Source organism: Actinomadura roseirufa (genome assembly GCF_900659635.1).
GTDB classification, from domain to species: Bacteria; Actinomycetota; Actinomycetes; order Streptosporangiales; family Streptosporangiaceae; genus Spirillospora; species Spirillospora roseirufa.
This window is the reverse complement of sequence record NZ_CAACVB010000001.1, coordinates 57,672-114,509: the sequence shown is the minus strand read 5'-3', so window position 1 is coordinate 114,509 and position 56,838 is coordinate 57,672. Positions and strand designations below refer to the sequence as shown.

Annotated in this window: 51 protein-coding genes (1 of these 51 cut by a window edge); 24 read left to right on the top strand and 27 right to left on the bottom strand. The window is 71.9% G+C overall.

The window, feature by feature from the left end; all coding sequences use genetic code 11:
- Positions 1-18 precede the first annotated feature (18 nt).
- The 4 genes from E1291_RS00415 to hutI all read right to left on the bottom strand — a co-directional run bounded on the left by E1291_RS00415 (position 19) and on the right by hutI (position 5,467).
- Positions 19-1,182 carry an acyl-CoA dehydrogenase family protein gene (locus E1291_RS00415; RefSeq protein ID WP_131735482.1) on the bottom strand — a complete coding sequence of 388 codons (1,164 nt, stop codon included), beginning with the start codon at positions 1,180-1,182 and terminating at the stop codon, positions 19-21.
- Positions 1,175-2,347, bottom strand: a complete 1,173-nt coding sequence (locus E1291_RS00410; protein ID WP_165494885.1) for a CaiB/BaiF CoA transferase family protein — start codon at positions 2,345-2,347, stop codon at positions 1,175-1,177. The genes E1291_RS00415 and E1291_RS00410 overlap by 8 nt, the downstream gene beginning before the upstream one ends.
- Before the next feature lie 79 nt (positions 2,348-2,426).
- Positions 2,427-4,106 carry a urocanate hydratase gene (gene hutU / locus E1291_RS00405; RefSeq protein WP_131735480.1) on the bottom strand — a complete coding sequence of 560 codons (1,680 nt, stop codon included), beginning with the start codon at positions 4,104-4,106 and terminating at the stop codon, positions 2,427-2,429.
- A 2-nt stretch (positions 4,107-4,108) separates the two neighbouring features.
- A complete protein-coding gene (gene hutI, locus E1291_RS00400) occupies positions 4,109-5,467 on the bottom strand; it encodes an imidazolonepropionase (RefSeq protein ID WP_165494884.1) in 1,359 nt (452 codons plus the stop codon).
- Positions 5,468-5,573: 106 nt separating this feature from the next.
- On the opposite strand from hutI, the gene E1291_RS00395 reads away from it, so the two are divergent.
- From E1291_RS00395 to E1291_RS00365, 7 genes are read left to right on the top strand one after another with little or no spacing between them, the layout of a single operon-like run.
- The gene (locus E1291_RS00395) at positions 5,574-6,254 is read left to right on the top strand and encodes an IclR family transcriptional regulator (RefSeq protein ID WP_165494883.1); all 681 of its coding nucleotides are present in this window, start codon (positions 5,574-5,576) and stop codon (positions 6,252-6,254) included.
- Between the two features lie 20 nt (positions 6,255-6,274).
- Positions 6,275-7,495 carry a M20 family metallopeptidase gene (locus E1291_RS00390; RefSeq protein ID WP_131735477.1) on the top strand — a complete coding sequence of 407 codons (1,221 nt, stop codon included), beginning with the start codon at positions 6,275-6,277 and terminating at the stop codon, positions 7,493-7,495.
- Positions 7,492-8,820: a M20/M25/M40 family metallo-hydrolase gene (locus E1291_RS00385; RefSeq protein ID WP_131735476.1), complete on the top strand. Its 1,329-nt coding sequence runs from the start codon at positions 7,492-7,494 to the stop codon at positions 8,818-8,820. Before E1291_RS00390 ends, E1291_RS00385 begins: the two co-directional genes overlap by 4 nt.
- Positions 8,817-9,683 (top strand): hypothetical protein, encoded by an 867-nt coding sequence (locus E1291_RS00380; RefSeq protein WP_131735475.1) that lies wholly within the window; start codon positions 8,817-8,819, stop codon positions 9,681-9,683. The genes E1291_RS00385 and E1291_RS00380 overlap by 4 nt, the downstream gene beginning before the upstream one ends.
- Complete coding sequence (locus E1291_RS00375) at positions 9,676-10,494, top strand: alpha/beta fold hydrolase (protein ID WP_207400477.1); 819 nt, start codon at positions 9,676-9,678, stop codon at positions 10,492-10,494. Before E1291_RS00380 ends, E1291_RS00375 begins: the two co-directional genes overlap by 8 nt.
- Entirely contained in the window at positions 10,491-11,657 is a 1,167-nt protein-coding gene (locus E1291_RS00370) for a thiolase domain-containing protein (RefSeq protein WP_131735473.1), read from the top strand. The genes E1291_RS00375 and E1291_RS00370 overlap by 4 nt, the downstream gene beginning before the upstream one ends.
- On the top strand, positions 11,654-12,073 hold the full coding sequence (locus E1291_RS00365; protein ID WP_131735472.1) for a Zn-ribbon domain-containing OB-fold protein: 420 nt from the start codon (positions 11,654-11,656) through the stop codon (positions 12,071-12,073). The genes E1291_RS00370 and E1291_RS00365 overlap by 4 nt, the downstream gene beginning before the upstream one ends.
- Before the next feature lie 28 nt (positions 12,074-12,101).
- Here E1291_RS00365 and E1291_RS00360 read toward each other — a convergent pair whose 3' ends face one another.
- Both E1291_RS00360 and E1291_RS00355 read right to left on the bottom strand, forming a co-directional pair.
- Entirely contained in the window at positions 12,102-13,061 is a 960-nt protein-coding gene (locus E1291_RS00360) for a hypothetical protein (protein ID WP_207400476.1), read from the bottom strand.
- 501 nt (positions 13,062-13,562) lie between these two features.
- Entirely contained in the window at positions 13,563-14,768 is a 1,206-nt protein-coding gene (locus E1291_RS00355; protein WP_131735471.1) for an ROK family protein, read from the bottom strand.
- 117 nt (positions 14,769-14,885) lie between these two features.
- On the opposite strand from E1291_RS00355, the gene E1291_RS00350 reads away from it, so the two are divergent.
- The 6 genes from E1291_RS00350 to E1291_RS00325 all read left to right on the top strand — a co-directional run bounded on the left by E1291_RS00350 (position 14,886) and on the right by E1291_RS00325 (position 21,217).
- Positions 14,886-16,031 carry a Gfo/Idh/MocA family protein gene (locus tag E1291_RS00350; protein ID WP_131735470.1) on the top strand — a complete coding sequence of 382 codons (1,146 nt, stop codon included), beginning with the start codon at positions 14,886-14,888 and terminating at the stop codon, positions 16,029-16,031.
- Complete coding sequence (locus E1291_RS00345; protein ID WP_131735469.1) at positions 16,028-16,951, top strand: sugar phosphate isomerase/epimerase family protein; 924 nt, start codon at positions 16,028-16,030, stop codon at positions 16,949-16,951. Before E1291_RS00350 ends, E1291_RS00345 begins: the two co-directional genes overlap by 4 nt.
- Before the next feature lie 78 nt (positions 16,952-17,029).
- Positions 17,030-18,376: an ABC transporter substrate-binding protein gene (locus E1291_RS00340; protein ID WP_131735468.1), complete on the top strand. Its 1,347-nt coding sequence runs from the start codon at positions 17,030-17,032 to the stop codon at positions 18,374-18,376.
- An 11-nt stretch (positions 18,377-18,387) separates the two neighbouring features.
- The gene (locus E1291_RS00335; RefSeq protein WP_131735467.1) at positions 18,388-19,350 is read left to right on the top strand and encodes a carbohydrate ABC transporter permease; all 963 of its coding nucleotides are present in this window, start codon (positions 18,388-18,390) and stop codon (positions 19,348-19,350) included.
- A complete protein-coding gene (locus tag E1291_RS00330; protein WP_131735466.1) occupies positions 19,347-20,180 on the top strand; it encodes a carbohydrate ABC transporter permease in 834 nt (277 codons plus the stop codon). The genes E1291_RS00335 and E1291_RS00330 overlap by 4 nt, the downstream gene beginning before the upstream one ends.
- Positions 20,177-21,217 (top strand): zinc-binding dehydrogenase, encoded by a 1,041-nt coding sequence (locus E1291_RS00325; RefSeq protein ID WP_131735465.1) that lies wholly within the window; start codon positions 20,177-20,179, stop codon positions 21,215-21,217. Before E1291_RS00330 ends, E1291_RS00325 begins: the two co-directional genes overlap by 4 nt.
- Before the next feature lie 102 nt (positions 21,218-21,319).
- Here E1291_RS00325 and E1291_RS00320 read toward each other — a convergent pair whose 3' ends face one another.
- The 12 genes from E1291_RS00320 to E1291_RS00270 all read right to left on the bottom strand — a co-directional run bounded on the left by E1291_RS00320 (position 21,320) and on the right by E1291_RS00270 (position 31,844).
- The gene (locus tag E1291_RS00320; RefSeq protein ID WP_131735464.1) at positions 21,320-22,237 is read right to left on the bottom strand and encodes a zinc-binding dehydrogenase; all 918 of its coding nucleotides are present in this window, start codon (positions 22,235-22,237) and stop codon (positions 21,320-21,322) included.
- Positions 22,234-22,959 (bottom strand): alpha/beta fold hydrolase, encoded by a 726-nt coding sequence (locus E1291_RS00315; RefSeq protein WP_165494882.1) that lies wholly within the window; start codon positions 22,957-22,959, stop codon positions 22,234-22,236. The genes E1291_RS00320 and E1291_RS00315 overlap by 4 nt, the downstream gene beginning before the upstream one ends.
- A 2-nt stretch (positions 22,960-22,961) precedes the next feature.
- A complete protein-coding gene (locus E1291_RS00310) occupies positions 22,962-24,086 on the bottom strand; it encodes a sugar ABC transporter substrate-binding protein (RefSeq protein WP_165494881.1) in 1,125 nt (374 codons plus the stop codon).
- A 2-nt stretch (positions 24,087-24,088) separates the two neighbouring features.
- The gene (locus tag E1291_RS00305) at positions 24,089-25,165 is read right to left on the bottom strand and encodes an ABC transporter permease (RefSeq protein WP_131735461.1); all 1,077 of its coding nucleotides are present in this window, start codon (positions 25,163-25,165) and stop codon (positions 24,089-24,091) included.
- Positions 25,162-26,682: a sugar ABC transporter ATP-binding protein gene (locus E1291_RS00300; RefSeq protein WP_165494880.1), complete on the bottom strand. Its 1,521-nt coding sequence runs from the start codon at positions 26,680-26,682 to the stop codon at positions 25,162-25,164. Before E1291_RS00300 ends, E1291_RS00305 begins: the two co-directional genes overlap by 4 nt.
- 31 nt (positions 26,683-26,713) lie before the next feature.
- Entirely contained in the window at positions 26,714-26,875 is a 162-nt protein-coding gene (locus E1291_RS41670; RefSeq protein WP_165494879.1) for a hypothetical protein, read from the bottom strand.
- A gap of 68 nt (positions 26,876-26,943) precedes the next feature.
- On the bottom strand, positions 26,944-27,756 hold the full coding sequence (locus E1291_RS00295) for an IclR family transcriptional regulator (RefSeq protein ID WP_131735459.1): 813 nt from the start codon (positions 27,754-27,756) through the stop codon (positions 26,944-26,946).
- Positions 27,749-28,021 carry a hypothetical protein gene (locus tag E1291_RS00290; protein WP_131735458.1) on the bottom strand — a complete coding sequence of 91 codons (273 nt, stop codon included), beginning with the start codon at positions 28,019-28,021 and terminating at the stop codon, positions 27,749-27,751. The genes E1291_RS00295 and E1291_RS00290 overlap by 8 nt, the downstream gene beginning before the upstream one ends.
- Positions 28,022-28,628: 607 nt before the next feature.
- The gene (locus tag E1291_RS00285) at positions 28,629-29,072 is read right to left on the bottom strand and encodes a VOC family protein (protein ID WP_131735457.1); all 444 of its coding nucleotides are present in this window, start codon (positions 29,070-29,072) and stop codon (positions 28,629-28,631) included.
- An 11-nt stretch (positions 29,073-29,083) separates the two neighbouring features.
- Positions 29,084-30,172, bottom strand: a complete 1,089-nt coding sequence (locus E1291_RS00280) for a Gfo/Idh/MocA family protein (RefSeq protein ID WP_131735456.1) — start codon at positions 30,170-30,172, stop codon at positions 29,084-29,086.
- Positions 30,169-31,053, bottom strand: a complete 885-nt coding sequence (locus E1291_RS00275) for an amidohydrolase family protein (RefSeq protein ID WP_131735455.1) — start codon at positions 31,051-31,053, stop codon at positions 30,169-30,171. The genes E1291_RS00280 and E1291_RS00275 overlap by 4 nt, the downstream gene beginning before the upstream one ends.
- Entirely contained in the window at positions 31,053-31,844 is a 792-nt protein-coding gene (locus E1291_RS00270) for an SDR family NAD(P)-dependent oxidoreductase (RefSeq protein WP_131735454.1), read from the bottom strand. Before E1291_RS00270 ends, E1291_RS00275 begins: the two co-directional genes overlap by 1 nt.
- An 83-nt stretch (positions 31,845-31,927) precedes the next feature.
- Here E1291_RS00270 and E1291_RS00265 point away from each other — a divergent pair, with 83 nt between their 5' ends.
- From E1291_RS00265 to E1291_RS00240, 7 genes are read left to right on the top strand one after another with little or no spacing between them, the layout of a single operon-like run.
- Positions 31,928-32,602, top strand: coding sequence for a GntR family transcriptional regulator (locus E1291_RS00265; RefSeq protein WP_131735453.1), 675 nt, complete (start codon positions 31,928-31,930; stop codon positions 32,600-32,602).
- Positions 32,595-33,569, top strand: coding sequence for a C-terminal binding protein (locus E1291_RS00260; RefSeq protein WP_131735452.1), 975 nt, complete (start codon positions 32,595-32,597; stop codon positions 33,567-33,569). The genes E1291_RS00265 and E1291_RS00260 overlap by 8 nt, the downstream gene beginning before the upstream one ends.
- Entirely contained in the window at positions 33,566-33,697 is a 132-nt protein-coding gene (locus E1291_RS44460; protein ID WP_278045216.1) for a hypothetical protein, read from the top strand. The genes E1291_RS00260 and E1291_RS44460 overlap by 4 nt, the downstream gene beginning before the upstream one ends.
- 40 nt (positions 33,698-33,737) lie before the next feature.
- A complete protein-coding gene (locus tag E1291_RS00255; protein ID WP_131735451.1) occupies positions 33,738-36,626 on the top strand; it encodes an alpha-L-rhamnosidase in 2,889 nt (962 codons plus the stop codon).
- A 33-nt stretch (positions 36,627-36,659) separates the two neighbouring features.
- Positions 36,660-37,910 (top strand): ABC transporter substrate-binding protein, encoded by a 1,251-nt coding sequence (locus E1291_RS00250; RefSeq protein ID WP_131735450.1) that lies wholly within the window; start codon positions 36,660-36,662, stop codon positions 37,908-37,910.
- An 8-nt stretch (positions 37,911-37,918) separates the two neighbouring features.
- Positions 37,919-38,779: a carbohydrate ABC transporter permease gene (locus tag E1291_RS00245; RefSeq protein WP_131735449.1), complete on the top strand. Its 861-nt coding sequence runs from the start codon at positions 37,919-37,921 to the stop codon at positions 38,777-38,779.
- Positions 38,776-39,615 carry a carbohydrate ABC transporter permease gene (locus E1291_RS00240; protein ID WP_131735448.1) on the top strand — a complete coding sequence of 280 codons (840 nt, stop codon included), beginning with the start codon at positions 38,776-38,778 and terminating at the stop codon, positions 39,613-39,615. The genes E1291_RS00245 and E1291_RS00240 overlap by 4 nt, the downstream gene beginning before the upstream one ends.
- Before the next feature lie 168 nt (positions 39,616-39,783).
- On the opposite strand, the gene E1291_RS00235 is transcribed toward E1291_RS00240, so the two are convergent.
- The 7 genes from E1291_RS00235 to E1291_RS00205 form a co-directional block, all read right to left on the bottom strand.
- On the bottom strand, positions 39,784-41,049 hold the full coding sequence (locus E1291_RS00235; RefSeq protein WP_131735447.1) for an MFS transporter: 1,266 nt from the start codon (positions 41,047-41,049) through the stop codon (positions 39,784-39,786).
- Positions 41,046-45,650: a non-ribosomal peptide synthetase gene (locus tag E1291_RS00230; RefSeq protein WP_131735446.1), complete on the bottom strand. Its 4,605-nt coding sequence runs from the start codon at positions 45,648-45,650 to the stop codon at positions 41,046-41,048. The genes E1291_RS00235 and E1291_RS00230 overlap by 4 nt, the downstream gene beginning before the upstream one ends.
- Positions 45,651-45,664: 14 nt before the next feature.
- Positions 45,665-47,227, bottom strand: a complete 1,563-nt coding sequence (locus E1291_RS00225) for a long-chain-fatty-acid--CoA ligase (protein WP_131735445.1) — start codon at positions 47,225-47,227, stop codon at positions 45,665-45,667.
- Positions 47,228-47,293: 66 nt separating this feature from the next.
- A complete protein-coding gene (locus tag E1291_RS00220) occupies positions 47,294-47,836 on the bottom strand; it encodes an FcoT family thioesterase (protein WP_131735444.1) in 543 nt (180 codons plus the stop codon).
- A 9-nt stretch (positions 47,837-47,845) separates the two neighbouring features.
- Complete coding sequence (gene scoE, locus E1291_RS00215) at positions 47,846-48,733, bottom strand: (3R)-3-[(carboxymethyl)amino]fatty acid oxygenase/decarboxylase (protein ID WP_207400475.1); 888 nt, start codon at positions 48,731-48,733, stop codon at positions 47,846-47,848.
- Entirely contained in the window at positions 48,730-48,990 is a 261-nt protein-coding gene (locus E1291_RS00210) for an acyl carrier protein (protein ID WP_165494878.1), read from the bottom strand. The genes scoE and E1291_RS00210 overlap by 4 nt, the downstream gene beginning before the upstream one ends.
- A 35-nt stretch (positions 48,991-49,025) precedes the next feature.
- Complete coding sequence (locus E1291_RS00205) at positions 49,026-50,117, bottom strand: beta-ketoacyl-ACP synthase III (protein ID WP_131735443.1); 1,092 nt, start codon at positions 50,115-50,117, stop codon at positions 49,026-49,028.
- 1,087 nt (positions 50,118-51,204) lie between these two features.
- Here E1291_RS00205 and E1291_RS00200 point away from each other — a divergent pair.
- The 3 genes from E1291_RS00200 to E1291_RS00190 are packed head-to-tail and all read left to right on the top strand — an operon-like array spanning position 51,205 to position 53,258.
- A complete protein-coding gene (locus E1291_RS00200; RefSeq protein ID WP_131735442.1) occupies positions 51,205-51,774 on the top strand; it encodes a carboxymuconolactone decarboxylase family protein in 570 nt (189 codons plus the stop codon).
- 4 nt (positions 51,775-51,778) lie between these two features.
- Positions 51,779-52,708 (top strand): RNA polymerase sigma factor SigJ, encoded by a 930-nt coding sequence (gene sigJ / locus E1291_RS00195; protein ID WP_131735441.1) that lies wholly within the window; start codon positions 51,779-51,781, stop codon positions 52,706-52,708.
- A gap of 25 nt (positions 52,709-52,733) precedes the next feature.
- The gene (locus tag E1291_RS00190; protein ID WP_131735440.1) at positions 52,734-53,258 is read left to right on the top strand and encodes a YceI family protein; all 525 of its coding nucleotides are present in this window, start codon (positions 52,734-52,736) and stop codon (positions 53,256-53,258) included.
- 34 nt (positions 53,259-53,292) lie between these two features.
- On the opposite strand, the gene E1291_RS00185 is transcribed toward E1291_RS00190, so the two are convergent.
- Positions 53,293-53,805, bottom strand: a complete 513-nt coding sequence (locus E1291_RS00185) for an ester cyclase (RefSeq protein ID WP_131735439.1) — start codon at positions 53,803-53,805, stop codon at positions 53,293-53,295.
- A 236-nt stretch (positions 53,806-54,041) separates the two neighbouring features.
- Here E1291_RS00185 and sigJ (E1291_RS00180) point away from each other — a divergent pair, with 236 nt between their 5' ends.
- A complete protein-coding gene (sigJ, locus tag E1291_RS00180) occupies positions 54,042-54,974 on the top strand; it encodes an RNA polymerase sigma factor SigJ (RefSeq protein WP_131735438.1) in 933 nt (310 codons plus the stop codon).
- 1,456 nt (positions 54,975-56,430) lie between these two features.
- Here sigJ (E1291_RS00180) and E1291_RS00175 read toward each other — a convergent pair.
- Positions 56,431-56,838, bottom strand: the 3' portion of a protein-coding gene (locus tag E1291_RS00175; protein ID WP_131735437.1) for a PqqD family protein. It continues 819 nt past the right edge of the window; 408 of the gene's 1,227 nt are visible here — the last part of the coding sequence; its start codon lies off the right edge, out of view — the gene reads right to left on this strand; the stop codon is at positions 56,431-56,433.

Genomic DNA, 56,838 nt, shown 5'->3' with positions numbered 1-56,838 from the left:
CCGGGGGGCGGCTCGTGGCTACACCACGGTTCCGTGCCTGTCGTGGAGCCGGGCCAGCAGTTTCGCGACGGTGAGGAGCTGGATCTGGGAGGTGCCCTCGTAGATCCGGAAGATCCGGCAGTCCCGGTAGAGACGCTCGATCTCGCTTTCCTTCACGTAGCCGTAGCCGCCGTGGATCTGCAGTGCCCTGTCGACGGCCTGGAAGCAGTTCTCGCTCGCCACGTACTTGGCGAGCGATCCGGCCCGCCGTACGTCCTCGTCCCGGTCGCGCAGCGCCGCCGCGTGGTAGGCGTGCAGGCGTCCCGACTGGACCAGCGCGTCGATCTCGGCGAGCAGCACCTGGATCGCCTGGAGGTCGCGGAGCGGCCCGCCGAACTGGACCCGCGTCGACGCGTACGCGGTGGCGAGGTCCAGCGCGCGCATGGCGACCCCGTTGGCCAGCGCCGCCACGTCGATGCGGGCGCTGTTGAGGACCTCCAGCGCGATGCGCCCGCCCCCGCCGGGCTCGCCGAGCGTCGCGCCGTGCCCGACCCGGACGCCGTCGAGGGACACCTCGTAGGCGTGCTCGCCGCGGATGCCCAGCTTCTCGATGGGTGAGGAGAAGCCGAGGCCCTCCGCGTCCGTGGGGACGAGGAACGCGGTGATGCCGCGGATTCCCGCGCCGGGGTCGGTCATCGCGAACACGACCATCCCGTCGGACTCGCGGGCGTTGCTGATGAAGGTCTTGCGCCCCGACAGCGTCCAGCCGTCCGGCCCGGCGGCGGCGCGGGTCCGGATGCGGCCGATGTCCGAGCCGGCGTCGGGTTCGGTCAGGGCGAAGGAGACCCGGAAGGCGCCGGTGGCCAGGCCGGGCAGGTACCGTTCGCGCTGCCCGGACGAGCCGAACTGGCGCAGCGTCTCCATGCCGAGGTAGTGGCCGGCGAACACCGACCCCAGGGACGCGTCGGCGTAGGCGATCTCCTCCATCGCGAGCACCTGGGTCGTCATGTCCAGGCCCAGGCCGCCGTACTCCTCGGGGATCGTGATGCCCATGAGCCCCATGTCGGCCAGCCGGGAGATCAGCCCGGCCGGGTACTCGGCCCCGGCGTCGCGCGCCGCCGCGCCGGGCATGACCTCCTTGCCGCAGAACTCCCGCAGGGTGTCGCGGAACTCCCGCCTCTGGTCGTCGAGCAGGTCAAACATCGTCGTTCTCCCCTCGGCCCCCGGTACGGACCGGCTCGCCCACCCAGCCCGCGACCAGGTCGTTGTGCTGTCCCAGGGCGGGCGCGATCATGGTGTCCTCGCGTGAGCCGGCCATCCGGAAGCCGTTGCCCAGCGTCGGGAAGCCGTCGGCCTCGGTGCGCACCATGCCGCGCGCGGCGGCCTGCGCGTGGCCCAGGGACTCGCGGACGCCGAGCACGGGCCCGCACGGCACACCGGCCGCCGACAGCACCTCGATCGCTTCGTCACGGGTCCACCCGGCCAGCGCCGCCTCCAGCTCCGTCCGCAGCTCGTGGCGGTGCCGCCCGCGTTCGGCGTCGGTGCGGAACCGCGCGTCGCCGGTCCACCCGGGACGCCCGAGCGCCGAGGCGAGGGCGGCGAACAGCGGGTCGTTCGCGACCGCGATGGCGATCGGCTCGTCGCGCGTGGCGAAGGTGCCGAACGGCGCGCTGATCGCGTGGTGGCTCCCGGTCGGCGCGATCGGCTCGTCGGTGAGCAGCGCGCGCATCGCGACCGACTCCAGGACCGACAGCAGCCCGTCGAACATCGCCACGTCGACGTGCTGGCCCCGCCCGCTCCTCTCCCGCTGGTGCAGCGCCGCCAGCACGGCGGTCGCGGCGTACATGCCGGGCACGATGTCGCCGATGCTGACGCCGATCCGCGTCCCCGGACCGCCGTCCGGGCCGGTCGCCGACATCAGCCCCGACATCGCCTGGACGATCAAGTCGTAGGCGGGCAGATCGGACAGCGGCCCGGTGCGGCCGAAGCCGCTGATGCTGACCGCCACCAGCCGGGGGTTGATCTCCAGCAGCCGGTCGGGGGAGAAGCCGAGCCGGTCGATGACCCCCGGCCGGAAGTTCTCGACGAGCACGTCGGAGCGCCGGACGAGCGCGGTCAGCGTCCGGCGGCCCTCGTCCGACTTCAGGTCCAGCGTGATGCCGAACTTGTTCCGGTTGAGGAGCCGGTGGTAGCTGCTGGTGCCCTCGTGGAAGGGCCCGAAGTGCCGGCCGTCGTCGCCGGCCGCGGACTCGATCTTGATGACCTCGGCGCCGAGGTCGGCCAGGATCCGGCCGCAGAAGGGGCCCGACAGCACCCGCCCGAGGTCGAGGACCCTGATGCCGCCGAGCGCGGCTACCTGCTCGTCCACCCTGTCCTCGCCTCCCTGGAACCGCCGGATCCCGATCTCGTCGCGGGACGGACCGCCCGGCCCGCCGTGCGCACCGCCCTCACCGCCGCGGGGGCCCGGTGGCCCCGCCGCCGACCCGCGGCACGACGAGGTCGCTGTCCTCGGCCACCGCGATCGCCTCGGGGTATCCGGCGTCGGCATGGCGGATCACGCCGATGCCCGGGTCGGTGCGCAGCACCCGCTCCAGCTTCGCCCGGCACTCCGCGGTGCCGTCGATGACCAGCGTCACGCCGGCGGAGATGGATCCGCCCATGCCGCTGCCCGCGCCCTGGTGCACCGCCACCAGGTCCGCGCCGCCCGAGGCGTTGAGCAGGGCGTTGAGGATCGGCCAGTCCGCCACGGCGTCGCTGCCGTCGAGCATCCCCTCGGTCTCGCGGGTGGGCTGGGCCACCGCCCCGCTGTCGAGGTGGTCGCGCGACATCGCGACCGGTCCGGCCAGGACGCCGTCGCGGACCATGTCGTTGACCATCAGCCCGAACTCCAGGCGCTGGCCGTAGCCGAACCACGAGCTGCGCGCCGGGAGGCCCTGGTGCGGGATGGAGCTCATGGCGACCGCGATCCAGCCGGTGATCGACGGGTCGCCGGCGAACCGCTCCAGGATCGCCTCGTCGATGAGCCGGATGTCGTTCTCGTCGCCGGACAGCGCTACCCAGCGGCACGGTCCCTTGCCTACGCAGAAGTTCGGGCGAATGTACTTCTTGACGAAACCGTCGAAGTCGTTGGCTCGCCGGTAGCCCGCGCGGGCCGCCTGGTAGCGGATCGCGTTGCCGTACTCGAACACCACGGCCCCGGCGTCCTGCGCGGCGACCATGGCCTCGACGTGGCGGCGCACCGTGTCCAGCGCGCGGAGCTCGTACCCGTTGGGGTCGTCGCGGCGCATCCGGCGCGCCTCCTCCGGCGACATGCCCGCGGCGACGTAGCCGTCGCGCATGTCGTGCGCGGAGGTCTGGTCGGTCACCAGGTCCGGGCACCGGGCGGCGACGATCTCGGGGAGCGCGTCGGCGGCGTTGGCGATGAGCCCGACCGACAGCGCCGAGCGATCGGCCAGGGCCCGTTCCGCCGCCGCCATCGCCTCGGCGACCGAGTGCGCCTTCACGTCCAGGTAGCCGGACGCGAGACGGCGGTCGGCCTTGGCCTCGTCCACCTCGACGATGACCGCGACCGCGCCGTGCAGCTTCATCGCCAGCGGCTGGGCGCCGCCCATCCCGCCCAGGCCCGCCGACACGACGAACCTCCCGCGCAGGGAGCCGTCGAAGTGCGTCCGGGCCGCGGCGGCGAACGTCTCGTAGGTGGTCTGCACGACGCCCTGCTGCCCGATGTACTGCCAGGCGCCGGCGGTGTACTGGCCGTAGGAGATCAGGCCGCGCTTCTGCAAGTCGTAGAAGGTGTCCCAGGTGGCGTACTGGCCGACCAGGTTGGTGTTCGCGACCACCACGCGCGGGGCGGCCGCGGAGGTGGCGAAGCGGGCCACCGGCTTGCCGGACTGCACGACGAGCGTCTCGTCGTCGCGCAGGTCGGTCAGCGCCTCGACGATCGCCGCGTAGCTGTCCCAGTCGCGGGCGGCCTTGCCGGTGGCCGCGTAAATGATCAGGTCCTCGGGCCGTTCGCCGTTCTCCAGGGTGTTCTCGAGCATTCGCAGCAGGCCCTCCTGCCGCCAGCCGCGGCAGCGCAACCGCCGTCCGCGTGCGGCCTCGACCGGAGGCCGCTTCCCCGCACTCATCCTCAGGACTCCACTTCCGTGTTGCTCGTGACGCGCACCGGTCCGGCCGGACGCGGCGCGGTGTCGTGCACGACGGCGCCGTCCTTGATCACCGATGCCACGAGGTTGACTCCGAACCGGTTGATGACCATCTCGTGAGACGGAACGTTCCAGATCACGACGTCGGCCCGCTTGCCCGCTTCGAGACTGCCGATGGAGGCGTCCCGGCCCAGGGCGACCGCCGCGTTGATCGTGCTCATGTGCCATGCCTCGCCGTAGGAGAGGCGGTAGAGGCGGGCCGCCAGCTGCATGACGGCCTGCATCGACGGGGTGGGGCTGGTGCCGGGGTTGAAGTCGGTGGCGAGGACGACCAGCGCGCCGGAGTCGATCAGCCGCCGGTAGCGGCTGCCCAGCCGGGGGCGCCGGGGCTCCGTCCAGGCCCCCTCGCCGGGGCCGGGCACCATGTCCATGAGGTGGTAGCTGACCCCGGGCAGCAGCGTCGCGGCCGTGGCCGAGTCGGCGAACATGCCGATCGCCCTGTCGGAGACGTGCTCGAGGTGGTCGGCGGACGCCGCGCCCGCCTCGATCGCCATCTCGGCGCCCCCGCCGTAGCCGGTCTGGTCGGCGTGGACGCGCACCCCGTACCCGCGCTCGCGGGCGGCGCGGGCGATCCTCGCGCAGTCGGCGGGGGTGAAGCCCACCGGGTCGCAGCACACGTCGCAGTACTCGGCCAGGTCGCGCACCTCGCGGAGTTGGGCGATGACGTCGTCGACGAAACCGCCGCCCGGTACCCCGCCCGGCGGGACGTGGGCGCCCAGGAACGTGCCGACCACCTCGACCGGATGGTCGAGGGACGCGACGACCTCAAGGAGCCGGCGCTCGGACGCCGGGGTCAGCCCGTAGCCGGACTTGGCCTCCACGGTGGTCGTGCCGTGCGCCAGCATCGTGTCCAGCCGCTCCAGCGCGCCCTCGCGCAGCCGCCGGAATCCGGCGGCCCCGGTCACGCGGGCGGTGTGCTCGATGCCCGCGCCCAGCGGGCCGCCTGTGACGCCGAGCACCTTGCGGCCCCACTCCCCATGCCGGGAGCCCTCGTGCACCAGGTGCGTGTGCGTGTCCACGAACCCGGGCGTGACCAGCTTGCCGGTGGCGTCGAGCACCGTACGCCCGGCGTAGCGGGCGAGCACCTCGGCGGAGGACCCGGCGGCCACGACGCGGCCGTCGTCGATCGCCAGCGCGCCGTCCTCGATGCGCTCGGGACGGCCGAGTTCGGCACCGCGGACGCCCCGTCCCGACGCGGGCCGGCACGTGAGCACCTCGGCCGCGTGGGCGACCACGAGGTCGACCCGCACCGGGGCCTCGCCGCTGGACAGTTCGCCGCTCATCTGCCACCCTGTCATCTAGTAAAAATCGAAGGTCACTAGATGAAAGCACAGGCTCTGAGGGCAAGGCAAGCACTCAGTGCGAAGACGACGACGGAGGACGAAGAGGGTGTCGACAGACAACGGTCCGGTGCCGACGCGCACCGTGGAGCGGGCTCTCACCCTGCTGGTGGAGGTCGCCACCAACGACGGACTCGGCCTTGTGGACCTCGCGCGGCGGGTCAACCTGTCGCCCGCGACGGCGTCGCGGCTGCTGCGCACGCTGGAGGCGACCGAGTTCGTCCGGCGCGACGACGACGGCGCCTACCACGGCGCGAGCCGCCTGATCCAGGTGGCCGTGACGTCCATGAGCAGCGTCCCGCTGTACCGGCTCGCCGAACCGCACCTCGCCGCGCTGCGCGACGAGCTGGGGGAGAGCGCCTACCTGGGCGTCGCCGGCCCGCAGGAGACGGTGCTGTACGCGCGCCTCGCCGAGAGCGACAAGTCGATCCGGCACAGCGGCTGGCTCGGCAAGACGGTGCCGCTGCGGGGCACCGCCATCGGCACCGCGCTGAGCGACCGCTGCGGGGACCAGGGCTACGTCGTCGCGAGCCACACCCTGGAGGACGGCGTGACCGCCATCGCGGCGACCGTGCGCTGGCCCGACGGCAGCGTCGCGGCCGCGGTCAGCGTCGTCGGCCCGACCTTCCGGATCTCCGACGCGCAGGTGCACACGATCGGGAAGCTCGTCGCCTCGCGCGCCCACGCCCTGTCCCTGGAACTCGGGATGCCGGACCCGGCCGGCCACTAGCGAAGGAGTAGCTGACGCACATGGAATTCCCCCCAGCCACCGGCGAGGACGTCGAGCGCGTCCTGAAGCTCGTCGACGACAACGCCGACCGCCTCGTCGGCTTCCTCCAGGACTTCATCCGCATCCCCAGCGTCTGGGGCGACGGGGCCGCGCTGACCGAGGCGGCCGAGTTCCTCGCCCGGCCGCTGCGCGCGGCGTCCGTACCGGTCGACCTGCCCGGATCGGGCACCGACGGCATGCCGAACGTCCTGGCCAGATGGGGGTCGGGCCGTGACGACGGGCTCATCTTCAACGGCCACATGGAGGTCTACCCGCCCTCGCGGTCGTGGCGCCGGGATCCCTTCGGCGGCGACGTGGCCGATGGGCGCGTCCATGGCGTCGGCGTCGCGGACATGAAGGCGGGCACCGCCGCGATGACCATGGCGGTGACGATGCTGGCCGAGGCCGGCCTGCGGCCCGGCCGCGACATCACGGTGCTCGCCGTGCCGAACCACTTCGAGGGCGGCGAGGGGACCCGCCAGGCCCTGCGCGACGGCCTGCGCGCCCGGTACGCGATCAACTGCGAGCCCAGCGACATGCGCGTGCTGCTCGGGCAGCGCGGGATCGCCTACGTGAACGTGTCGGTGCGCGGCCGGGCCGCCCACACCACGGCGCTCGACATCGGGGTGAACGCCGTCGACCGGGCGGCCCGGGTGGTGCGCGAGGTCCTCGACATGCCCATCACCGGCCCCGACGGGCGGGTGCTGCCCGACCTGAAGATCTGCAACGTCGCCCAGATCTCCGGCGGCGTGGCGCACAACCTGGTGCCCGAGAGCTGCGCGATCACCTTCGACTTCCGCTTCCCCGCCGACCAGACGCAGGAGTGCGTGCTGCGCGACGTCCGCGCGGCCGTGACCCGCGCGCTCGACGACCTCGACGCGTTCCCGGCCGAGGTGACGCTGGAGGCGACCTGCGAGAAGAACCCGCGCAGCTCGCTGCGGATCGGCGACGACGAGACGATCGTCCGCGAGCTCGGCGCGGCGCACCGGCGTGTCGCCGGAGGCGATCCGGGCCTGGACAGCCACCGCGCGTGGCCGGATACCCCGATCTTCTGGGAGGCCGGGATCGAGGCCGCCACCTACGGGCCGGGCTCGATGGACTGCTACTGGGACGACGAGTTCGTGCCCGTCGCCGACTACCTGACGGCCATCAAGACCTACGCCGTCGCGGCCCTGCGCCTCACGCGCGGGGAGCGGGGATGAGCGCGGACGGCGCCCCGGCCGGCACCACGGCGGCCGCGCGGCCGGGCGGCGTGCTCCCGCCGGTCGAGCGGATCTGCAGCGACCTGATCAGGTTCGATACCGGCAACCCCGGCGGGAACGAGCGCGAGGCCGCCGAGTACGTGGCCGAGTGCCTGGCGCGGACGGGTGTCGAGCCGGTCGTGCTGGAGGCCGCCCAGGGGCGCGGCAACGTGGTGGCGCGGGTGCCCGGTGACGACCCGTCGGCGCCCGCACTGCTGATTCAAGGGCACCTCGACACCGTCCCCGCCGAGCCGGAGCTGTGGTCGAAGCACCCTCACAGCGGCGACATCAGCGACGGCTGCGTCTGGGGCCGGGGCGCGGTCGACATGAAGAACGCCGTCGCCATGACGCTCGCGGCGCTGGATCGGCTGCTGGCCTCCGGGCGGCGGCCGCGGCGCGACCTCGTCCTCGCCTTCGTCGCCGACGAGGAGACGGGCGGGCGCGAGGGCGCGGCGTTCCTGGTGCACGAGCATCGCGACCTGTTCGAGGGCTGCGCGGTGGCCCTCGGCGAGGTCGGCGGCTTCAACGTCCCCTCGGCCGACGGCACGCCCACGTTCGCGATCTCGGTGGCCGACAAGGGACTGCGCTGGTACGAGATACGCCGGACCGGCGTCGCCGGTCACGGGAGCATGGTGGCGCGGGACAACCCGATCGCCGGGCTGGCCGAGATCGTGCGCGGCCTGCTGTCGGCGCCGCCCGTCCCGGCCGTGCTCGACCCGATGCGGACCCTCGCCGAGAGCGTGTCCGGCCGGACCCTGACCGGACCGGACGAGGTGTACGAGGTGCTCGCGACGTCCACGGGCCCGTTCGCCCCGATGCTGGCGGCGGGCGCGCGGAACACGGTCAACGTCACGCGCGTCGGCGGGGGATACAAGGAGAACGTCATCCCCTCGGAGGCGTGGGCCCGCGTGGACTGCCGCTACGTTCCCGGTCACGAGGACGCCCTGCACGAGATGATCGAGCGGTCTCTGTCCGGGCGGGCCGCCGCCGAGCTGCTGCGACGCAGCCCGGCGGTGGTGTCCGACCACGCCGGAACGTGGTTCGACCACCTCGCCGGGTCGCTGACCGCGGTCGCCCCCGGCTGCCGGGTGGCGCCGTTCGTGTTCAGCGGCGGCACGGACAACAAGTGGTTCGCCGAGCTCGGCGTCCCCACCTACGGCTTCACGCCGATGCTGCTGCCGGACGGATTCGACTTCCCCGCCATGTTCCACGGCGTCGACGAGCGGTTCCCGGTCGAGAGCCTGCACTTCGGCGTCGACGTGCTCGAACACCTCTTCGCCCGATGAACGGGCGCACGTCCGCCGAGGACGGCCTGACGGCCCGCCCCGGCGCCGTCCCGAACCCGACCCCGACCATGGAAGGGGACCCGATGTCCGAGGAGGTCGCGCCGGTCGTGGGCACGCGCTCGCGCAGTGCGCCTCATGTCGCGGAGACCCGCGACGCCATGCCGTTCTCCGGTGAGCTGCCGGTCCTTCTGGAGCTGCTGGAACAGGTGCGCCCCGCCCCGGGCGCGGAGCTGGTGTCGTTGCGCTGGGACCGGCAGGCTCCGCCGCCGGGCGGCGACGGCCCCGGCGCGACGGCGGTGCGGCTGGAGGCCACCGTCACCAGGCGGGTGCCGGGCGCGGGCCCGGGACGCGCGACGATCCACCAGTCGGTGCGCGTGGTGGACGACCGCGACCACGTGCGGGCCCGGTCGTCGGTCGCGTGGAACGCTCCCGTCACGCTGAGCCCGGACGCGGCCGCGGAATGGGAGGCCGCCGACTTCGCGTCGGTGCGCTGGGGCGGGAGGCTGCGCGAGCGGCTGGACGGCGACGCCCGCTTCGCCCGCGCCACCCGCGGCTTCGACGGCGCGATCGCCTTCGCCGCCGAGGACCGGCAGGCGCACTTCCGGATCTACCGCGGCGCGGTGATCGACGTGGCGCGCAAGTCCCTCGACGGCGCGCTGTTCACGATCGAGGGCACCGACCTCGCGTGGGTCGAGCTGCTCGCCGCCGGCTCCAACGACTTCATCCGCCGCACCAGCGAGGGCCGGTTCCGCGCCCGCGGCAGCGGCTACCAGTATCTGCGCATGATCAAGGCGGTCATGATCATGATCGACCATGCCCGCGCGCTGGCGCACGGGGCGACCCTGGAGGCGACCGGTGCATAACGCCCACTACCTGGAACTCGACGGCGGGCTCGCGTTCGTCGAGACCTGGCCGGGCGGTCGTCCGCCCGTCCTGTGCGTGCACACCGCCGGGCAGAGCGGCGTGCAGTACCGGGACGTCGCGCCCGGGCTGGCCGCCCTGGGCTTCGAGGTGATCGTGGCCGACCTCCCCGGGCACGGCCGCTCCGAACCCGCGCCCGGCGGGCCGGTCGGCGACCTGTCCTGGTACGCCGACTGGTGCATGCGCCTGATCGCCGCTCTGCGAGTGGAACGCCCCTATCTGCTGGGCTGCTCGATCGGCGGCAGCATCGCGCTGGACGTCGCCACGAAGATGCCCGGCGACCTGTCCGGCGTCATCGCACTCGACCCGTCCGGGGTGCTCGGCGGCGACGGCGGGCCGCCGCCGCCCCCGCTCCTGGAGGACTCCGGATCGCCGAGCATGCGCGACCGCACCTACTTCGGCACGATCGAGGCGTGCGGCCGGTCGGTCCCGGCCGAGCGGGCCGAGATGATCGCGCAGATGCACTGCCGCGAGGACTGGCACATCACCGTCAGCGACATCCACGGCGCGCTCACCCACGACATCCGCGGCTCCCTCGCCGCCATCACCTGCCCGGTGCGGATCCTCACCGGCGAGGAGGACTTCTTCGTCCCCCCGAGCCGGGTCCGCCGCATCGCCGATCTCATCCCGCACGCCGTCTTCGAGCTGATGCCCGACGTCGGGCACTACCCGATAGAGGAGATCCCCGACTTCGCCCCGCGGTTCGAGCGCTGGGTGAAGGACTTCGGCGAGCTCGACGGGATCGCGTCATGACCGTCCGCGGCGCGGCGTTCGTCGTCGGCGCCTGGGAGCACCCCCGCCGCGACATCCCCGACCTGTCGGTGGCGGAGATCCACGCCGAGGCGGCCTTCGGGGCGCTGGCCGACGCGGGCCTGTCACCGGCGGACGTCGACGCGTACTTCTGCGACTCCGACGCCCCGGGGGTCGGACCGCTGTCGATGGCGGAGTACCTGGGACTGAGCTGCCGGTACCTCGACACGACCGAGACCGGCGGCGCGTCGTACCCGTCGCACGTCGGGCACGCCGTCGCCGCGATCGCGACGGGCAAGTGCCGGGTCGCGCTGTGCGTCATGGGCGGGCGCCCGCGCAGCCTGCGGCGCGCCTCGGGACCGGACCTGTCGGGGGCGCCGGAGACCCCGTACGAGACGCGGTGGGGGATCACCGACACCGTCCACAACTACGCGCTCGCCGCCATGCGGCACATGCACGAGTTCGGGACCACCGGGCGGCAGCTCGCCGAGATCAAGGTGGCCGCGTCGCTGCACGCCCAGCACAACCCGAACGCGTTCCTGCGCACGCCCGTCACCGTCGAGGACGTGGTCTCCTCACCGATGATCAGCGACCCGCTGCACCGGCTGGACTGCTGCGTCATGACCGACGGCGGCGGCGCCGTGGTGGTGGCCGCCGCGGAGGTGGCCCGGCGGCTCCCGCGCCGCTCCGTCGCGATCCTCGGTCACGGCGAGGCGGCCAAGGGCACCGCCAACGGCCGTCCCGACCTGATCCATACCGCGGCGGTCCAGTCCGGCCCGGCGGCCTTCGCCGAGGCGGGCGTGACCCCCGCCGACATCGACTACGCGTCCATCTACGACTCCTTCACCATCACCGCCCTGATGGCCTTGGAGGATCTCGGCTTCTGTGAGAAGGGCGAAGGCGGCCGGTTCGTCCAGGACGGCGCGCTGGTCGCCCCGCACGGCCGGCTGCCCATGAACACCGACGGCGGCGGGCTGTGCAACAACCAGCCCGACAACCGGGGAGGGATGGTCCGGATGATCGAGGCGGTCCGCCAGCTGCGCGGCGAGGCCGCGCCGGAGGTTCAGGTTCCCGACTGCCGCCTGGCGGTGGTGCACGGCTCGGGCGGCCGGCTGGCCACCCGCGGCTCCGCGGCCACCCTGATCCTTGGACGGGAGGACGCATGAGCGGACCGCGGCCGCCCGGCGCGGACGAGATCTTCTGGGCCGCCGCCGCCGAGGGACGGCTTCTGCTCTCCCGCTGCACGCCCTGCGCGACCGTGATCTGGTACCCCCGGCCGTTCTGCCCGGACTGCGGGGGCCGCGACATCACGCGGTTCACGGCGTCGGGTGAGGCCACCGTCTACTCCTACACGGTGGTGCGCAAGGCCAGAGGCGAGTACCGCGACCTGACTCCGTACGTCGTGGCCTATGTCGAGCTGGCCGAAGGCCCCAGGATCCTGACCAACATCATCGAGTGCGACCCTGCCGACGTCCACATCGGCCAGCCCGTGACCCTGCTCTTCGACCCTCCGGAGGACACCGCCCCCGAGGCGGACGACAACGTCCGCGCACGCCTCTACCGCTTCCGTCCCCGCCTATAGAGACGGCGACGCCGCCGCATCGTCCATGTCAGGTGGTGCAGTGCTTGTCGGCGTCGCGGCGAACGGTGGCGCCGGTGAACTCCTCGACGATGGCGATGTTCGCCGCGGAGTAGTTCGCCGCGGTGATCCGGTCGGCGTCGGGGCCGCCGAGCTTGCCGGTGTAGGGCGCGGACTTGTCCAGCCAGTAAGCGGTGCGGAGAAACTGGATGAGGACGAGCTCGCGCAGTTTCGGCTCGTTCTTGATCTGGGCCCAGTAGTCGGGGTGCTTGTCCTTGGCCACGCGCAAGTAGAGCAGCAGATAGCGGAGATTGGTGGCCGCGATGTCCCGGGCATTGCTGGCGCCGACCCCCTTGATGTACTCCTGTACCGCCAGGGCCGCGGGCAGCCCCATCAGACCCGCGTTCAGCTCCGCCAGCACGCCCTGCAATCGGTAGGCGCCCTGCTGGGAGTCCCGCAGATAGATGCCGTCCATGCTGTCGCTCAGCTTGTCGTTGATCAGCGGAAGGATCTCCCGGCGGGCGAAACCGCCGCGCAGCGGCACCTTGGCCGCCTGCTGTGAAGCGTTGATCCAGGATGCGATGTGCACGTCCCACTGAGTCCGGGACGGATCCAGGTCCCACATGTGGGTCTCTTCGTGGATCGCCACCATCATCGACTCGGCGAAAGCCTCGAAGCTCCGCGTGTTCACGAACTGGGTCCAGTATTTGTCGCTCGCCTGTGCGGCGGCCAGCTTTTCCCCGCTGGGCCAGCGCCGCCGGTACATCTCCTGAAGGATCGGCATCCAGTTCGACGCCCCGAAGCGCGCTTTGAGATCGCCGATGTCGGCCCCCGGGGTCGACGGTTCTCCGTAGCAGAAGGGCGCGTTCGCCGCCTTCGCGGCCTCGGCGGCCGGGCCGCTCGGCCCGGGGGAGGCCGCGGCCAAGGGGCCGGGTACCAGCGACAGGACGACGGTGGCGGTCAGCAGGGTCAGGCGGCCGGTGCGTTTCACGGGAGCCTCGCTTCGGTAGTGCCGAGCCGGCCGCGACCTGATCGGACATGGCGCGACCCGTGTCTGATCGGGAACGGTATCTCGCTTCGCGCCGCCGGGGCAGGGGTTCGAATGAAACGCGATTCACACTGAAAAATCACTTCAGTTCGATTAATTGTCGGCCGCGGGCAGGTGGTCCACTATTTCGAATCATTGGGGCATCCCCCCATTTCTCCTCACCACCCCAGGAGAGCCCGAATGGCACGCGAACACCTCGTGCCGGGCAACGTGGCCGTGGCCGGCCTCGTCGTGGCGCCGGTGACCCCGGCCCAGGCGGGGTCGCACGGATCGGCCGACGCGGCCGCCGACAGCGGTTCCCGCGACGACCCCTTCGGGTCCGGCCGGCCTGAGGGCCGCCCCGGCCGCCCCTCCCCCCTCGGACGGCCGGGGTCTCGGCCTCGCCGGGCGGGGCGGCGTTGAAACGATCATGAACGAACGGCGCGCCCGGAGGACCGGGGCGGTTCAGCCGGTGGACACCAACCTGTCGATGGCCGCCGGGGCCAGCACCCTGTCCAGGACGATGGCGGCCGCTCCGACGATTCCGGTGCTGCCGGGCGTCGAGCTGACCACGATGCGCAGGTCGCGGGTCGCCAGCGGCAGCGACCGGCTGTAGATCATTTCGCGGATCCCGGTGAGCAGCTGCTCCTGGGCCTGGGCGAGATCACCGGTGATGATGATCAAACTCGGGTTCAGCACGTTGACCACGGTGGCCAGGACCTCGCCGATCAGGCGGCCCGCCTGGCGGAGCAGGTCGGCGACCTCGGTGTTCCCCTGTTTGGCCAGGCCGATGATGTGGCGGGCGTCGGGAACGGGCAGGCCGCGTTCGGTCAGCCGCCGGGCCAGGGCCGCGCCGCCGGCCACGGCCTCGAGGCAGCCGTGGTTCCCGCAGGCGCACAGGTAATCCTGCTTGTCGGCGAGGTGCACGTGACCGAGGTCGCCGGCCGCTCCCTGAGCGCCGCGGGCCAGGCGGCCATCGGTGATGATGCCCATGCCGATGCCGGTGGCGACCTTGACGCACAGCAGGTGCTCGCTGTCGGGCCAGTGCATGCGCTGTTCGCCCAGGGCCAGCAGGTTGACGTCGTTGTCGACGAGCACGGGGACCCGATAGTGGTCGGCCAGGTGCTGGGCGACGGGGAACCCGTCCCAACCCGGCATTATCGGCGGCCGGACCGGTGTGCCGGTGGAGGCCTCGACCGGGCCGGGCAGGCCGACGCCCACGCCGAAGACCCGCGAAGGGTCCATGCCGATCCGGTCCAGCAGTTCGGTGAACCGCTGGACGAGCCAGTCCAGGACGTGCCGAGGACCGGCGGCGATCTCCAGGTCGTGGGACGTGTCGGCCAGAACGGTGCCGGCCAGGTCGGTGACGGCCACGCCGGCGTGGGTGACGCCCAGATCCGCGGCGAGCACGACGCCGCGGGCGTGGTTGAAGCGGAACAGGGTCGTCGGACGGCCCCTGGTTCCGCCGCCGCCCTGCTCGGCGACGATCAGATCGCGCTGGAGCAGGAGGTCCAGCCGCTGGGCGACGGTGGAGCGCGCCACGCCGAGGAGATCGACCAGGGCCGCACGAGAACAGGGTCCCTGGGTCCTGATGATGCCGAGTACCTCGCCGGCGCCGTTGGCCGGCGGTGACGGCCTCACCAACGTCCCGGGCAGCCCCTGCGCGCTCACTTATGCCCCTCTCTCGCCGACTACAGCGATCCTACGCGAGCAGGGCACCCACCTTTATGGCGATACAGACCATCTTTTTGCTTGACGATCGACATAAAAGCTGCCAGTGTTCCCGCTATGACCTCCATCACAGACTCCCCGGCGGCCCCGGCGGCCGCTCGCACGGCGGCCGACCTGCGCGTCGGCATACTCGGTGCCGGCTTCATGGCCCGGGTGCACGCCGCGGCGGTGCGCCGGGCCGGAGCGAAACTGGTCACGGTGACGGCCTCCTCGCCCGAGCGGTCACGCGCGGCGGCGCTGGAACTGGGCGCCGAGCACGCGAGCACGGACGCCGAGGCCGTGATCGGGAGCGAGGACGTCGACGTGGTGCACGTCTGCGTCCCCAACCATCTTCACGAGCCGCTGGTGACGGCCGCGTTGGCGGCCGGCAAGCACGTGGTCTGCGAGAAGCCCCTCGCGACCGGCGCCGACGCGGCGCGCCGGATGCGCGATCTCGCCGCGGCGCGCGGACTGGTGGGCACGGTGGCGTTCGTCTATCGCTACAACCCGGCGGTCTTCGAGGCCCGGGCCCGGATCGCCGCCGGCTCGCTGGGAAGGGTCAACCTGATCCACGGCGGTTACCTTCAGGACTGGCTCGCCGAGCCGGACGACACCGACTGGCGCCTGAACCCCGCCCTCGGCGGCTCCGCCCGGGTGTTCGGGGACATCGGCACCCACTGGTGCGATCTGGCCGAGTTCGTCACCGGGGAAAGGATCACCCGGGTCCTGGCCCGCGGCGACGTCACGGTGGAGCGCGCGGCGGACGACCATGACGCCACCCACGACCAGCTGGCCGTGATCTTCCAGACCCGCGGCGGGGCGACCGGGGTCGCGGCGCTGAGCCAGGCCGCGCCCGGCCACAAGAACGATCTGCGTCTGGAGGTGTCGGGCTCGCGCGCGACGACGCGCTTCGAACTCGATATGCCGGGCTCGCTGTGGTGGGCCACCCGCGGGGCCGATCGCCGGTTGTGGCCCCGGGCGGACCGCGACGCCCGCGGCCCGGGCCGGATCGTGACCGTGCCGGCCGGTCATCCGCAGGGCTTCCAAGATGCCCTGGACCTGCTGGTCGCCGACACCTACGCCCAGATCACCGCGCTCGAGTCGGCCGGTGGCGCTCCGCCCGACGGGCTGCCTACCTTTGAGGACGGAGCTCGCGCGGTGATGGTGATGGACGCCGTCACGGCTTCGGCGGCCTCCGGTACGTGGGTGGAGGTGGAGGCGTGAAACTCGGGGTCTTCACCGCGTGCATGCCGGACCGGTCGCTGGAGTTCATCGCCCAGCGGGCGGAGCAGGGCGGGTTCGCCTCCCTGGAGATCGCCTGCTGGCCCGGCCACGACTCCCGCCCGTTCACCGCCGCGCATCTGGACGCCGCCCGGTTCGGCCAGAGCGAGGCCGAACACGTCCTGGACCTGCTGAAACGGCACCGGCTGACGGTGTCGTCGCTGGGCTACTATGACAACCCGCTCCATCCCGACCCGGTCGTGCGGACCGCCGTCCTCGCGCATCTGCACCGGGTCATCGACGCCGCCGCCGCGGTCGGTGCCCCCACCGTCGGCACCTTCATCGGCCGTGACCCCGGCCACAGTGTGCAGTGGAACCTGCGGGAGGCCGAACAGGTCTTTCCCGAACTCGTCGACCACGCCGAACGCGCGGGCGTCGGCATCGTGATCGAGAACTGCGTGATGGAGGGCTGGCATCCCGACGGCTACCCCGGCAACCTGGCCTACAGCCCCGAGCTGTGGGAGTGGATGTTCACCCTCGGGCTGTACCTCAACTACGACCCCTCCCATCTCGTGTGGCTGGGCATCGACCCGGCCGCCGCCATCTCCCCCTACGCGCGATGGATCAAGCACGTCCAGGCCAAGGACGTCCAGATCCTGCCCCACCAGAGGCAGCGTTACGGATGGCCGGGGAAGGCCGTCAACCGGGCGGCAAACCCCTGGGACACCGGCTGGTGGCGTTACCGCGTGCCCGGCCGCGGCGAGGTCGACTGGCGCGCGGTCATCGACGCCCTCGCCGAGGGCGGCTACGACGGGACGATCTCCATCGAACACGAGGACCCGGTCTGGTCCGGGTCCACCGACCGGGTGCTGGCCGGTCTGGAGATCGCGCGAAGGACCCTGCAACCGCTTCTCATCCCCTGACGACGGGCATCCCGGCGGCCCACTCGGCCGCCATCCCCCGGGACCCACCCACCCCCTTCAAGGACAAAGGTAGTTGTCATGGTCATCACGTTCCGCTCACACATCCTCGCCGCGATGTGCGGCGCGGCGCTCACTCTGGCGGCATGCAGCCCCGGTTCCACGTCCGGCGGCAAGGCCGTGACCCCCTCCGGCTCCACGCTGACCTCCGACCAGGTCGCCAAGGCCGGCCGGGTCACCTTGACCATGACCGACTTCGAGACCGCGGGCGGGCTGGAGACCGCGCTCGACCAACTGATCAAGAACTTCGAGGCGCGCTACCCCAACATCACCATCAAGCGGTCCTCCAAGGACTTCGACGGCTACGGCAAGACCATCAACCTGGCCATGTCCGCCGACAGCCCGCCCGACCTGGCCGAGGCCAACGTGCCCATGGCCGGCAAGCTCATCCCCTCCGGGCTGACCGCGTCACTCGACCGCTACTACGCCGGCTACGGCTGGGAGCGGCGCTACCCCAGCAGCGTGCTGCAACTGCTGCGCAGCGACAACGGCAAGACCTTCGGTACCGGTCATTTCTGGGGCCAGGCCATCGGCGGGAACATGGTCGGCGTCTACTACAACAAGCGCGCCCTGTCCGAGCTCGGCCTGAAGGTCCCCAGCACGTTCGACGAGTTCCAGGACGCACTGGACGTCATCCGGCGGAAGGGAAAACTGCCCATCCAGATGGGCAACCTGGAGCAGTACCCCGCCAATCACGTGCTCTCGACGGTCCTGCCGGAGTTCTCGGACCCGCGGCCCGTCCGCTCCTGGATCAACGGTACCGCCGGGACGACCTTCGACACCGACGGCAACAAGGCGGCGCTGCAGACCCTGGCCGACTGGGGCAAGAAGGGATACCTGCCCGCGCAGGCCAACGGCACCAGGGACGACGACGCCGCGGCCGCGTTCGGCAGGGGCGAAGGCGTGTTCGACATCACCGGCTCGTGGCGGTCGGTGCTGTTCGCCAAGTCCCTGGGGGACAACGCCGGGTTCTTCACCCTGCCGCCCCGCGCCTCCGGTGCCGTCGGACACCCCACCGGCTGGCTGGCCAACCCGTTCGTGATCTCCAGTAAGTCGAAGCACGCCGACATCGCCGCGTTCTTCCTGGACTACCTGTCCAGCCCCGCCAACAGCACGATCACCACCGCCGCCGGATACCTGCCCTTCGACCAGAACGCGCCCGCCCCGGCCGGCGCCGTCAACGGCGAAGTCGTGGCGGCCTGGAAGAACGCCGTCAGAAACGACTCGCTCGTCCCCTACCTGGACTTCGCCGCACCCGCCATGGGCAACGCGATGTTCCCGGCATTGCAGTCGCTGATCGCCGGGAAGCTGCAACCGGGCCAAGTCGCCAAGACCGTCCAGTCCACCTGGGCCGACTACCACTCCTGACCGAGAGCGCCATGACCAAGATCATTCATGGTGGCGGGCGGGCGACCGTCCCGCCCGCCACCCCCCGCCTCCCGCGCATCCGCCCGAAGCGCCCCCGCGGCCCGGCTCGACGGCCCGTCGCCAGGACCGGCACTCCTCTGCTCTTCCTGGCGCCGGGGCTCGCCCTGGTGGTCGCGTTCGTGGTGCTGCCCGTCCTGCACACCCTCTACCTGTCCTTCTTCCACTGGGACGGGGTGACGCCCGGGTCCTGGGCCGGGCTCGCCAACTACCGCGCCATCCTGGACGACCCGGAACTGCGGGCGCTGTTCACCCATTCGCTGGTGCTCATCGTCTTCTACGCCGCGATCCCCATCGCCGCCGGACTGCTGCTGACCAGCCTGCTGGGCCGTACCCGCGTGCGCGGCATGACCGCCTACCGGGTGGTGCTGTTCCTGCCGCAGGCGGTGTCACTGGTCGTCGTCGCCGTGGCCTGGCAGTGGATGTACGCGCAGGACGGCGTCGTCAACCAGTTGCTGAGCCTGGCGGGCGCGCACTCGCGTACCGCCTGGCTGGGCAGCTTCACCTGGGCGTTGCCGGCCATCGGGCTGATCGGCTCATGGCTCCTCAGCGGGCTGTGCATGGTGCTGTTCCTGGCCGGCGTGCAAAGGATCGACCCCGCGCTGTACGACGCCGCGAGGGTCGACGGCGCCGGCGCCTGGCAGGAGTTCCGCCACGTGACCCTCCCCGGCCTGCGGCCCGAACTCGCGGTCGCGCTCACCCTCACCGTGGTGGCCGCACTGCGCAGCTTCGACGTCGTGTACGTGCTGACCAAGGGCGGTCCGGGGACGGCCACCTCGGTTCCCGGTCTGGCGATCTTCCAACGCGCCTTCACCAACGGCCAGGTCGGCTCCGCGGCCGCCCTGGCCGTCGTGCTGACCGTCCTGATCTTCATGGTCACCGCCTTGATCACTCGCATCAGCGGGGAGGGCCGATGAACGCCGTCGTGACCCGCACGAAGGCCCGCGCGGGCACCCATGCCGTCCTGCTGCTGTTCAGCGCGGTCGCGCTGCTGCCGTTCGTCAGCATCCTGCTGATCTCGCTGTACCCGCACGACCAGGCCATCAGCGGACTGGCCCTGCCGCACTCGCTGGACTTCGGCAACTACGCCGACGCGTGGACCACCGGCAATTTCGCCGCCCTGTCGAAATCCAGCGGGATCGTCACCGCGTGCGTCGTCCCCCTGACCAGCCTGGTGAGCGTCCTCAACGGCTACGTCTTCGGCACCATGAACTTCCGCTTCAAGACGCCCTTGTTCTACCTGTTCCTGATCGGCCTGGTCATGCCCTTCGAGGCCACCATCATCCCGCTCTACTACGACCTGCGTGAGTTCGGCCTCGCCAACACCTACCCCGGTCTGATCCTTCCCGAGACCGCGCTCTACCTCAGTTTCGGCACCCTGTGGATGCGGGCGCACTTCCTGACCGCACAGCGGCCGGTCATCGAGGCGGCGCAGATGGAAGGGGCCGGACCCTGGACCATCCTGTGGCGGATCCTGTTGCCCGGAGCCCGTCCGGCCATCACCACCATGATGGCGCTGTTCACCGTCTGGAGCTGGAACGAGTTCCTGCTCGCGCTCGTGCTGGCCCAGGCACCCGACGTGCAGACCGCGCCCGCCGGCCTCGCCTCGTTCGTCGGTGAGCACACCACCGACACCTCAGGGCTCGCCGCCGCCGCGGTCATCGTCACCATCCCCGTGCTCGTCGTGTACGTGCTGCTTCAACGCAGCTTCATCCAGGGCATCGCCTCCGGCGGCGTCAAGGGGTGATCGGAGAGCACCGTGAACGCGTCGGCGTCATCGACTTCCACCTGGACGACAAGGACCCGAACATGACCAGCACCACCGGCGGCCGAGACGGCGGCCTTCCCAGCACCTTCCGCACCAGTGTCCTCACCGGCCCCCGGACGTCCGCCCTGAGCCTCACGAGCGTGCCCGATTGCGGCCCCGGCGAGGTCCTGATCCGAGTCATGCACAACGGCATCTGCGCCAGTGAGCTGCACGCCTGGCAGGAGGGCCCGGGTTCGCAGGTCCACGTTCTGGGCCACGAGGCCGTGGGCGAGATCAAAGCCGTCGGCCCAGGGGTCACCGCCCACCAGGTCGGTGACATCGTCACCGGCCGCATCCTGCGTTCCTTCGCCGAATACGCGCTGGCCGACCAGCGTGACCTGGTGCGAGTGCCGTCCGGGCTGTCCCCGGACACGGTGCTCGGCGAGCCGGTCGGCTGCGTCGTGGAGTGCCTGCGCCGCACCCCGATCGACGTGGCCGACGAGGTCGCGGTGATCGGCGCCGGCTTCATGGGCCTGTGCCTGCTCCAGCTGCTGAGCCACAGCCGCACCGCCCGGGTGACGGCCATCGACCCGCGCCCGGAGGCCCGCGAGCACGCGGCGAAGCATGGCGCCGACGTCGTCCGATCACCTGCCGCCGGCACCGAGCCCGTGACCGGCGAAGCCTTCCACGTGGTCTTCGAGACCTCCGGCAGCCAGGCCGGTCTCGATCTCGCCACCCGGCTGGTCCGGCAACACGGAACGGTGTCGATCCTGGGCTACCACCAAGGGTCGCGCAGCGTGGACATGGAGGCATGGAACTTCAAGGCCATCGACGTCATCAACGCCCACGTCCGGGATCCCGACCGGCTGCGCACCAGCACCGAACGCGGCCTGGCGCTGGCCGCGGCGGGTCGCCTCGACCTCGACTCGCTGATCACCCACCGGTACTCGCTGGCGCAGGTGGACCGGGCCTTCGCCGCCCTCGACGACAAACCCGCCGGATTCATCAAAGCCGTCCTCGACATCGGCCCGCCGTGATCCGCCGTCGGTGGTCTGCCGCCAGGGCCATGGCGGTGCGCGGTGGTCCGTGCGGCCTGACGGTTGCGCCCCATTGCGCAACCCCAGGACGTCACATGGCGGTCAGCTCGCCGAGGAGACCTCGAGTACCGCCTTCCCTTGGACCTTGCGGGAGATGAGGGCCTCCGCGGCTTCGGCGGCGCGGTCCCAGGAGCCGCGCCAGCCGATCTGCGGATCGAGTTCGCCCGCGGCGAGCAGACCGACCAGATGGGCGAGGTCGGGGCCGAAGGGCGCGGCGACGGCGAAGCTCTCCAGCCGCCAGGACCGGTGACCGGAGCGCTGCGCGGCGTCGAGCGTGGTGGGCAGGCCGGACGCCTGCCCGATCCACTGGACCACGCCGCCGTCCTCCACCAGGGTGAGGATGTCGGCGAGCTGGGGCCCGCCGACATTGTCGATCACCCCGTGCACCGGGGCGGGCCGGTCGTCCAGGCCCATGATCACCTCGGCCGCGCCCAGGTCGGCCAGGCCGGCGCCGCGCCCGGGACCGCCGACGACCGCGATGACGTGCGCCCCGGCACGGGCGGCGAGCTGCACCGCGAAACGGCCGACGCCCCCGGAGGCACCGGTGACCAGGACGCGGCGCCCGCCGATCGGTCCGAGAGCCCGCACCGCCTGAAGGGCGCTGACGCCCGCGACCGGCAGGGCGCTCGCCGCACCGAGATCGAGGGAGGCGGGCACCGCCGCCAGCTCCGCGGTGTCGACGGCGCGGAGCTCCGCCCAGGCACCGGTCCAGCCGAAGGTCGCGACCCGGGTCCCCGCCGGGGGCCCGGATCCGTCGGCGGCGGCCCGCACCACGGTGCCCGCCGCGTCCCAGCCGGAGACATGGCCCGCCGGGACCTGGGCGAGGTCGTTCACCTCGCCCCGGTTCAGCGAGATGGCCGCCACCTCGACCAGCGCCTGCCCGTCGGCGGGCACGGGGTCGGGCGCCTCGCCCAGGCGGAGTCCGTGGACGGCGCCGGGGTCATGTACCAGGGCCTTCATCGTCCCGTGACCTCCTGTCTCGATCGGGTCCTGTGGACGATCCGCTCGGCGAGGAGCCGGGGCCGGCTCCAGAAGGGCGAATGCGATGTCGGCAGGACCATCGGGGTGACGCCCAGCCGCGCCGCGTAGGCCTCCTGCACGGCGGGCGGGATCGCGCGGTCGAGCGCGCAGACGACATAGGTCGCGGGCAGCTTCTCCCAGGCCGCGACGTCGGGCCCGCCCTCGGCGCACCGGGTCGACACCGGCCGGAGCCGCCGTACCGCGGCGGCCGAGTCCTCGGGCGGGCAGTCGTTGTAGAAGAGGTCGTGCGCGCGTCCGGGGTCGACGGTCGTCGCGTCCGCCTCCGGGAGGATGGCGTCGATCAGCTCCGGGGTCAGCACCGAGGCGTGGCCCGGCGGCAGGTCGGACGCCTCCAGGTCCTGCGGCCCGCCGGCCGGCGCGACCTTGCCGGCGACGAACATCAGCTCGCGCACGTTGGGCCGGTCGCCGGCCGCGCTGATCACCGAGCCGCCGTAGCTGTGTCCGACCAGCAGCACGGGCCCCGGCACGGACTCGATGACGGACCGGGCGGCCGCGACATCGTCGGTGTAGCTCGTGAAGGGCAGCTCGACCGCCGCGCACGGGACGCCCGCGTCCCGCAGCAGCGGGGTGAGGCGTTCGAACGACCATGCGCCGTGCCAGGCCCCGTGCACGAGCACGACGGTCACAGGGGTCTCGGACACGGTCACGCGCCCTCGACGTTGCCGAAACGCTGAAGCACTCCGGTCTCCAGCAGGTAGCGCGACCCCTCCGGGAGGGGCGGCATGCGCTTGACGTTCGTCATGCCGGGCGCGTACACCTTGTCCAGGTTATCCGGGGTGACCGCCACCATGGGCGGCGCCGTCAGGTCCGGCACCTTCTTCCCCTGGAGGATGGCGGTGCCCATCGCGAGGATGAACTCGCCCCAGTCCTCCCAGAAGCCCTTCGCGCTGGACACCCAGGGGCCGCGCGTCCGCATCGCGTCGATGGCGGGCTGGGTCGCGCCGTAGCCCGCGATCATGGCCTTGCCCTCCCGCCGGGCGGCCTTGACGGCCCGCAGCGCGCCGATCGCGGTGTCGTCGTTGACGGTGTACACGACCACGTTGCGGTCGGCGGGGATCGTCTGGAGCGCCTGCGCCGTGGCGGTGAACCCGCGGTCGATGTCGACGCCGCCGTCGGCCTGGAGTCCCTCCCGTCCCGCGATCGTCGTGGTGGACGGGGTGATCTCCTCGGACCGCACCTTCGTGAAGCCGGGGACCTTCGCCACGAGCTGCTGGTAGAACCACGTGACCGCGATGTTGACGGACGGGCCGAGCTTGGAGGCCTGTTCGAGGAGGATGGTCGTGTTGCCTCCGTTCCATCCCTTGGCCGTCATCTTCTGCGCGATGACCTGGGCCTGCGCCTCGGCGAGGTATTTCTGGTCGAAGTTGAAGAAGCCACAGCCGTCGATGCGGACGTTGACCGCCACACAGGGGATGCCGCTGCGCTTGAAGATGGCCGAGATCCGCGAGGTCGCGTCCGCGATCGGCGCGAACTCGACGAGCAGGTCGGGCTTGCGGGAGACCATCAGGTTGGCGTTCGTGATGGCCGTCGCGGCGTCACCGGAGTTGTCGTAGACCTGCACGTCCACGCCGATCTGCTTGCCCGCCTTGGCGAAGTTCCGCGCCTGGCCGGCGAAGATCTGCGTCGTCATGTTGGGCGCCGCGAAGGTCACCCGCTTCAGCTCGCGGCTGGCCGGAGCCTTCGCGCCGGCGCCGCTTCCGCACGCCGCGACCGCCGGTGCCAGCAGCACGGTGGCCAGGGCCGCGGTCGTCCATGTACGAGTTCTCATCATCATTCTGCCTCTCTCGGCGTTTCCCGTTGTGTGACCGACCGGATGCGTCGGGTCGGTGAGAGGTCCCCCAGCCGGCCGGCCCCGACGGCCAGCAGGAGGACGCTCCCGACGACGATTTGCTGGTAGAAGCTCGGCACCCGCTGCAGGTTCAGCGCGTTGTCGAGCACGCCGAGCAGCGCGACGCCCGTCACCGCGCCGAACACCCCGCCGCGCCCGCCGGTGAGCGCCGCGCCGCCGAGGACGACCGCGGTCAGGCTGGTGAGCGTGGTGTCCGCGCCGATTCCGCCGGTGGCGGCCAGGAGCTGGCTGGCGGCCATCACCCCGGCCAGCGCGGCGAGCACGCCGGAGACTCCGTAGACGGCGACCGTCACCAGTCCCACCCGGACACCGGCCAGCAGGGCGGCCTGCCCGTTGCCGCCGATCATGTAGATGCGGCGGCCGAAGATCGTGTACCGCAGCACCAGGTGGGCGAGCACGATGAGGACCAGGCCGAGCCAGACGAAGGCCGGCAGGTCCAGCCAGAGCGGATCGCCGAGCCGGCCCGCCTCGGCCGCCACCTGCACGGTCAGCCCGTGCGAGACCGCGTAGGCCATGCCCCCGGTGATGGACAGGGAGGCCAGCGTCGCGATCAGGGCGTTGATCCTGAACACGCCGATCACGACGCCGTTGACCACCCCGGTCGCCAGCCCGACCAGCATCGCCAGCAGGACGGCGGGTACGAAGCCCGTCCCGTCGTGGGTCAGCACCGCGAAGGTGACCGCCGCGAGCGGCAGCACGCCGCCGATGGACAGGTCGAACCCGCCCGAGATCACGGCGAGCAGCTGGCCCAGCGAGGCGACCATGATGACCATGGAGCTCGAGGCGATGACGGTGACGTTGCTGTAGGTGGCGAAGCCGTCCACGGACACGGTGAAGGCCGCCACCACGAGGACGAAGAACACCACGACCGCCGAGCCGCCCGGGATCGCCCGGGGCCGGAACCGGGCCTCGCCGGCGCGCCCGCCGTCGTCCTTGCCGGGCCCGCCGGCCGCCGTGGCGGTGCCCGCCGGCCGGAACGTTCTGACCTTCTCGATCACTGGGTGCCTCCCGTGGCCGCGGTGATGACCGCGTTCTCGTTCTTGTCGGCGCCGCCGAGGTCCCGGCGGACGCGGCCGTCCCGGATGACGACCACCCGGTCGCCCACCGCCACCGCCTCGGTGGCGTCGCAGGTGACGACCACGACGGCGGCTCCGGCACGGGCCGCCGCGACGATCAGGCGGTGGATCTGGGCGCGGGCGGCGATGTCCACTCCGCGTGTGGGTTCGTGCAGGACGAGGACGGCGGGGGCCGCGGCGATCCGGCTGGCCAGCAGGACCTTCTGCTGGTTCCCGCCGCTGAGCTCGCCGATCCGCTGGCGCGGGGAGGTGCAGCGGACCCCGTACTCCTTCGCCAGGCCGGCCGCGATCTCCTCCTCTTTGCGCCGGGTGGTGAACCCCAGCCGTGACACGCGGCCGGAGGTCATGAGGGTGAGGTGCTCGGCGATGGAGCGGACGGTGGCGATCCCGTCGGTCTTGCGTTCGGCGGGCACGTACCCGATACCGAGCCGGCGGGCCGCGGCCGGGCTCCGGGGGGCGCTGCGCAGCACCCGCCCGCACACCTCGGTGCGGCCGGCCGTGCCCGCCTGATGCCCGCCGAGCGACCGGGCCAGCGTCTCCGCGCCCGAGCCGAGGATCCCGAAGACCGAGACGACCTCGCCGGCGCGGACGCTGAGGTCGACTCCGTCCAGCGCGGGCACCCGTCCCGACCGCCAGCCGGTCAGGCGCAGCGCGGGTCCGTCCGCCTCCTCCGCCGCCGGCGGGCGGGCCTGGGCCGGGACGGGGGCGGCGGAGTGGTCCGGGCCGAGCAGGTGGCCGACGATCTCCTCCGGTGTCGCCGAGGCGGCCGGCAGGTCGGCGGCGACCCGGCCGTGGCGCAGCACCGTGATCTGGTCGGCGATCTCGGTGCACTCCTCCAGGTGGTGGCTGATGTAGACCAGGGCCACGCCCCTGGCCTTGCAGTCGGCGAGCAGCGTCAGCAGCCTGCGGGCCTCGGGGCGGTGCAGCGAGGCGGTCGGCTCGTCCAGGATGATGAGCCGCGCGTCCCGCAGGAGCGCCTTGGCGATCTCGACGAGCTGCCGCTCGGCCAGGCCGAGCGCGTCCATCGGGGAGTGCAGGTCCAGGTCGAGGCCGAGCTCGGCGAACCGCTCGCCGATCCACGCCCGGTAGCGGCGGCGGGAGGCGATCAGGTGGCGCTTCGGCCAGTTCGCCAGCGCGATGTTCTCCAGCGCGCTGAGCCCGCCGACGTACGCGAGCTCCTGCGGGATGACCGCGACGCCCAGGTCGCGCGCCGCCCGCGGGGTCGGCAGCCGCACCTCGCGGCCGTCCCAGCTGATCCGCCCGCGGGTGGGCTGCTCGACGCCGCTCATGATCTTGGCGAGCGTGGACTTCCCGGAGCCGTTCTCACCCGCCAGCGCGACGCAGCCGCCGGTCTCCAGGTCGAGGTCGATCCCGTGCAGGATCTCGTTCGCGCCGAACCGTTTGTGGACGGAGCGAAGGCTCATCACCGGTGGCGGCATTGGTCGTACCTCCTCGTGGAACCGGCCCGGCTCATGCCGTGACCGACGTGACGGTCGCGTCGGCGACGTCGCCGACGGTGGGGACGTCGTCCCGGCGTAGGCCAGGGGCCGTGTACGCATCGGTGTGGACGGCCTCGTGGCCGCTGCGCGGCACCGGCTCCAGGAGGCCGAGCGGTTCGGCGGTTTTCGGCATGGCTGGACCCACGCTCCTTACATCTGTGTTGTGGGTGGTTCCGGGCAGGGCTTGGTGGGCCGGGGTCTTCAGAGCGCCCGTTGGGTCGCCGGCGGTACGACCAGGCGGCCGGTGCGGAGCAGCGTCGTGGCCATGGACGCCGCCTCGCGCACCTCGCGGGTCAGCAGCGCCTGCCGCTCGGTGAACCGCGACACGGGCACTGACACGGTGAAGGTGCCGGCCGGGGTGCCGGCGCCGTTGAAGAACGGGGCGGCCACGCAGGACACGCCGGAGGCGTACTCCTCCAGGTCCAGGGCGTATCCGCGGTGGCGCACGCGGGCCAGTTCCACGGTCAGCGAGTCGAAGTCGGTGATGGTCCGCGGCGTCAGCGCGTCCAGTGGCACGCCCTCGAACATGGTGGCGACCTGTTCGGTGGGCAGGAAGGCGAGGATGGCCTTGCAGGACGCGCGGGCGTGCATGTTCCCGCTGTATCCGACGTCGAGGGTGCCGACCCGGAGCGCCTGCGCGCCGGTGAGGTAGTGCTGGAGAACGGGGGTGCCGTGATACCAGCCGGAGATGTAGGACGTTTCCTTGGTCTTGTTGTGCAGCCGGGTGAGGATCACCGACAGTCCCGGCAGCGGCCCGGCGCGGCGCTGGAGGTGCCGGCTCAGCGACGCGGCCCGGGGACCGACGTCGTAGCCGCCGCCGGCGAGCCGTACGAGGTAGCCCGTCGCCACCAGGGTCCGCAGCAGGTGGTAGCAGGTCCCGATCTTGATGCCGAGCTGCCTGCTCAGCACCTTCGCGGTGGCGGTGCCGTCGACCGCGGCGACCGCCTCCAGCACCTGCAGGCCGCGGTCGAGCGTGTGCAGGACGGTCGGGGCGTCCTTCTCGGTCTCAGTCACGGTGGGTCACCTCCAGACGGCACAGCGGCAGTACGAGCACCCGCACGGCCTTGACGGCGTCGCGATCGGCGATGTCCTCACCGGGCGGGACGTCCCCATGTCCGTTGAGCACCACGACCGGGCTTTGCTCCCGTCCGGAATGCCGCGCGGCCAGGTGTTCCCGGGCGGCGGCACTCCGTACGGTGGCGGACGGGAGGTCGATCGCACCCTCGGCCGTGGCCTCGGCATGTGCGGGCACCCGCTCGTCGATCCAGCGCTCCTTCATGGGGCGTCACCTCCCGGTCGGCACACTGTGGGGCATGTCCCCGGTCCGCGGGTATCGGCCAGAACTCAGATTTCGACTATCTGAATTTCTCTCTCCCAGGGCCGTGACCTGGTCAGACCTTCCTCAGCGCGGCGTATCCGGGCGGCGGCCTGAACGACCGCTTCAACCGCCGGTGGCCTGCCGGCCACCGCTTCGCCGCGATGGCGTCGACAACGGGACGAGAACCTCGACCGGTGACGGGGGCCTGTGGACGGCCCGGGGCGGCAGCCACGCGGCGCCGTCCCCGGGGGGTGAGAGCGAGCGTGACCAAGCACGCCGCGATCAGAGGGACCTCGCGGTTGCCGAGGGCCATCGTGAAGGCGCCGCGCGCCCGGGTGAGGACGGCGGCGCCTTCCGCAGAACCCCTCCGGGCGGTCACGGAAGGGCTTTGGTCCTGTGCTGGGCGCCCCATTGACCGGGGCGATGCAGAGGTGGATCGATGAGGGACATCGTGATCATGGACGCGCTTCGCACACGGATCGGGAAAAGGTAACGAAGCGCTCGCCGGATTCATCCGGCGGACCTTTCCGCCGCGGGGCGGCAGGCGAGCCGGTCGCCGAGGTTCGCGTCAGCGGATCTCCATCAGTTCGAGGGTCAGCCCCTGCGGGTCGCGGAAGTAGGCCACGCGGCGCCCCGCGTTGGGGCCGGAGGTGATCTCCACCGGGGCGGCACTGCGGGGGACCGCTCCGAGCCGGCTCAACCGGGTGTATTCGGCGTCCAGGTCGTCGGTGTTGAGGCACAGGTGGGCGGTGCCCGGATTCTTGGTCTCGACATCCACCGGGACTCCGGTGGGGCTCAGATACTGGATGAGTTCGAGCAACCCGTCCGAACCGGGAATCCGAAAAATCGCGATGTCCAGTCGCGCGTCCGGATAACCCACCTGAAGCGCGGTGTACGGGGCGTCATAGACCCGCCGCACAAGCGGCTCGGCCTCGAACACCCGCTGATAGAACGCGGCTGCCTCGGAGACATCGGTGACCGTGAAACCGACGTGCGAGAATCCTGTGAGCATTTCCGTCCTTCTCAGAGCCGTTCCGGGTCGATGATCGTGTTCTCCCGGGCGGAGCGGTACATCGCCGCGACGAACCGCACGGCGCCGAGGCCGATGTCGGCGGGGGAGCCGTTGCGGCCCCGGCCGAGCGCGAGGTCCACCAGGTTGCGGACCGGCGCGTGCTCGGGATTGCGTTCGGCCGCCGGCAGCGGTGGCAGCTCGGTCCGGCCGCCGGCGTGATGGACGCTCGCCGTGCCCTGGTTGACGTCCAGCATGATGTGCCCCTCGCGGCCGAAGATCTCCACGCGCATGATCTCCTCGTGGACCGGGAGCACGGACCCGGTGGAGCTCATCGTCCCGATCGCGCCGCCGTCGAACCGGATCGCGATGCCGTCGGCGAGGTCGACGTCCAGCTCGAAGTCGGCGCGGAACGCGGCCACGCCGCGCGGGCACAGTCCCGTCAGCCACAGCAGCAGCGCCGCCGCATGGGTGACCTGGGTCTGCCCCTGCCCGCCGCCGGAGAGGACGGGGTCGCTGTAGGTGCGCGAGCCGGGCGCGTTGACGGTGTAGCCGAACGCCTTCCGGTACTGCTCGGGATCTCCCCGGTAGAGCTCGCGGACCGTGGACGCGTACAGCACCGACACGTGTTCGACCGGGCCGACCGCCCCATCGGCGATCATGTCGCGCAGCCGCAGCACGTGCGCGTTGTAGTGCCACGGATAGTCGATGAGCAGCTCGGCACCGCGGTCGCGGGCGAGCGCGACCAGCTCGCGGGCGTGCGCGGGCTCGATGGTCATCGGCTTCTCCAGCAGCACGTGCGCCCCGCGGTCCAGGGCCAGCCGCGCCACGGGGTGGTGCGCCGTGTGCGGGACCGCGATCACGATGCCGTCCACCGCTACCTCGTCGAGGAGATCGGCCGTATCGGCGAACGTCGCCGGAACGCCGAACGCCTCGGCCGCCGCAGCGAGCCGCGCCGGATCCGGGTCGACCAGGGCGGCGATCCGCGCGTCGGGGTGTGCCGCGAGCGCGGGCAGGTGCGCGTAGGTGGACCACCACCCGCAGCCCACCACCGCGATGCGCGCTGGAGGGCGGCCGTCCCCTCGGGCGGAGGGCGAGGTCATGTCCTCTCCCCGAGACGGAAGACGCGTTCGGCGTTGCCGTGGAACAGCGCGTTCCGTTCGGCGTCGCCGAAATCGGCGATGATCTCGGCGTAGGCGTTCACCACATCGCCGTAGGAGCTGTACAGACGGTCGACGGGCCAGTTCGAGCCGAAGAACGCGCGGTCGGCGCCGAACGCCTCGACGCATTCGATGACCCAGGGGCGCAGCGAGCCGACCGTCCATCGGTGGTCGGCCTGCCCGAGGCCGGAGATCTTGACGACGACGTTCGGGGCCTTGGCCAGGTCGCGCATGGCGGCACGCCACTCCGCGAAGTACGCGACGTCGCGCCGGCGGGGGTATCCGGCGTGATCCACGCACAAGGTGACCTCGGGGTGCCGCTCCGCCAGGCGCCGCGCGGCGCCCATCTCCTCGACGGCGGGATCGTCGCAGCAGACCAGGTCGTACCGGGCCAGCGCGGCGTAGCCCCGGTGCCAGTCCGGGTCGGTCAGGTAGCCGTCGTGACGCAGGTCGCGGATACCGCGCAGATTCGCGAACTCCGCGTGCCGGGAGAGGGTCTCCGCCGCGTCCGGGCGGGCGAGGTCGGCGTAGGCGACGATGCCGTGCGGGGCGCCGAGCCGGTCGGCGAAGCCCTGGAGCCATCGCGTCTCCTCGACCGGGTCGTCGCTTCCGATCGCGGCCTGGACGTGCACGACCTTCGTGACGTTGTGGAAGCGCGTCTCGGCGAGGAAGTCGTCGGCCCAGTAGCGCTGAGCGCGGATCGCCGCGTCGGGGCCGGTGACCTCGTCCACCGGCGCGTCCGGCTCCAGCCAGGCATAACGCAGCTTCGGATGGCTCAGGTCGTGGAAGTGGACGTGCGTGTCCACCAGCGGGACGGCGGCCATCAGCGTACTCCCGGCACGGTGCCGAGACGCGCGCCGCCGTCCACGTCCAAGGTCACGCCGGTCAGGAAACCGGCATGGTCCGACAGGAAGAAGAGCACGGCGTCGGCGACGTCGTCCTCGTCGGCGTTGCGCCCGAGCGGGTTGGTCCGCGCGGTCGCCGACATGACCTCCTCGGGTGACCTCCCCGTCCGCTGGACCTTCCAGTTCAGTACCTCCTGCCCCATCCCGGTCGTGGGGACGCCGACCGGGCAGACGCAGTTGGCCGTGACCTGATCCGGGGCCAGTTCGGCCGCGACCGACTCGGTCAGGCCGATCAGGCCGAACTTCGCGGCCGTGTAAGGCGCCTGCTGGGGGAAGCCGCGCCGGCCGCAGTCCGAGCCCATGGTCACGATCCGGCCCCGGCCGCTGGCCCGCAGTGCCGCGGCGGCGGCCTGGACGGTGATGAACGCTCCCTTCAGGCTCACGTCGAGCGTCCGGTCCCATTCCCGCTCGGTGACGGTCTCCAGGGCTCCGATGTGGAAGACGCCGGCCGAGACGACGAGGGTGTCGAGGCCGCCGAAGGTGTTCTCGGCCATCCCGACCGCGTGGACCATGTCCGCGGTCGATCGGACGTCGGCGGTCACCGCCAGCGCCCGATGGCCCAGCTCGTCCGCGACGGCCACGGCACCGTCGGCGTCGAGGTCCACGACCGTCACGCAGGCACCGGCGGCGTGCAACCGGCGGGCGATGTGCCGCCCGAAGCCGGAGCCGCCACCGGTGATGAACGCCTTGCGATCCTTCGCGATCCGCACCCTGCCTCCTTCGCGGTGTTGCCGGATGCTATAGCACTCGGCTAAGGTGTTGCTATATGCTATAGCAACATGGAAGCAGAGCCATGACACTCGATCCACTCCCTGCCGAGAACCTCGCCGACCGGGTCGCGAGCAGCATCCGCGAGGCGATCCACGAAGGCCGCTACCCGCCCGGCAAGCGCCTGGTCGAGCGCGGCCTGGCCGCCGAGCTCGGCGTCAGCCACATTCCCATCCGCGAGGCGTTGTCGAAGCTCGCCGAGGAGGGACTGGTGGAACGGGAGCCGCGCCGTGGATCGCGTGTCGCCACGCTCACCCACAGGGAACTGGACGAGCTGTGCACGCTGCGCGTCGTGCTGGAGCAGTTCGTGGTCGGGCGCGTCCGGGAACGGCTGACGCCCGACGGCGAGCGGGAACTGCGCGCGATGGTCGCGGCGATGCGCGCCGAGGCGGCCGCCGGCGACTTCCAGCAGGTGCTGCGCATCGACCAGCGCTTCCACGAACGGCTCTGGGAGATGGCCGACCACGACCTGGTCGGCGAACTGGTCACCCAGTTGCGCAGCCGGATCGGCGCCTTCCTGCGCGCCGCCACCGCCGCGTTGCGACCGGAGGAGCTCGAACGGCACGCCGCCACGCACGACGTACTGCTCGATGCGATCCTCGCCACCGACCCCGCGGTCGCGCAGGCGGAGATGGCACGCCACATCGAGGTCGCCGCCGGACGCATCCGCGCGTCGCTGCCGGAGGCCGCCGATGAGTGACCGGGACCTCGTCGTGATCACCGACATCGACCTGCCCGGCGCCGACGGCGTCCTGGGGATCCTGCGCGCCGCCGGGTTACGGGCGAGAGTGGCCCGCTGCCGCACCGAGGGCGACGTCGTCGAGGCGGCCGCGGAGGCCGCCGCGCTGGTCGTGCAGTGGGCGCCCGTCACCGCCGCCGTCCTCGACGGGCTGCCCCGGTGCCGGTTCATCGGACGACTCGGAATCGGCTACGACATGATCGACGTCGCGGCCGCCACCGCGCGCGGCGTCGCGGTCGCCAACACTCCCGACTACTGCGTCGAGGAGGTCGCGGCCCACACGATGGCGCTCGTCATGGCGGCCGGGCGGCGGCTGCTGCCGCTGGACGACGCCGTGCGGCGGCACCGCTGGTCGGTGACCGAGGACGCGCCCGCCGCGTTCCGCCCGTCCCGGACCACGGTGGGCGTCATCGGGTTCGGCCGGATCGGCTCGCGCATCGCCGCGCACGCGGCCGCGCTGGGCTTCCGCGTGGTCGTCCATGACCCGAACGTGCCCGATCACGACATCGAGGCGGCCGGACACCGGCCCGCGGAGCTGGCCGGGACCCTCGCCGCGGCCGACGTGCTGAGCCTGCACGCCCCGCTGACCGCGGGGACCCGCCACCTGCTGGACGCGTCCGCGATCGCCCGGCTGCCGCGCGGCGCGCTGGTCGTGAACACCTGCCGAGGCGGTCTCGTCGACGAGACCGCGCTCGCCGCCGCGCTCGGCGAAGGGCGTCTGTCGGGAGCGGCGCTGGACGTCTTCGAGACCGAGCCGCTGCCCGCCGACAGCCCGCTGCGCGACCTGCCCGGCGTCATCCTCACCCCCCACGCCGCCTGGTACTCGCCACAGGCCCGAACCGAGCTCGGCGAGACGACGGCCCGTCAGGTCGTGGACTTCCTGAACAGGCGGCCCGTCCGGTCGATCGTCAATCCGGAGTACGCATGACGAACCGGACCGCCGCGGTCACCGGGGGCGAGGGCGCCGCGCACGTGACCGCGCCCCTCGCCTCGGCCGAGACCGCTTTCACGATGGGCGCCACCGACGACGTCAACGGCCGCCCGCGCATGGACTGAGCGCACGCCCGTCCGAATCCGTCCGCGATCTGGGAGAGACATGACCGATACCGGAGAACTCCTCGCCGCACGGCTGCGCTGTCAGCACCTGGACGACCCGCTCGGGCTGGACGTGCCCGCGCCGGTGTTCGGCTGGGAGCCCGACGGGCCGGGCGGGCAGCGGCAGACCGCTTACCAGGTGCTGGTCGCGAGCGCACCCGAACTCCTCACGCCGGAGGCGGCGGACCGGTGGGACTCCGGCCGGGGCGAGGGGGACGAGGTGAACGGCATCGCCTACGCGGGCCGGCCGCTGCGTTCCCGCGAACGCTGCTGGTGGACCGTCCGGCTCTGGGACCGCGCCGGCCGTCCGGGCCCCCTCACTCCGCCGGCGACCTTCGAGATGGGGCTGATGGAGATCGCCGACTGGGGCACGGCCGCCTGGATCGCCGGAGACGCGGGCGTATCGTCACCGCTGCTGCGCACCGCCTTCCACGTGCCCGGTCGGGTCACGCGAGCCCGCGCCCACGTCTCCGCGCTGGGCTACTACGAACTGCGGCTCAACGGCGAACGTGTCGGTGACCGCGTGCTCGACCCCGCCACCAGCACCTACGACCACGATCCCGACCTGCGCGACGGCGAGGGCGAGCCCGCGCGGATCCCGAACCCGCGCGTGCTGTCCACCACCTACGACGTGACGGACCTGGTGACGGCGGGGGACAACGCCGCCGGCCTGATCCTCGGCCACGGCTGGTACAGCGCGGAGCCCGACGTCGTGTCCGGCCCGTTCCCGCGCACGCCGTGGGGCGACCGTCCCGCCGCCCTGCTGCGCATCGAGATCGAGACCGACTCCGGCCGGCCGGTCACGATCGTCAGCGACGGCGCATGGCGCGCCGCGGCCGGGCCCATCACCTACAACGACTACGTCCACGGTGAGAGGTACGACGCACGCCGCGAGATCCCCGGCTGGGACCGTGCCGGACACGCGGCGGGGGAGTGGCGCCCGGTGGCCGTGGTCGATCCTCCCGCGGGGCGGGTCCGGACGGGGCTGCTCGAACCCGCCCGGGTGATCGAGACGCTGCGGCCGGTGGCCACGACCACGATCACGTCCACGGCCACGTCTACGACCACGGCCACCGCCACGGCCGCCGAGGGCGGCCTGATCGTGGACTTCGGTCAACACGTGTCCGGCTGGACGGCGATCCGCGTCGCCGGGCCGGCGGGCGCGCAGGTCCGGTTGCGGCATGCGGGCGAGGTCGACGCGGACGGGAGGCTGGACGACCGCGCCACCATGCATTCGTGGCTCGCCGCCCGGCAGACCGACGTCTATACGCTGCGCGGCGGCGGCGAGGAGGACTGGGAACCCTCTTTCACCCTGCACGGCTTCCGGTACGTCGAGGTCGCGTCCTCCAGTCCTGAGGTCGAGGTCCGCGAGGTGCGGGCCCGCGTCGTCCACTCGGACCTCGCGCCCGCGGGGCAGTTCAGCTGCTCCGACGACCTGCTGAACCGCATCCACCGCAACGTGCTGTGGACGTTCCGGGCCAGCTTCCAGGGCTTTCCTCAGGACGCCGCCGACCGCGCCGAGCGGGTCGGCTGGGTCGGCGACCCCGGCTGGTCGGTCGAGGACTACCTCTACACCTTCGAGGCGCGCGCCTTCTGGCTCAAATGGCTGGACGACCTCGCCGACACCCAGCTCGCCGACGGGCGTTTCCCGACCGTCTGCCCGCTCCAGTGGCGCGGCCGGGTCGACATGCGGGCGACGCTCGACGAAGCGGACTTCGAGGACGCGGAGAAGGCACGCGAGGAACTGCCCGACGACTGGTCATCGGTCATCTACTGGCCGTATGCGCCGCTTCCCGACTTCGCCATGACGTCATACCCGAGCATCGCCTGGAACCTCTACCAGTTCTATGGCGACCGCTCGATCCTGCGCCGGCACTACCCCGGAATGCGGCGAGGTCTCGAATTTCTGCGAACCCGCGCCAAGGACCTCGTGATCACGGGAGGCCTCGGCGACCACATGGAGCCCCAGCCGGACGGCACGTCCTCGGTCACCCCGAAGCGGACGCCCATCGAGCTGACCTCGACGGCGTGGTTCCACGCGGTCACCACGATGGTCGCCCGAGCCGCCGGTGCCGTCGGCGAGGACGACGACGCCCGGTACTACGGCGAGCTGGCGGAGGAGATCCGCGCCGTCTTCAACGACCGGTTCCTGGACACCGCGACCGGCCGCTACGCCACCGGCTCGCAGACCGCGCAGGCACTGCCGCTCTGGTTCGGCCTTGTCCCCGGTGAGCACCGCGACCGGGTCGGGCGGGCGCTCATCGAGCGGATCGAGGCGGACGGCGGCCACCTGAGCACCGGGACGATGGGCACGGCGGCGCTCCAGAACGTCCTGGCCGGCATCGGCGCGGCCGACGTCATGTACGGCATCGCGACGAAGACCACCTATCCGAGCTGGGGCGAGCAGGTCGAGCTGGGCGCGACGACGATCTGGGAGACCTGGGGAGGCGACCCGACCTTCAGCCGGAACATGAAGCTCATGGCCATGATCGAGAAGTTCCTGTTCAACGACGTGGCCGGGCTCGCGCCGGCGGACCCGGGATGGCGGCGCATCCGGGTGCGGCCTTCGCTCACGCACCGGCTGACGCACGCCGGGGCCGCCCTGCGCACGCCGCGCGGCGAGGCGGCCGTCGACTGGCGCACCGGTGAGGACGACCTGCGTCTGGTCGTGCGGGTGCCCTCCACCAGCGAGGCGGAGATCTGGCTCCCGGCCGAGGACGCGGTGGAACTGACCAAGGACGGCCGGCCCCTCTGGCGCTCCGGGGACGCCCCCGGCGTTCCGGGCCCGCCCGGGCTCGACGTTCGGGGGATCAGCCGCGACGGAGAGTGGCTCGTCGTCGCGGTGGACGGCGGCACCCATCGGTTCGCCCTGGTGACGGGCCGTGACTAGGCCCGGCCCCGGCGGACCAGGAAGAAGGTTCTCATGAATGACCGAGGCGGGGTTCTCGCCTGCGCCGTATTACTGTCCCCCCTTCTGGCGACCGGATGCGGCGGAGGATCCGGGCACGGCGACCGGCTCGTCATCGCATCCTGGGACGACGGGCGCAGGGACGGTTCCATCGACGTCGCGGCCCGGGAGTTCCGGAAGGCGAACCCAGGAATCACGGTCACGGTGCGCAAGACCCCCTTCGACCAGTATCTGCAGGCGCTTCGGCGTCGGCTCGGCTCCGGCCGGGCCCCCGACGTCGCGATGACGGTCGTCGGCTACGGCGAGGCCGGCACGTCCCGCGCGCTGCAGGACAAGGGCCTGCTCAGGGACCTGACCGGCGAGTCCTGGAGCGCGGGCGTCCCGAAGGAGTACCGCACCGTCGTCGGGAACGGCACGAAGGTCTACGGCCTCCCGCTCGACTCGACGGTGATCGGCGTCGTCGCGAAGGAGGGCACGGCCGCGCCGAAGACGTTCTCCGACGTCCTCGCGCGGTGCCGCGCCGCCGCGGCGAACGGGAAGGTCGCGTTCGCGATGGCCGGGCACGAGGACTCGAAGATGCCGCACCTCCTCGGGTTCGCGCTCGCCGCGTCCACCGTCTACGCCGATGATCCCGACTACGGCGAGAAACGGCTGCGGGACCAGGTCGACTTCGCCGGATCCAACGGCTGGAGGGAGGCCGTGCGGAGGTTCGTCCAGATGAAGAACGCCCGTTGCTTCTCCCCGGGAGCGGCCGGGACGACGCGGGAGGCGGCCGCGCGTGCGCTCGCCGAGGGCAAGGCCGAGATGGTCGTCGCGCCCTCGGTGACCATGCCGCTCTGGCAGGCCGCCGCCCCCAAGGCGAACCTGACGATGTTCGCCTTCCCCGGTGACGACGATCCCGCGCGAGTGCGCGTCCCGGCCGGTCCGAGCAGCGGCCTCGTCGTTCCGGCGAAGGCCGGCGCCCCCGCACTCGCCCAGCGGTTCATCGCCCACTACGCGGCCAACCGCGTCCGTTACGCCGCGCTCGACGGCGCCGTCCCCGCCATCCCGGACGGCGCGGACGCCCGACGGGTGCCCGGCTACGCCGCGGCGCTGCAGCCGTACCTGAGCGCCGGCAAGTCCAGCCCGCTCGTGGACCAGCAGTGGCCGAACCCCGAACTGATCACCCTGTTCGACAACGGCATGGTCAGGATCCTCAATGGCGGGTCGGCTCCGGCCGACGTCCTGAGGTCCCTGGACTCGGCCTGGTCGAGCAAGGCCCCCTAGGAGCCGGCATGGCGAAGAATCCTCAATCGGCACCGTGGGCGTTCGTCGTGCCGGCCGGCGCGCTGACCCTGCTGTGCGTCCTCGGGCCGTCCCTGTTCGGGGCGCTCTCCGCCTTCACCGACTGGGACGGGCTGACGACCCCCCGCTGGGTGGGGCTCGCCAACTTCGGCGAGTTCTTCGGCGAGGGATCGGGCGTCGTGGTCCAGACCCTCATCCTGGCCGCGCTGTACGTGATCGGCGTCAATGCCGTCGGGCTCGGGCTCGCCCTGGGCCTGGCGAACACCCTGCGCACCCGGCATGTCCTCCGCGCCCTGTTCCTCGTCCCGGCGATGGTGAGCCCGCTGGTGGTCGCCTACATCTGGAAGTTCATCCTCGACGTCGACGGCCCCCTGAACGAGGTCCTGGGGAACGCCGGGCTCGACTCGCTCGTCCGGCCGTGGCTGGGGCAGCGCGGCACCGCGCTGACGGCCATCGTCATGGTGATGATCTGGCAGTTCTCCGGCTATCACATGCTCATCTATCTCGCCGGAGTGCAGAGCGTCCAAGACGAACTGCTGGAGGCGGCGCAGGTGGACGGCGCGGGCGCGTGGCGCCGGTTCCGCGACATCACCCTGCCCCTCCTGCGGCCCGCCCTGGCCATCGGCACCGCCCTGTCCACCATCTCGGCGTTCATGCTCTTCGACCAGGTCATGGCCCTCACCGGCGGCGGCCCGGCCGGAGGCACGGACACCCTCGGCACCTACGTGTACAAGCAGGCGTTCGTCAACGGCCGGTACGGCTACGGCGCGGCGGTCGCGCTGCTGCTCGTCGGCGGCGTGTGCCTGGCGGCGCTCGTCCAGGTCCGCGGTCCGCGCGGGAGGCGCGCATGAACGGGTACGGCCGCTGGACGGCGTTCCGTGAGGTCGGGCTCTGGATCGGCGCGCTGCCGATGCTCGCCCCCGTCTATCTCGTGCTCACCACGGCGTTCCGGGACCGCTCGGAGACCGGGGGGTCGACGCTGGCGCCGCCGGCCGCGCCGACGCTCTCCAACATGCGGCGGGCCTGGACCGAGGCGGGCGGCGGCACCGAGTCGTTCTCGCAGGCCCTGTTCAACAGCGTGCTGACGACCTGCGCCGTCGTGCTCCTGCTCGTCGTGCTCGCGGCGCCGGCCGGGTACGTCCTGGCCCGGCGCGGGTCGCGGCTGTCCGCCGTGGTGTTCGGGCTGTTCACGCTGGCGCTGATCATGCCGATCCAGATCGGGATGATCCCGCTCTACGCCGTCATGGTGGAGGCGGGCCTCACCGGCACGCGCGTCGGGCTGATCCTCGTCTACCTGGGTCTGGAGATGCCGTTGGCGGTCTTCCTGTACACCGGATACTTCCGCGGCATGCCGACGGCGTACGAGGAGGCCGCGCGGGTGGACGGCGCTCGGCCGCTCCGCGTCTTCGTCCAGATCGTGTTCCCGCTGATGCGACCCGCCACGGGGGTCGTCGCCACGCTGACCGGGCTGTTCGTGTGGAACGACTTCTTCGTCGCCCTCGTGTTCACCGGTGACACCGACAAGGCCACGCTTCCGGTGGCCGTCTACTCGTTCGTCGGCCGCTTCACGGCCGAATGGCCGCTGATCTTCGCCGCCGCGCTGCTCGCGGCGGCCCCGGTGCTGGCGCTGTTCGCGTTCGCCCAGCGGTCGGTCATGAAGGGCTTCTCGAGCACCCTGCACGGGTGAAAGGAGGAGGACGCCATGACGTCCATCGAACTCGACCATGTGGTCAACGCCTCCCGCAGACGATCGGGTGGACCGTGGTGGTCGTCCACCGCGGAGCACACGCCCAGAACGACGTCGTGCTCCGTTTCCGTCGGCGTGTACCGCCCGTGCCCGTGATGGCCGCCGTCCTCAAGCACGATGGGAATCGTGCCCGGACGGGTTTGCGCGGGCGACCTCCTTTGCCGTAACCGTCGTCGTCCTCAAAGCGGACACGGCCGTGGGCAGAGCCATGCCGAGCAGGACGGCGGCGCCCCAGGCCACGGCGTGGGGGCCGACGCCGTCCAGGAGGCGGCCGCCGAGGAGCGCGCCGGCGCCGAGGCCGAAGTTCACCGCGATGACCAGGAGCGACATGGCCGTTTCCTGGTCATCGGGCGCCACGCGGAGCGCCCAAGCGGTGAACACGGTCGGCAGGGCCGATCCGCACAGGCCCCACGCCACGACGGCGAGGACGGTCACCGGCGTCCAGCCGCCCAGCGACGCGAACGTCACGACGACCGCGAAGATCCCGCCGATGGCGGCGACCACGGTCGTCCGCGGTCTGCTGTCCACGAGCCCGCCGGCCAGCGCGTTGCCCGCGACGCCGGCCGCCCCGAACAGCAGCATGTACACCGAGATCATGCCCGCCGAGACGTGGCCGACCCTCTGGAGCAGCGGGCTGATGTAGGTGAACGCGACATAGGTTCCGGTGAAGGCCACGGTGATGGCCGCCATGGTGACGCGCACCCGCCGCCGGCCGAGCAGCGCGGCGACCTCGCGCGCGCGGATCGGCGCGTGCCCGTGGACGGACGGCATGGCCGCCGCGAGCACGAGCAGGACGGGCAGCCCCGCCAGCGCCAGCGTCCCCATCGCCCACCGCCAGCCGAGCCAGTGCCCGAGCGCGACGCCGCCGGGGACGCCGAGGAGCTGGGCGAAGGAGATGCCCGCGTAGACGAGCGCGATCGCCCTGCCGGTGCGGCCGCGCGGCGCGAGCGTCCCGGCCAGCGACACCGCCACCGACCAGAAGAGCGCCTGCGCCATCGCGATGACGGCGCGGACCGCGAGCAGGACGGCGTAGTCGCGGGCCAGCGCGGACGTCGCCGTGGCGGCGACGAACACCCCGAACACGCCGACGAGCAGGGCCCGGCGCGGAAACCGGGAGAACGCCACGGTGAGCGGGAGGGCGGCGAGCATGACGCACAACGCGTACACCGTGACGAGCTGTCCCACCGCGCTGTCGGACACCGAGAGGTCCGACGCGAGGTCCGACAGCAGTCCGATGGGCAGGGTCTCGATGGTGACGAACAGGAAGGAGCCGACGGAGAGGGCGATGATGATCGTCCACGCGCGCAGCGGACCGACCGGGGACGCGCCGCCGGTGGCGGTGCCGGGCGAGCCGTCGCTCCTGACGTCGGTCATCGCGGCACGCTCGCGCCACCGCGGGGAGCCGGGAAGAAGCCCGTCTCGACGAACGCGCGGACGTACCGGTCGAGGAGCTCGCCGTCGATGGGCGGGCACTGGACCGGAGTGTCCCGCAGGTCCCGCCGCTCGTTGTCGCGGGCGAAGGCGAAGCCGCCGGGCAGCGCCTCGGACTCCTCGCCGAGCATGGCCGCGACGGCGAGCGGGTCGCCGTCGGCCCGCGTGCCGGCCTCGCCGTCGGCGTGCTCGGCGAGCGCGCGCCGCCACGCGGCGGGCGGCATGGGGGCCAGGGTGTAGCCGAACCGTCTCAGCCGTTCCACGACGGTCCCGGCGCGCAGCGGTTCCGGGCTGGTCAGATGGTAGGCGGCGGGTGCGCCGGGACGCGTCGCCAGCCGGACGATCGCGGCGGCCACATAGTCGACGGGCACGAGGTCGACGGTGTCGCCGTCGAGGGTGTCGGGCACGGCGCCGAGCATGATCGAGGCGCGCACCATCGTCCAGAAGGCGTCGTCGGTCGCGCCGGCGCCGGTGGCGGTGTCGCCGCTGATCCGGCTCGGGCGGTGGACCGTGGTGGGAACGCCTCGTTCCCGCGCGGCCCGGACCAGCTGTTCGGCCACCCACTTGCTCTCCACGTAGCCGTTCGGCAGGACCTCGCCGGCCGGGGCCAGCCGGTCCTCCGAGAGCAGGGCGGGATTGGCCCGCGCGCTGACGGCCACGTCGCAGGTCGATACGTAGTGGACCGGTTTCACCCGGGTCGTCGCCGCGAGGCGCAGGACGTCCTGGGTGCCGAGCACGTTCGCGGCCCGCAGCCGGGCGTAGGGGGCGATGTGGTTCACCATCGCGCCGTTGTGGACGATGAGGTCGATGTCCTCGGCGAGCCGGTCGAACGTGGCCTCGCCGACACCGAGCAGTGGCCGTTCCAGGTCGCCGGGCAGCACGGCGATCCGGTCGTCCAGCGCGGAGTGCCGCAACCCGTGGCGGGCCAGCGCGTCGTGGACGCGGTCGCGGGCCTCCCGCTCGCCGGGGGCCCGGACGTGACACCACACCTGCGCGTCGGTCCGTTCGAGAAGCTCCCGCAGGAGGAACGCGCCGAGGAAGCCGGTGGCCCCGGTGAGCAGGATCCGGCGCACGGGACCGCGGGCCGCCGTCCCGGCGGGGGCGCGGATGCCGGGGTCCAGCACGGCCTCGGCGGCGAGGTCGGGCGGCGCGTCGCCGGACGACCCGTCGCGCAGCGCCTCCGCGAGCCGCGCGACGGTGGCGCGCTCGAACATCAGGCCGGCCCGCATCTCGACGCCGAGCCGCTGCCGGATGCGCGGCACCAGCCGGGTGATGAGCAGCGAGTGCCCGCCCATCTCGAAGAAGTCGTCGTCGACGCCGACGTCGGCGAGCCCGAGCGCGGCGGCGAACAGCGCGCACAGCTCGCGTTCGAGGTGGTCGCGCGGTGCGCGGCCGCCGCCCGCCAGGTCGGGCGGGACGGGCAGCGCGGTGCGGTCGAGCTTGCCGTTGCGGTTCGTCGGCAGCTTCGCCAGCGTCAGGTACGCGGTCGGCACCATGTGGGCGGGGAGCCGGTCGGCGAGGAAGGAGCGCAGCTCGGCCGGGTCGGCGTCCGCGCCGTCCGTGGTGACGACGTAGACGGCGAGGCGCCGCACGCCCGGCGCGTCCTCGCGGACGAGGGCGGCGGCCCGGTCGACGGCCGGGTGCTGCGCCAGCGTCGCCTCGATCTCGCCGTACTCGATGCGGAAGCCGCGCAGTTGCACCTGGTCGTCGGAACGGCCGAGGTAGTCGAGCGTGCCGTCCGGGCGCCATCGGGCCAGGTCGCCCGTCCGGTACATCCGCGTGCCGGCGGGTCCGTAGGGGTCGGCGACGAAGCGCGCGGCGGTCAGCGCGGCCCGATCGTGGTAGCCGCGGGCCAGGGGGACCCCGGCCAGGTACAGCTCGCCGGTCGCGCCGGGCGGCAGCGGACGCAGCGAGGCGTCCAGGACGTAGGCGCGCGTGTTGCCGAGCGGGCGGCCGACGATCGGGGTGGCGCTGTCGGACAGGAGGCAGCTGAGCGTGTCGACGGTGCCCTCGGTGGGTCCGTAGAGGTTGTAGGCGGTGACGCCGGCGGTGTCGCGCAGCCGTGTCCACAGCAGCGGCCCCGCCGCCTCACCGCCGAGCGCGATCACGCTGGGCCGGTGCGGGCGGTCCGGGTCGAGCAGCCCGCAGGCCAGCAGCTCCTCGGCATAGGACGGGGTGATGTCGAGGAAGTCGATGCGCCGCTCGCCCGCGAACCGCACCATCGCCTCGGCGTCGCGGCGCACGTCGTCCGGGACGAGGTGCAGCTCGTGCCCGGCGAACATCCACAGCAGCCCCTCCCAGGAGGTGTCGAACGACAGCGGGGCGGTGAGCGCGGCGCGGAACCGGGTGCCGTCCGCCTCGGAGATCATCCCCGCGCGGTGGTGCAGGTACAGGTTGGCCACGCCCCGGTGTTCGGTGACCACGCCCTTCGGACGGCCGGTGGACCCCGAGGTGTAGATGAGGCAGGCGGGATGCGCGGGCCGCAGCGGCGCGGATCGGTCGTCGTCGGTCACATCGTGCGACGCCTCGCCCTCGACGGCCGCGCGCACCGCCGGGTCGGCGAGCGCCACCCGGTTCGCCGCGTCCGCCGGGCCGGGTTCGTCCGTCAGCACGAGCGCGGGGCGGACGTCGCCGAGCATCCAGTCGAGCCGTTGCGCGGGCAGCCCGGGATCCAGCGGCACGTACGCGGCGCCGGACTTCAGCACGGCCAGCAGCGCCACGACCAGGTCGGCGGACCGGGGCAGGAGCAGCGCGACGCGGCGCTCGGGTCCCGCGCCCCGGGCGATGAGGTACCGCGCGAGCCGGTTGGCGCGCGCGTTCAGCTCGGCGTAGGACAGCTCGGCGGTGGACGCGCCGTCGCCGCACAGGAGCGCCGAGGCTTGCGGGGTGCGAGCGGCCTGCCGCTCGAACACGCGCGTCACCGGCTCGGGCGGCAGGTCCCGCGCGGTGTCGTTCCAGGTGCCCAGGAGCGCGCGGCGCTCGTCCTCGAAGAGCAGGTCCAGGTCGCGGATCGGGCGGTCCGGCTCGGCCGTGGCGGTGGCGAGGAAACGCCGCAGCCGCCGTCCGTGCGCGGCCAGCCCGGCCTGGTCGAGGCACGCGGGGTTCGCGTCCAGGGCGATGCGCAGGCCGTTGCCGTCCGCGCGGTCGTAGACGTTGATCGACACGTCCTCGACCGGGCCGGCCGAGACGTTGCGGACCTCGGCGCGGCCTCCCGCGAAGGAGAGGTCGTAGTCGAAGGGCATGATGTTGACGGCGGGCCCGTACAGCGCGCCGCGCTCGCCGCTCAGCCCGAGCTCCTGCCGCAGGTGCTCGTAGCGGTAGCGGTGGTGGGGCCGGTCCGCGCGCATCCGGTCGGCGACCGCGCCGGTGAGAGCGGCGAGACCCGCCGCCGGGTCCACCGGCTGCCGCAGCGCGACGATGTTGAGCACCATGCTCGGCACCCGCAGCGACGCCGAGCCGAGGCGTCCCATCACCGGCACGCCGAGGACGGGTTCGGCCGCGCCGGTCAGCCGGCCGATGTAGGCCGCGCACGCCGCGATGACGACGTCCGGCCAGGTCGCCGCGCACCGCCGCGCCACGGCGCGCAGGTTCTCGGCGGTGCCGGCGTCCACGTCGAAGATCTCGCGCAGGAACGTCGCGGAGGGCCGGGCGAAGCGTCCGCTGAGCGCCGCGGGCTCGGTCCGGCCGGCCGACCGGGCGAGCCAGTGGGCACGGTCCTGTTCGCGCTCCGGCGACGCCTGGTAGGCGGCGTCCTCCTCGACCACCGCGCTCAGCGGCCCGAAGCCGGGCTCGCCCGGGTCACTGCCCGAGGCCAGCGCGGTGTAGACGTCGGCCACCCGCCGTGCGACGAGGGACAGCCCGAAGCCGTCCAGCGCGATGTGGTGGACGCGCTGGTACCACAGGAAACGGTCCGGCGCGAGGCGGAACAGCGCCTGGCCGAACGGCGGCTCGGCGGCGAGGTCGACCGGACGGGCGATGTCGTCGTGCATCCACCGCAGCGCCGCGGCGTGCGGATCGGATTCGGCGGACAGGTCGGCGACGTGCAGCGTCCAGTGGTGTTCGGCGGGCTCCATCCGGGGGTCGCCGTTCTCGTCCTCGGCGAACCGGACGTTCAGCGCCTCGGTCTCCCGCACCGCGCGGCGCAGCGCCGCCTCGAACATCTCGGCGTCGACCGGTCCGGCGATGTCGGCGTACTCGGCGGTGTTGTAGGCCGGGTTCGCGGGATCGAGACGCTGCCCGGTCCAGATGCCGAGCTGAGCCTCGGTGAGCGCCAGCCGCCCGCTCGAAGCGGCGGCCGGCCCCGCCGAGGCGCGGCCGCCGGACGGTGCCAGCAGCAGGCCCTCCCAGGCGGCGAGCGTGGGCCGCTCGGCCAGCTCGACCAGGCTGACGTCCGCGCCCTCCTCCCGCCACTGTTCCAGCAGGGAGAGCAGCCGGACCGAGTCCAGGCCGAGCGCGAACAGGTCGGCGTCGGCCTCGATCTCGTCCGGGCCGAGGTAGAGCAGCTCGCCGATGTCCCGGCGGAGGCTGCGTGTGTCCAGTGTCATGATCGGCCTCCGCGTCAGTTGACCTTGCGTTCCCGGCCGCGCCACTGCTCGTCGCGCAGCTCGCGCCGAAGGATCTTGCCGCTGGGATTGCGGGGCACCTGGTCGACGAACACGAACCGGCTCGGGATCTTGAAAGCGGCGATCCGGTCGCGCAGGAACTCCAGCAGGTCGCGCGGGCCCGCCTCGTGCCCGGCCCGCAGCGCCACGAACGCGTGGACGGCCTCGCCGAAGCGGTCGTCGGGCACGCCGATGACGGCGGCGTCCGCGACGGCGGCGTGCTTGGCGAGGACGTGCTCGATCTCGGCGGGGTAGATGTTCTCTCCCGCGACGATGATCATGTCCTTGATCCGGTCGTGGATGTGGACGTAGCCGTCCTCGTCCAGGTAACCGGCGTCACCCGTGTGGATCCAGCCGTCGACGAGCGTCTCGGCGGTGGCCTCCGGCCGCCGCCAGTACTCGAGCATGTTGGCCGGGCTGCGCAGGCACACCTCGCCGACCGTTCCCGCCGGCACGGGCGCGCCGGACCGGTCGATGATCTTCGCCTCGACGCCGGGGTAGGGACGGCCCGCCGCGCGCATGCGCGGGCCGCCCGGCACGTGGTCGGACGGCGGCAGGCACACCGCGGTGTTCCCGGTCTCCGTAAGCCCGTAGATCTGCGCGAACTCGCAACCGAGGCCCTTCACCGCCTCGGTCAGCAGCGTCTCGGAGATCGGCGACCCGCCGTAGACGACCTTGCGGAGGGTGGCGAAGTCCGCCGGCGCGGCGTGCGGCTCGGCGAGGATCAGCCGCAGCATCGACGGCACCACGCACGCGGTGGTGACGCCGAGGTCGCGGATCAGCTCCACCGCCGCGCGGCTGTCGAACCTCGGCATGGCGACGTTGGTGACGCCCGCGTTGAAACCCTGGACGGCCCACCAGAGGCCGCCGACGTGCAGGCCGGGGATGCCGATGAGGCTGCGGTCCCCGGGCCGCCAGTCGATCCAGTCGAGTCCCGCCGAGGCCAGCGCGTCCCTGATCGCGAAGAAGCTGCGCTGGGCGAGGACGACGCCCTTCGGCAGGCCGGTCGTCCCGCTGGTGTAGAGCTGGACGATCGGGTCGTCCGGACCGGTGGCAGGGTGGGGCGGCGGGCCGTCGTCGTTCCCGGCGGCGCGCCAGCGGTGGTAGTCGTCGCCGTCCAGGACGACGACGGTGGCGGGCCCGGACATCGTCGACCGGGCGTTGTCCGCCAGTTTCAGCAGGTCGGCGTCCACGAACAGCAGCTCGCTGGCGGAGTCGGCGAGGATGTGCCCCACCTCGCCGGCGGCGAGCCGCCAGTTGATCGGCACCAGCACCGCCTCGGCGAGCGCGCAGCCGAACAGCGTCTCGTAGTAGTGGACGGACTCCTGGCCGAGGAACGCGACCCGCGCCCCCCGGGCGAGGCCGCCGGCGCGGAGCGCGCGGGCGACCTGTTGCGCGCCCCGGTACAACTCCGCGTAGGTCAGCCGCCGGTCCGCGCACACGACGGCGGCCGTATCGGGCTGGTGCTCGGCGTGGAACCGCACGGTCGCGGCGAGGGTCTGCAACTGCGGGTGGTACACCGCATCTCCTTGGTGCGCGGGTGGGCGGGCGGACCGGCGCGTCGGCGGTCCGCCCGCCCTCGGGCGTTAGGCGTTGGTGATCGCGACGCGGACGCGGCCGTCGCACCGGCCGTCCGCGTCGTCCCAGTAGCGGAAGGCGGTCTCCAGCGACAGCAGACCCCTCAACCGCGTGCTCCGCAGCAATTCGAACTCGCCGTAGAAATGCCGGGCGTCGATGGGACGCACGAACGAGCACTGCATCCGGGCGATGAGAATCTCAGGGAGTTGTTTCGCCCAGTAGTCGTCCATCGTCCACTGCGCGAACGCCGGAACGAGCTTCGCGTCGACGGCCTTGGCGATCACGTAGTAGAGCATCTGGTTGTAACAGATGTTGACCTCGACCGCGTTGAGATGGCCGGTGTCGTCGATATAGCAGGACTCGGGAATGCTCAGCTCACCGCGGCCGGTGAGCCGGTCACCGGTGCCGCGCACCGTCATCGAGCCCAGGTACCGGCAGTGCGGTTTGTAGCAGCGCAGGACATCGGCCAGCAGCGGCGCGTCGTTCCCGTGCTCGTGGCCGTGCTCGCTGTCGTGCTCGGTGCCCGCCGAGAGGGCGGTGGCCGTTTCCATGCCGGCCCCCTACTCGCCGTTGAGCATCGAGTCGCGCACCGTCTCGTCGTAGACGGTGACGCGGTGCGACACGGCGGGCTCGGGGGTCGTGGTGTGCAGCGCACGGTGGGCGAGGGTCCGGTTGTCCCAGACCAGCAGGTCGCCCTTCTCGAAGGTCTGCAGGTGGATGTTCGGGTGCTGGAACGTGGTGTCGAGCTGCCCGCTCGCCTCCAGCAGCGCGTTCAGCAGGTCGGGACGCTCCCGGCCGTCGGCGTCCTGGATGCCGTGCGTGAAGCCCTCACTGATGTAGAGGATCTTCTCCCCGGTGAACCGGTGGTCGATGACGGTCGGGTGGACGCTGGGCGGCGTCTCGGCGTCCACCTCGGCCGAGACCTCCGACAGCGGCCGGTAGACGTCGGAGGGGCGGATCTTGAAGTAGCGGCGCACGCTGTGCAGCGCGCGGGTGTCGTGGGCCGCCTCCTTCAGCTCGTCGCTGAGCTGCTCGTACGCCTGCGCCATGTCGATGAAGTAGGTGCCGCGGTTGCGCTCGGGCAGCACCCGCGGGTAGATGAACGTGATGTCGAACGGGGCCGGCATGAACTGGTAGTCCGAGTGCCAGAACTTTCCGGTCTTCGGGACGCCGATCTGCCGGCCGTCCTCGTCGACGTTGGAGGACACGAAGACCTCGTGGACGTCGGGGTGGCGGTACATCGGCTGGTAGTAGGCCTCCGTGCGGCCGAACCGGCGGCCGAGCGCCAGCAGCCCCTTCGGGTCGAGGTCCTGCCCGCGCAGTACGACGATCTTCTTCTCGTAGACGGTGCGCCGCAGTTCCTCGATCTCGTCCGCGGACGCGTTGACCGGGTCGAACCCTTCGACCGTGGTGCCGATGCGGCTGCCGGTGTGCGTCTGAATGGTCATGATTCGTCTCCCTGCCGTGCGTTGGAAATGGTGAGGACGACGTCCACGAGGTCCCCGACCGTGGCGACGTCCGCGAGCCGGTTGTCGGCGATCTTCACGCCGAGCTCCCGCTCCGTGGCCACGATCACGTCGATCATGGTCATCGAGTCGATGCCGAGCGTCTCGAAGCCGTCCGCCGGCGTGAGGTCGCCGGTCAGCTCCGGGACCTCGCGGTGGATCAGCTTGGTGATGACGGCGTGCGTGTGTTCCCTGTCCAAGTCCCGCTCCCTCGTTGGCGTTGCGGACCGTGTCGCTACCGGGTCGAGGACGCCTCGGCCCCCGGGGCTCCGGCCGCCGCGGAGAGCGGCGGCTCGGGCCACACCAGCGCGCACGAACCCCAGGTCGCGCCCCCGCCGAACGCCGTCAGCAGCACCCTGTCGCCGGCCCGCAGCAGCCCGGCGTCCGCGGCGTCCGCGAGGGCCAGCGGGATCGACGCGGCGGCGGTGTTGCCGACCCGGTCCACGTTCGCGTACACGCGGTCGGCGCCGATCCCGAGCTCTTCGGCCACGGTGGTGAGAATGCGCAGGTTGGCCTGGTGCCCGACGAACCGGCCGACGTCCTCGGGCTTCCATCCCGCCTCGCCGAGCACGGCCAGCGACGACTCCGTCATCCGGCGGACGGCGTGCCGGTAGACGGCCCGGCCCTGCATGGTGAAGTGCGCGTCGCCGGGCACCGGCGTCCCGGGCCGCAGCGGAGCGCGCGAGCCGCCCGCCGGGACCGTGATCAGGTCGGCCAGCTCGCCGTCGCTGCCGAGGTCGAACGCCAGGACCGCGCCCGGCTCGCCGATGTCCCCGGCGCGCAGGACGACCGCGCCCGCGCCGTCCCCGAACACGGTCACGGTGTCGCGGTCGCCGGGGTCCAGCAGCGTGCTGAACGTGTCGGCTCCGATCAGCAGGACGCTGCGCGCCAGCCCGGACGCGATCAGCCCGGCGGATGTGGCCAGGCCGTAGACGAACCCCGAGCAGACGGCGTTCACGTCGAGCGCGGGAATGCCGCCGAGACCGAGCCGGTGCGCGACCGCCGGCGCGGTGGCCGGGCACGGATGATCGGGGGTCGTCGTGGCGAGCACCAGCATGTCCACCGCCGACACGCCCGCCGACGCCAGCGCCGCCGCGCCGGCGCGCGCGGCGAGATCGGAGGTCGCCGAGCCGGGCTCGACGATGTGACGCTCACGGATGCCGATCCGTGTCACGATCCAATCATCGGACGTGTCGAACCGGCTGGTCAGTTCCTCGTTGGTCAGTACCGGAGCGGGCACATGGCCGCTTACGCCGCACAGCACGGCCGTGCGGCCCGCACGCGGCGCGATGCTCACCGGCGGGGCGCTCCCCGGGGCGTCGTCCATCGTCCCCCCATTCCACCGCGCGTACACTCGCGGACATTCTCAGTAATCACTTCATGGAGCGACCGGCCGAATACCGGACGCCAATCACGAAACGGCGACGCCGACCAAAGAACATCGGCGCTCGGAAACAGTGGTCAAACTTAACTGTTCGCCATCAAAACTGAGCCTACGCGGGAATGTCAAGGCAAAAGGGCGGCGCGGGTTCGGCATGGGCGCACGCGACCGGGGTCATTTCGACGCGTCCGTCGTCCAGGGGCCCACCGGCCCGCCGGAACCATCGTTCCAGGCGCCCGTAAACGAACTGGAAGATCGTATCGATGCAGGGCCCACCGGGCACTTGTGGCCTAAGCCGCGAAAGCATCCTTTGCTCCCATGTAAGGCGAGAAGCGTTACAACGGACGGAAAACACTTAAACGGACACGGAGGCCCCGGCACCGGCACGACCGCCCAGAGGCCCTGAACTTGAGAATTCATCAACATTTGATGAGCCGGCGACGGGGAGTCAAGATCACGGTGAGGCTCGCGAGGCCAAGGGGGTGCTCTGGCTCGAGTTCGCGGCGGCGTTACGGACGGCGGCGACCCTTCGGACACCGTTTCGACCGCGAAGGGTTTCCTATGGAAGGCCCCTGCACGACCACGGCTTCCATGCCGTCGCATGCCGGTTCGTGTCGATCTCAACCGTTCTGTCCGCCATGCAGCGGACTGAGATGAAATCTCGGGCCGTTCCCGACCGTCCCCTTTCCGCGACAGATGAACGAACGGCGAGAGAACACGGTCCGATGCCATATTGATCGCTGTGTGACCGAAGCGGGTTCTGCCGGCTCGTGCACCCGTCGTCGCCGGGCATCTGCCGTTCCCCCACGCCTCCGGCGCCACGGTGAAATCACCGAGACCAATCTCACAGAGCGGCCTGATTGATGGAGACCTCGAACTCTGCGTCCAGAGAGTTCGACCTTCCCGGGCGGGCCTCCACCGGTCCCGGAAATCAGCGGCGTTCACCAGTGGACGGCAGAGGCTGTCACATTCGTGGGCCTCGCGGTGTCTTCATGCCCGACAGGCCGCGAACTCACCGGATGAGGAGAACACCATGACACCGCGTATTCCGAAGGCCGACCTGCCCGCCGAGATGCGGGAGGCTCTCATTGGGCGGCTGGGTGCCGTACCCGAGCCCGTCGAGGTGCTGTTCAACGCCCCCGAGGTCGCCACGTCCACCCAGGAGTTCTCGGCCAAGATCGCCGCGTGGAACGCGGCCGGCGAGGGCCTCAAGACGTTCGCGCACATGGCGGTCGCGGCGCAGGTCGGCTGCGGCTGGTGCCTGGACGTCAACTACTTCGCGGCGCTGCACCAGGGCCTGGATCTGGCCAAGGCCGGCGAGGTGCCGCGCTGGCGGGACTCCGACGTCTTCACGCCGCTGGAACGTGAGGTGATGGAGTACGCGGAGGCGATGACGAACACGCCGACGACGGTCACCGACGAGCTCTCCGCGAGCCTGCTCGGCCGGCTCGGCCCGGCGGGACTGGTCGAGCTCACCGTGTTCATCGGCTTCGCCAACATGTCGACCAGGGCCAACACGGCGCACGGGATCACCTCGCAGGGTTACTCCGAGGCGTGCGAGATCCCGCTGGCCGAGCGTCCCAAGCCGTCCGGCGCGGCCTGACGCCATGGCTCATGACGTCGAGACGGACGATCCGTTCGTCGCCCATCGCGGTCTGCTGTTCACCGTCGCCTACGAGATGCTCGGTTCGGCGGCGGACGCGGAGGACGTGCTGCAGGAGTCCTGGCTGCGATGGGCGGACGTCGATCGAGCGCAGGTGCGCGACCCGCGTTCGTACCTCGTCCGGATCGTCACCCGTCAAGCGCTCAACCGCCTCCGCTCGCTGTCGCGCAGCCGCGAGGACTACGTCGGCGAATGGCTGCCGGAACCACTGCTGACCGGCCCCGACCTGACCGAGGACGTCGAGCTCGCCGAGAGCGTCTCGATCGCGATGCTGACCGTCCTGGAGACCCTCAGGCCCACGGAGCGGGCGGTGTTCGTGCTCCGCGAGGTCTTCGAGATGCCGTACGGCGAGATCGCGGACGCCCTCGGCAAGTCCGCCGCCGCGGTCCGCCAGATCGGCCGGCGCGCCCGCGAGCACGTCGCGGCCCGCCGCCCGCGGGCGCAGGTGAGCCGGTCGGAACAGCGGGTCGTCGTGGAGCGCTTCCTGGCCTCGCTGCGCACCGGGGAACTGCGGGAGCTCTTGGCGGCCATGGCGCCGGACGTGGTCCTGGTGGCCGACGGCGGCGGGATCGCGGCCGCGGCGCCGGCCCCCGTCCACGGGGCCGGGCCGGTGGCGGCGGTGCTCGCGCGCGCGGGCCGGACGGTGCCCGCGTTCGAGACGACGACGGTGTGGCTCAACGGGTCGCCGGCGGGCCGTTTCGAGATCGGCGGCGAGCCGACCGCGATCAGCCTCGTGGTCGAGGACGGACAGATCACCCGGGTCTTCCTCATGAGGAACCCGCGGAAACTGAGCCGGCTGGACGAACCGGCACACCTCACCAGGCAGGCCCCGGCGCGTCACCGTGCACACCCGCGAAACGACCACGACCACTGAAGACACCGAGAACCCGGAGAACACGATGACCACCGCCATGGACACGCCGGGCGACCTTCTCGCCCCCGGCGCCTACCGTCTGGATCCCGAGCGGTCCTCGATCGCCTTCCGCACCCGGCACCTGTTCGGCCTCGGTGCCGTCCACGGCCGCTTCGGCGTGACCGCCGGCCGCGTCGAGATCACCGGATCCGGCGCGCCCCGCGTCACGGCCACCGCGGCGGCCGCGTCGTTCGACACCGGTCTCCCCAAGCGCGACGCCCTGATCCGCGACCGCCGGTTCCTCGACGCCGCCGCCCATCCGGCCATCGGCTTCACCGCAACCGGCCTCAGCCGCCGCGCGGACGCCTGGACCCTCGACGGCGAGTTGACCGTCCGCGATGTCACCCGCCCCGTCACCGTGACCCTGACCTCCGCGGAGGCCACCCCGAACGGCGCCCGCGTCCAGGCCACGGCCCGCGTCGACCGCTACGCGTTCGGCATCACCGCGGCCCGCGGCCTGGCGGCGCGTCACCTGAACCTGGAGTTCGACGCTGTCATCGAACGAGACTGAGCCGGTCCGCTGAGCCGAGTTCGTCCGTTGCCGTTCATGCCGGCTCGACGTGATGTGAGGCGGCCGAGCCGGGCCGCGCGGCGGGCCGGCCGCCCGCGGCGACGATCACCGGCGCCGGGTCCATGGTCTCCGCGGGCGGTTCCATGCCCCACGCCCTGAGCTGGAGGAGGGTCAGCCCGAGGGAGTTGTGGCCCGCCCACTGCTCCGCGATGCGCCCGTCGACGACACGGACGGTGTGGATCTCGCTGGCCGTGCCCTTCTCACCGGTCGGCTCATGGCCGCCGAACGACCCGGTGTTGTGCCAGTGGATCGTGAAGCGGAAGCTCATCCGCGCCCCGTCGCCGGACGCGAACTCGTCGTGCAGGGTCACCCGCAGGCCGGGATGGGGCGCGTGGACGGCCCCGATGAAGAACTTCACCTGGTCGCGTCCGCGTACTCCCCAGCCGAAGGGCGTGTAGAGGACGACGTCCTCCGCGTAGAGCCCGTCGAGCGCGGCGGTGTCGTGCGTTCCCAATGCCTCGATATAGAGCTGAACCAGGGTGGTCATCGCGTTCTCTCCTTCGGGTCGCTGGATTCTTGACAGTTCAGTCCGCGGCCTCGGCCGTCCGCCCCGTCCAGTGCTCGCACGCGATCTGGACGGGACGGCGGATCCGGCGGGGCCGGGGGCCGGAACCCTTGGCACCCATGACGCACGCCGCCCCGATCCTGTGACATGGGGCACGGCGGGAAGCGTGCGAACCTTGTCCCGTCGCCCCGCGCGGAGCACCAGAGGGGAGAAGGTCAGTGTCCGGTTCGACGTCCATCACCCAGAGCTTCGAAGAACATCGGGACCTGCTGTTCTCGGTGACCTACCGGATGCTCGGCAGCGTCTCCGACACCGAGGACGTGCTGCAGGACCTCTGGCTGCGGCTGAACCGCGTGGACTCCGAGCCGATCGGCAACCACCGCGCGTACTTGCTCCAGGCGGCGACGCGGTTGGCGATCGACCGGATGCGCAGGATCGAGGCGCGCCGGGAGACCTACGTCGGGCCCTGGCTGCCCGAGCCCTTGCTCACCCAACCCGACGCGACGCAGAGCGCGGAGGTCGCGGAGTCGGTGTCCATGGCGATGCTGGTCGTCCTGGAGACCCTGTCGCCGCTGGAACGCGTGGTGTTCGTCCTCCGCGAGGTGTTCGCCTTCGGTTACCCGGAGGTGGCGGACGCGACGGGCCGCTCCGAGGCGGCGGTGCGTCAGCTCAACCGCCGGGCTCGCGGCCACGTGCGCGACGGGCGGCCGAGGTTCCGGCCCGATCGGAACGTGCACCGGGAGGTCACGGACCGATTCATCCGGGCCTGCCGGGGCGGGGCCCTCGACGAGCTGCTGGAGCTCCTGGCCCCCGACGTCACGCTGGTGATCGACGCCAACGGCACGGCCGAGACCCCGCGCGTTCCGCTGCACGGGATGGACGAGGTCGCGGCCTACCTCGCCGAGATCACCCGGGGCCTGCCGGACGGCCTCCGGTACCGCGGCGCGGAGCTCAACGGACTCCCCGGCACCGTGCTGGTCAAGGACGGCGCCGTGTACGCGGCCGTCACACTGGACCTCGAACCGGCCACCGACCGCGTCGCCGCCGTCCGAGTGTTCCGCAACATCACGAAGCTAAGCGGCATCCAACCCGAACCCGACGCCCAGACCGCGACGGCCCCAGACCAGCAACCCGCAAGCGACACCCACTAACGCGACAGCAGGGCCTCACGTCGGTGTCGTCGGCCTCGACTGCGCTTCCATCCGTGTCGTGCCCACACTCGTCGGTTCGGAACCCGGCATCCTGCGGATGCTCGACTACGCCGCCGGGATCGATTCCCTGCACGACATCGGACGCCTCCAAGAACTCGGACCGGCCTGAACCTGCGTGACCTGGTCTGCCTGCTCCTGAACCGGGAATGCGACAGACTCCTCCGCCATGGTCCGCGCCTCGACTACGTGCGACTCAACCGCCCGAGCTGTAACCGAGCGCCTTACCTACCACCGCGCCAACGAGCACTACCGCCACGCACACCGCTGGGCCAGGACGCCCGTCCCCGCCTTCATAGCGGTCAACATCCCGGCCTGCCTGGACTTCATCGGCACTGGCGAGCCACCACCGTTGCTCGCCGGACTACGCCGCTTGATCTTGAACGCTTCCGGTGTCAGGGCATGCTGACCTGCTGATGGCGTGGAGTCCTCGGGCGCGCTGGCTTCAGGGCACGGAAGTCCGGACGGGGGAGACCGGCCACGGTGGCTCCCGATGGGGCCCGTTCGGCGTGGAGGTCGACCCGCGACTATCTCCTCGCCCCATAGGAGGGGTTAGATACTGACGAAGATATGCGCATAGATCAGCTCTCCCGGTCGCCGGAAGTCTCGTTCCCCGTCGGGCATGTTCGGTGAAGGAATCGGCACATCGTGCATATCGGGACGTTAACCACCCGCGGTAGCCCACAGCCCCGCCCCACGCTGTCCGGCGGCGGCGCTCGTGGCATCGTCCCTGGCAGACGTCATCGTGGCGGTGCCCATCCGGGCCGCTGACGCCCACGTTGCGAGGCGCCTCCGCCGATCTCACAGGGCGTCATCTTCCCGAAAAAAGGGAACCGCCATGGTGGATCATGAAATTGCGGGTAAAGGACACCTGGTATTCACACCCTGCAAAAAGAGGTCAACATGAGCGTTCCGGTGTGCGGGAGATGCGGCCGCGTCCGGTGTATCTGCTCGCCGCTACCCGCGGTCGTAGTCCTGGCGCCCGCCCGTACGTGATCACGAACTGAGGACCCCGAGACGAGAACCGGGCGGACGGCACCGTCCGCCCGGACCAGAAGGCCGGTCAAAGGCCGGATGAGGACTCTCCCCATGTCATCAAGGGCGCCCGCCCGGCGGGCACCATGATGCGGGCGGGGTGCGCGGGTGCGGCCTGTTCGGGCCGGTCCCGCGCCCCCCGCCACGCCCAAAGCGCTCGCGTCCCACTGGCGCGTGCCGACCCAAGCGGCCCGGGCGGATGTGCTCAACCTTCGACCCCGGCGGCGTGGAAACCCAAGGTCGGCGACATCACTGCGCAGCCCAAGGCCGGGTACGCGGTCAGGTCGAATCTCCGTTGACGAGGAGGGTGTGCAGGATGGCGCGCCTGGCCGGGGTTGCGGAGGTGAGGACCCAGCGACTCGGGTCACTGGGCGCGGTTCGGAGAGGGGAAGCGGGCGAAGAGCCGGGAAGCGGCCTCCCGCACGGCCAGTACCGCGGCGACGGTGTCGGGGCCGAGCAGGAGCGTCGTGCAGAAGATCCCGTACCAGAACCGGCCCGTGAACGGTCCGAGGGCCAGGGCGTTTCCCGTCCAGTGCAGCACGACGAGGACGACCGGCAGCACGAAGACGGCGAACCACGCCGCCACGCCGAGGAAGCCGGCGAGCCAGACCCAGCGGAACCAGCGTGCCGCCCTGATGTCCGCCGGTGCGGCCTCGGCGAGTTCGGTGGCCTCCGCGGACGTCAGCCGGCCGAACGCACGGCGCAGCATCAGCGACTTGACCCGCCACAGGTTGCGGCAGCCCAGCGCGTTGACCATGACCGCGTACAGGTC

What these genes read in the sequence shown, in the direction of transcription:
- E1291_RS00415 (WP_131735482.1), bottom strand. Translation starts at nt 1,182, where the DNA reads ATGTTTGACCTGCTCGACGACCAGAGGCGGGAGTTCCGCGACACCCTG.
- hutU (WP_131735480.1), bottom strand. Translation starts at nt 4,106, where the DNA reads ATGAGTGCGGGGAAGCGGCCTCCGGTCGAGGCCGCACGCGGACGGCGG.
- hutI (WP_165494884.1), bottom strand. Translation starts at nt 5,467, where the DNA reads ATGAGCGGCGAACTGTCCAGCGGCGAGGCCCCGGTGCGGGTCGACCTC.
- E1291_RS00390 (WP_131735477.1), top strand. Translation starts at nt 6,275, where the DNA reads ATGGAATTCCCCCCAGCCACCGGCGAGGACGTCGAGCGCGTCCTGAAG.
- E1291_RS00385 (WP_131735476.1), top strand. Translation starts at nt 7,492, where the DNA reads ATGAGCGCGGACGGCGCCCCGGCCGGCACCACGGCGGCCGCGCGGCCG.
- E1291_RS00380 (WP_131735475.1), top strand. Translation starts at nt 8,817, where the DNA reads ATGAACGGGCGCACGTCCGCCGAGGACGGCCTGACGGCCCGCCCCGGC.
- E1291_RS00370 (WP_131735473.1), top strand. Translation starts at nt 10,491, where the DNA reads ATGACCGTCCGCGGCGCGGCGTTCGTCGTCGGCGCCTGGGAGCACCCC.
- E1291_RS00365 (WP_131735472.1), top strand. Translation starts at nt 11,654, where the DNA reads ATGAGCGGACCGCGGCCGCCCGGCGCGGACGAGATCTTCTGGGCCGCC.
- E1291_RS00350 (WP_131735470.1), top strand. Translation starts at nt 14,886, where the DNA reads ATGACCTCCATCACAGACTCCCCGGCGGCCCCGGCGGCCGCTCGCACG.
- E1291_RS00340 (WP_131735468.1), top strand. Translation starts at nt 17,030, where the DNA reads ATGGTCATCACGTTCCGCTCACACATCCTCGCCGCGATGTGCGGCGCG.
- E1291_RS00335 (WP_131735467.1), top strand. Translation starts at nt 18,388, where the DNA reads ATGACCAAGATCATTCATGGTGGCGGGCGGGCGACCGTCCCGCCCGCC.
- E1291_RS00330 (WP_131735466.1), top strand. Translation starts at nt 19,347, where the DNA reads ATGAACGCCGTCGTGACCCGCACGAAGGCCCGCGCGGGCACCCATGCC.
- E1291_RS00320 (WP_131735464.1), bottom strand. Translation starts at nt 22,237, where the DNA reads ATGAAGGCCCTGGTACATGACCCCGGCGCCGTCCACGGACTCCGCCTG.
- E1291_RS00310 (WP_165494881.1), bottom strand. Translation starts at nt 24,086, where the DNA reads ATGAGAACTCGTACATGGACGACCGCGGCCCTGGCCACCGTGCTGCTG.
- E1291_RS00300 (WP_165494880.1), bottom strand. Translation starts at nt 26,682, where the DNA reads ATGCCGCCACCGGTGATGAGCCTTCGCTCCGTCCACAAACGGTTCGGC.
- E1291_RS41670 (WP_165494879.1), bottom strand. Translation starts at nt 26,875, where the DNA reads ATGCCGAAAACCGCCGAACCGCTCGGCCTCCTGGAGCCGGTGCCGCGC.
- E1291_RS00290 (WP_131735458.1), bottom strand. Translation starts at nt 28,021, where the DNA reads ATGAAGGAGCGCTGGATCGACGAGCGGGTGCCCGCACATGCCGAGGCC.
- E1291_RS00285 (WP_131735457.1), bottom strand. Translation starts at nt 29,072, where the DNA reads ATGCTCACAGGATTCTCGCACGTCGGTTTCACGGTCACCGATGTCTCC.
- E1291_RS00280 (WP_131735456.1), bottom strand. Translation starts at nt 30,172, where the DNA reads ATGACCTCGCCCTCCGCCCGAGGGGACGGCCGCCCTCCAGCGCGCATC.
- E1291_RS00275 (WP_131735455.1), bottom strand. Translation starts at nt 31,053, where the DNA reads ATGGCCGCCGTCCCGCTGGTGGACACGCACGTCCACTTCCACGACCTG.
- E1291_RS00265 (WP_131735453.1), top strand. Translation starts at nt 31,928, where the DNA reads ATGACACTCGATCCACTCCCTGCCGAGAACCTCGCCGACCGGGTCGCG.
- E1291_RS00260 (WP_131735452.1), top strand. Translation starts at nt 32,595, where the DNA reads ATGAGTGACCGGGACCTCGTCGTGATCACCGACATCGACCTGCCCGGC.
- E1291_RS44460 (WP_278045216.1), top strand. Translation starts at nt 33,566, where the DNA reads ATGACGAACCGGACCGCCGCGGTCACCGGGGGCGAGGGCGCCGCGCAC.
- E1291_RS00255 (WP_131735451.1), top strand. Translation starts at nt 33,738, where the DNA reads ATGACCGATACCGGAGAACTCCTCGCCGCACGGCTGCGCTGTCAGCAC.
- E1291_RS00250 (WP_131735450.1), top strand. Translation starts at nt 36,660, where the DNA reads ATGAATGACCGAGGCGGGGTTCTCGCCTGCGCCGTATTACTGTCCCCC.
- E1291_RS00245 (WP_131735449.1), top strand. Translation starts at nt 37,919, where the DNA reads ATGGCGAAGAATCCTCAATCGGCACCGTGGGCGTTCGTCGTGCCGGCC.
- E1291_RS00240 (WP_131735448.1), top strand. Translation starts at nt 38,776, where the DNA reads ATGAACGGGTACGGCCGCTGGACGGCGTTCCGTGAGGTCGGGCTCTGG.
- E1291_RS00235 (WP_131735447.1), bottom strand. Translation starts at nt 41,049, where the DNA reads ATGACCGACGTCAGGAGCGACGGCTCGCCCGGCACCGCCACCGGCGGC.
- E1291_RS00230 (WP_131735446.1), bottom strand. Translation starts at nt 45,650, where the DNA reads ATGACACTGGACACACGCAGCCTCCGCCGGGACATCGGCGAGCTGCTC.
- E1291_RS00220 (WP_131735444.1), bottom strand. Translation starts at nt 47,836, where the DNA reads ATGGAAACGGCCACCGCCCTCTCGGCGGGCACCGAGCACGACAGCGAG.
- scoE (WP_207400475.1), bottom strand. Translation starts at nt 48,733, where the DNA reads ATGACCATTCAGACGCACACCGGCAGCCGCATCGGCACCACGGTCGAA.
- E1291_RS00205 (WP_131735443.1), bottom strand. Translation starts at nt 50,117, where the DNA reads ATGGACGACGCCCCGGGGAGCGCCCCGCCGGTGAGCATCGCGCCGCGT.
- E1291_RS00200 (WP_131735442.1), top strand. Translation starts at nt 51,205, where the DNA reads ATGACACCGCGTATTCCGAAGGCCGACCTGCCCGCCGAGATGCGGGAG.
- sigJ (WP_131735441.1), top strand. Translation starts at nt 51,779, where the DNA reads ATGGCTCATGACGTCGAGACGGACGATCCGTTCGTCGCCCATCGCGGT.
- E1291_RS00190 (WP_131735440.1), top strand. Translation starts at nt 52,734, where the DNA reads ATGACCACCGCCATGGACACGCCGGGCGACCTTCTCGCCCCCGGCGCC.
- E1291_RS00185 (WP_131735439.1), bottom strand. Translation starts at nt 53,805, where the DNA reads ATGACCACCCTGGTTCAGCTCTATATCGAGGCATTGGGAACGCACGAC.